This window comes from Roseateles sp. P5_E4 (genome assembly GCF_054049255.1).
Genome location: NZ_JBFUMS010000003.1, coordinates 340264 through 397012, shown reverse-complemented (window position 1 = coordinate 397012; position 56749 = coordinate 340264). Strand labels below are relative to the sequence as shown.

Here is a 56749-nt window from a genome sequence, read left to right as displayed (position 1 = left end):
AGCGGTGAGAAATCGGGCCCTGATGACATGCGCTGTCTGCTGGAGGCGCGCGTGGTGGGGCTGAAGAACATCGCGGTCAAGCACCAGGCCGAAAGCATGCACCAGGCCATCGAGGGCGCGGCCGACAAGTTGACGAGGGCCCTCGAATCGGCGCTGGGCAAGCAGCAAGACCGCCAGCGGCGCCATGCGGGCACCGGTGAGCTGAGTGCCGACGTGGCCCGCGAGTTCGGCGAGGGCGTGCAGCCTGCGGCCGAGCCATGGTGATGCGATAGGTGCCGGGCGCAATGACCCATGAGAAAGGGCTGCTCACGCAGCCCTTCAGTCAGACGCCGGCAATCAGCCGATCTTGGCCAGTTTGACGCTCGTGGCCGCACCGGTCAGATAGCCCACCTGGGCGCCAAAGCGGTCCTTATAGTTGGCGCGCACCAGCGGGTCCAGCGTGGCCTTGACCACGTTGTGCAGCGGCACGCCCCAGTCGCCGGGATGCTGGAAGTTGCTGGTGATGTAGGTCCAGCCGTTGAGGTCGTCCACAACGCCCAGGCCGGTGGCCTCGGCGCCCGAGGGCATGGACACGAGGCGGGTCAGCGCCTTGGTGTCGACGTTGTAGGCCCAGACGAAGTTGTTGACGTGGTAGCTGCTGTCCTCGCCGATGAAGAGGGTGCGCAGCTTCTCCGAGAACTTCAGGTTGTCGGGCGCGCCAATCTTGTCGGGGTTGGCAAGGTTGCCCAGGGCGTCGGCCGTGGCCAGGTCTTCGCCGATCAGCAGGGTCTTGGTCAGCGAAGGTACCCAGTCGCTGGTGATGGCACCGCCTGCCGTGTCCTTCTGGCCCGTGCTCAGCGTGTGGGCCAGCACGCCGCCGGCGTTCAGGGCCTTGTCGATGGTGATGTTGGCGGCCTCGTTCCAGGCCGCGTTGCCGCGCACCATGGAGCTCTGCATGTTCTGCAGCGCGGAGTAGGCGATCTTGTCCTTGGCGTTGACGGTCGTGCCCTCCATCTTGGTGAAGGCCATCGAGCCGCCCTTGAGCGCGGCGTAGCGGTGGGTTTCAAGGAAGGCGGCGGCCTTGTCCATGCCGGCCTTCACGCGCACCCACTGCACCTTGCCGCCGAGCCAGATCTTGGTGAAGCTGGCGTCTAGCGGGTCGGTGGTGGCCACGTCCATGATGTCGGTGGCCTTGAGCGTGTCGGCCAGCGCCTTGATCTCCGCGCTGGTGGCCGAGCCGAGCTTGATCCAGCTGATGGGCGCGCCGGCGGCAGCCGTGTCCAGCGAGAAGCCGGCGCCGAACTTGGCCACAAACAGCGAACCGGCGGAGAGGTCCTTCTCCTTGTCGGCCACGAACATGAAGAAGCCGCCATTGGTCGCGTCGTCGCCCATGATGGCGGTGCGGTTGTCGGGCATGACCTGGATCAGCTCATGCGAGATGCGGCCCAGGCAGTAGTGCTTCTTGATGGTGCCGCTGCCGTCGGGGTTGACGGTGACCTCCGGCAGGTGGCCGTAGTGGTAGGGGTTGGCCTGGGTCTCGCTGCCGAACAGGTTCTTGCTGTAGGCCTTGAACTGGGCGTTGCTGGCGATCGTGAAGGCGTCGGGCTCGTACTCCTCGCTGGACAGGTGCGTGCCCCAGGGCGACAAGCTGGCGCCGCAGGTGATCCACAGGCCCATTGCCGGTGCGGTGTCGACGTTGTGGTATTTCACGAGCGACAGCTTGCCTGTGGCCGGGTCCTGGTCCAGCGTCAGCACGGCGATGGGCGAGGGCAGCTTGCCGTACATGTCGGTCTTGCCGTCCTGCGCCCAGGTCGTGTATTCGAACTGCACGACGGCGAAGACGGCGTTGCCCTTGATGCCGGCAACGCTGGCGTTGTCGAGCTTGAGCAGCGAGGTGCCGTCGGGCGAATCGCTGAAGAACTGGCGGTTCTTGTCGGCCACCGTCGTGTCGATGATGGGCTTGCCGGCGAAGTCGACATAGCCGCCCGCCAGCAGGGTTCCGCCCTTGCCGTCCGGCACCAGGTCGCCGGTCGTGAAGAAGGGGGCATACGACAGCGAGAAGCCCTGGGTGCTGTCGTCGCTGAACTTGACCATCAGCGTCGAGTTGACGAGGGTCTTGGCCATGTCGGCCGGGGTGGCGAGGCTGGGGGCGGCCATCGCGACGAAGCTGGCGGACGCGAAGCTGGGAGCGGGCGTGTTGTTGTCATCGCTGCCACCGCCGCAGCCGGTCAACAGGCCGGCGACAGCGGTTCCACCGAGGGGGAGCATCAGGGGAACGCCCATGTACTTCAGGGCGTGGCGACGATTCAGGGTCTGGGACATGTTGGCGGCTGCTGTTCAGGGACTGCACAGCCAGGCCCGCACACGCCGTGCGCCGGCCTGGCACGAGCCGCGCAATGTAGGGAGCTTGCATGTCGGCCGCGTGAAAACGCGGCCGACCCAGCGAGGGGTCAGCCCTTCGAGTCGTCGAGCAGGTTCGGCGGCGCGCCGAACATGAAGCAGTCGACAAAGCTGAAGTACAGCGAGGCGTAGAACACCGCCGCCAGCACCAGGAAGCAGGCCACCGAGGCCACCGGCGCGAACTGCAGCAGGCCGAGCAGGCCGAAGACCACGCTGATGACGCCGCTGCAGGCAAACATCAGCGCCGCCCACAGCAGGGCGTTCAGCGCGAAAGCGCCCTTGTTGCGCCACAGCGCCAGCGTGCTGGAGAACAGCGACTGGGCGGCGCTCTGCCCACCCCAATGCACCAGGGCCGGTGCATGCCAGTAGGGGATCGACAGTGCGGTCATGCCGACCGCGCGGACCATGAAGCCCCAGATCAGCCGCGGGTCGGCCGCGATGGCGGCGATCGCGTCGGCGTTCGCGTCGCGCTTCATCAACTCCATCAGCTCGTGGGTGACCTCGCCGTCGATCTGGTCGGCCAGCAGCAGGATCAGCAGCATGACCAGCGCAAAGCCCGCGCACAGCACGAACTGGTGGCGGCGCCGTTCAGGCGTCAGCCGGAAGGGGGCGATGAAGACGTCCACATGGGGCATCTTGCGCTGCAGCGCCAGGTGCGTGGCCAGCATGAAGCCCAGCGAACAGACCGGAATGGCCATCAGGCCCAGCATGGGGCCGACGAAGGGCAGCGCGCTCAGCAGCATGGAAACCAGCAGCGCCAGGCCGAGCAGGCCCGAGAAGGCCAGTGGCTGGCGCCTGAAGATCTTGAAACCATGGCGTATCCAGAGCCGCCCGTTGCCGGCCGGCACCTGCTGCAAGTGCAGTTGCATCGTCATTCGCCGACCCCGCCGTGCAGTGCGTGCCAGGGCTTGGCGATGCGCTCGCGCAGCACGCGCTCGAAGTGGCGTGGGTCGTGGGCCTTGAGCAGCGAGGCCTCACGCGGCAAGTGCAGGTCAAAGAGGCGTGACACCCAAAAGCGCAGTGCCGCCGCGCGCAGCAGGGCCGGCAGCAAGCGATGCTCGGCACCGGACAACGGCCGCTCGCTCTCGTAGGCGGCGACGAACACGGCGGCGCGCTCCTCGATGAGGCGGCCGTCGGTCAGGTCGATGCACCAGTCGTTCAGGCAGACGGCGAGGTCGAACAGCCAGGTGTCGACGCCGGCGAAGTAGAAGTCGAAGAAGCCCGTCAGGCGCTCGCGGCCAGGGCCTTCGCCGGGCTCGAACATGACGTTGTCGCGGAACAGGTCGGCGTGGATGGGGCCGCGCGCGAGCTGGGCGTAGTCCTGCGACGCGGCGAGCTGTTCCTGGTAGGCCAGCTCGCTTTGCAGCAGCTCGGCTTCAGGGCCGCTCAGAAAGGGCAGGAGCTGCGGCACCACCTCGCGCCACCAGGCCAGGCCGCGCAGATTGGGCTGGTGCAGCGGGAAATCCTGGGCCGCCAGGTGCATGCGTGCCAGCGTGGCACCCACCTGGCTGCAGTGGAAGGCGTCAGGCGCCAGTTGGTGGCCGCCATGCAGACGGTCGACGATGGCCGCGGGCTTGCCCGCCACCTCGAAGAGGATCTCGCCGGCGGCGTCCGCGTGCGGTTCAGGGACCGGCACGCCGCGCTGGGCCAGGTGCTGCATCAGGCGCAGGTAGAAGGGCAGTTGCTCGGCCGTCAGGCGCTCGAACAGCGTCAGGACATAGTGGCCACTTTGATTGGCATCCTGGCAATCGACGAAGTAGTTCGTGTTCTCGATGCCCGCGCCGATGCCGCGCAGCGAGCTGAGTTGCCCGAGGGCGAGATGGTCTAGCAGGGCTTGCGCCTGCGCCGGGCTGACTTCGGTGAAAACGGCCATGGGTCCAGAAAGCGACCCCGAGGGCCGCTTGCGATCAGAATTTGAGAACTCGCCAGACCCGCGCGCCCGAGCCGCTCTTGGGCATGCCCGTGCCCGTGCCGCCGGCCGATTCGCGGCCGGCGTCGTTGACGACGATTTCGTAGTCCGGGGCCTTGGTCAGCTTGTTCTTGACCGTGACCTTCTTGGCCTCGCCGCGCACCTTCAGCTCCTCGATGCGGACCTGATCGTCCTCGGCCACGGTGCGCTCGACCTTGGGTTCTGGCGGCGGGTCAGCGAGGGCGCCGCCACACAGGGCAGCGAGCAGCAGGGGTACGGCAAGGCGCAACATGCTGCCGATTCTAGGTGGCGGGCTGCCGGACAATCCGTCGCCATGAGTAAACCCATCCTGCTGCTGGTCGACGGCTCCAGCTATCTGTATCGCGCCTTCCATGCCATGCCCGACCTGCGCGGCCCCGAGGGCCAGCCCACCGGGGCGGTGCGTGGCATGGTGGCCATGCTGAAAAAACTGCAGAGCGACATCGGCGCGGCCCACGCCGTCTGCGTGTTCGATGCGCCGGGCAAGACCTTCCGCGACGACTGGTATCCCGAATACAAGGCCCAACGCTCGCCCATGCCGCCTGAGCTGCGCGCGCAGATCGAGCCCATCCACGAGGTCGTCAAGCTGCTGGGCTGGCCCACGCTGACGGTGCCGAACGTGGAGGCCGACGACGTCATCGGCACGCTGTGCTGCATTGCGGCCCAGGAGGGCCATCGCGTCATCGTGTCGACCGGCGACAAGGACCTGGCCCAGCTGGTCAACGCCGACGTCGAGCTCATCAACACGATGAGCAACGAGAGACTGGACGAGGCCGGCGTGCTGGAGAAGTTCGGCGTGCCGCCCAATCGCATCATCGACTACCTGACGCTGATGGGCGACACCGTGGACAACGTGCCTGGCGTGACCGGCGTCGGCCCCAAGACCGCGGCGAAGTGGGTGTCCGAATACGGCTCGCTGGACGGCGTCATCGCCGCTGCGCCCACGGTCAAGGGCAAGGCCGGCGAGAACCTGCGCGCCGCGCTGGACTGGCTGCCCATGGGTCGCAAGCTGGTCACCGTGAAGCTGGATTGCGAGCTCGCCGAGCATGTGCCGGGCTGGCCCAAGCTGGAGGAGCTGGCTTTCCGCGAGCCGGACAAGGCGCGTTTGGGCGAGTTCTACGTGCGCAACGGCTTCAAGGCCTGGCTGGAGGAACTGACCGGCACCGCGGTGGTGGCCAAGCCCAAGGCGGCACCGGTGGCCAACCCGGGCCTGTTCGACGAGCCGGAACCGCCCGCCGGCGCGGCCGAGGTTGCCCGCCAGTACGAAACCATCCTGAGTTTCGAGCAACTGGAAGCCTGGCTCATCCGCCTGCACGCCGCGCCGCTGTGCGCGCTGGACACGGAGACCGATTCGCTGGACCCGATGGCCGCCCGCATCGTCGGCATCTCCTTCGCCGACAAGCCCGGCGAAGCGGCCTACATCCCGCTGGCCCACAGCGGCCCGGACGCGCCCGAGCAACTGCCGCTGGACGCCGTGCTGGCGCGGCTCAAGCCCTGGCTGGAAGACGCATCGGCCAAGAAGATCGGCCAGAACCTGAAGTACGACCGCCATGTGCTTCTCAACCATGGCGTCAACCTGGCCGGCGTGCAGCACGACACGCTGCTGCAGAGCTATGTACTGGAGGCCCACAAGACCCACAACCTGGAAGCGCTGGCCGAGCGCCACCTGGGCCGCAAGGGCCTGAGCTACGAGGACCTGTGCGGCAAGGGCGCGCACCAGATCCCGTTCGCGCAGGTCGATGTGGCCAAGGCCACGACCTACTCGGGTGAGGATTCCGAGATGTGCCTGCATCTGCACAGCGTGCTGTGGCCGCAGATCGAGGCCGACGCTGGCATGACGCACATCTACCGCGACATCGAGATGCCCACGGCCGACCTGCTCGCGCGGGTGGAGCGCAACGGCGTGCTGATCGATTCAGAACGGCTGAAGCTGCAAAGCCATGAGATCGGCCAACGCCTGGTGCTGCTGGAGCAGCAGTGCTACGAGATCGCCGGCCAGCCCTTCAACATCGGCTCACCGAAGCAGATCGGCGACATCCTGTTCACCAAGCTGGGCCTGCCGGTCGTGAAGAAGACCGCCACCGGCGCGCCATCCACCGACGAAGAGGTATTGACCGAACTCGCCGCCGACTTTCCGCTGCCGGCCAAGATCCTGGAATACCGCGGCCTGTCCAAGCTCAAGAGCACCTACACCGACAAGCTGCCACTGCAGATCAACGCCCACACCGGCCGCGTGCACACCAACTATGCGCAGGCCGTGGCCGTGACCGGGCGGCTGTCCAGCAACGAGCCCAATCTGCAGAACATCCCCATCCGTACGGCGGAAGGCCGGCGAGTGCGCGAGGCGTTCGTGGCGCCCGAGGGCTTCAGCATCGTCAGCGCCGACTACTCGCAGATCGAGTTGCGCATCATGGCCCACATCAGCGAGGACCCGGGGCTGCTGCGCGCCTTCCAGGAAGGGCAGGACGTGCACAAGGCGACGGCCAGCGAGGTGTTCGGCGTCGCGCTGGGCGAGGTCTCCAGCGAGCAGCGTCGCTATGCCAAGACCATCAACTTCGGTCTCATCTACGGCATGGGCGCCTTCGGCCTGGCCTCGGCCCTGGGCATCGAGCAGAAAGCGGCCAAGGACTACATCGAGCGCTATTTCACCCGCTTTGCCGGCGTCAAGAAGTACATGGACGAGACCAAGGCGAGCGCAGCCGAACTCGGCTATGTGTCGACGCTGTTCGGCCGGCGCATCTACCTGCCCGAGATCCGCGGCGGCAATGGCCCGCGCCGCGCCGGTGCCGAGCGCCAGGCCATCAACGCGCCCATGCAGGGCACGGCGGCCGACCTGATCAAGCTGGCCATGCTGGCCGTGCAGGCGGAACTGGACAGTGCCGGCAAGCAGTCCAGGATCATCATGCAGGTGCACGACGAACTGGTTTTCGAGGTGCCCGAGGTCGAACTGGACTGGATGCGCACCGAGGTGCCACGCCTGATGGCCGGCGTGGCCGAGTTCAAGGTGCCGCTGCTGGCCGAGGTGGGTGTTGGCGCGAACTGGGAAGAAGCGCACTGATTTTCGGCCTCCCGCAATCCCCTAAATTTCCTATTTTTCCCAAAATAGGCAAAATGCGGCCATGCCAGTCGGGAGCCTCATCATGTCTGCAGTCCTCGAACAAGCCCTGGCCGACCAGCTGCCCAGCGTGTCGGCCACCCAGCTCGTGGCGGGTATCCAGAAAGTCGGCCGCACGGTCGCGGCCCATGGCGCGGTGCTGATCACCAAGCATGACCAGCCCGCCTTCGTGCTGATGTCGGTCGAGCGCTACCGCGAAATGCAGCGTGCCGCCGAGCCCGATCTGGGTGCATTAGGCGGCGAGTTCGACGCGATGCTGGCGCGCATGCAGGACCAGGGCGAGGCGCTGGCCGATGCCTTCGCGATGACACCCGAGGCCATCGGCGCCGTGGCCGTGAAGGCCGCCAAGCCGCGCAAACCCGTTCGCAAGGCCGCCTGAATGAGACGGCCCCTCGCCCAGTTTGGCCTCGCTGGACGCGGGCCAACCTGGTCGGTCCCCCGCGGGGACGGCGATGCTTGCCGGATTGACCGGCAAGCACATCGCCTGACGGGCCGGCTTGGGAGCGGCCCGGCGCTCGGCCCGGTGCCTGTGTCCGGAACGGACTGCTGAATTGCCGGCACGCCTCTACGTGCTCGCCGGCGTCAATGGCGCTGGCAAGAGTTCCCTCGGCGGCGCGGCCATCCAGGCCAGCGGGGCCGAGTTCTTCAATCCCGACATCGCCGCCGCGCGCTTGCGTGAGCAGCAGCCCAGCCTGTCCGCCGAACAGGCCAATGGCCTGGCCTGGACGCTGGGCCGACGCGGCCTGGAGAAGGCGCTGGCCGAAAGCCTGACCTATGCCTTCGAGACGACGCTGGGCGGCACCAGCATGACCCAGTTGCTGCTGGACGGCGCACGGGGTGGTGCCCAGGTGCATGTCTGGTACGCCGGCCTTGCCACGCCTGAACTGCACCTGCGCCGCATCCAGGCACGCGTGGCCGCGGGTGGGCACGACATTCCCGAGGCCAAGGTGCGCGAGCGCTTTGACGCCAGCCGCGGCAATCTCGTCAAGCTGATGCCTCACCTGGCCAGCCTGCGCCTTTATGACAACAGCTTCGAGGCCGACCCGCGCGCCGGCCGCCGGCCCCAGCCCGTGCTGCTGTTGCAGATGCAGTTGGGCCGGGTCGTTGCCCATGCACCGCTGCGCAGCGTGCCCGCCTGGGCCAAACCCCTGCTCGCCGCGGCCCTGCGTTGAATATCATGCCGCCGCGGTTCAACGAGGAGGGGTGATGAAGGTTTTGCTGGTCGATGCTTTTCCGATGGTGCGCGCCGCGCTCACCGGCCTGATCGAGCAGCATTTCGCCGGGGCGCAGGTGCAGGGCGTGGACACTGTCGCCGCCGCGCGCGACGCGCTGGGCCAGGCCATCCCCCGGCTCGTGCTGCTGGACCTGCGCATCGATGGCGGCTTCGAGCTGCTGCAGCAGATCCACCGCGAGCACCTGCTGCTGCCGGTCGTCGTCATCTCCGGCAGCGACGACACCGAGGAGGCCCTGCAGGCTCTGGGTGCCGGCGCCATGGGCTATGTGCCCGAACGCAGCGACCTGAATACCTTGGTCCAGGCCCTGCACCTGGTGCTGGCCGGTGGCACCTATGTGCCGCCGCTCAAGCGTGCGGCTGAACCCGTTGCAGCCACACCGGCCTCGGCTGGCCCCGCGCCAGGCGACTGGGCGGAGCTGCCGCTGACGCCGCGCCAGAAGCATGTGCTGCATCTGCTCACGCAAGGCCTGTCCAACAAGCTGATCGCCCGCGAGCTGGGTGTCAGCGTGGACACCGTGAAGGACCATGTGGCCGCGGTGCTGAGGGCGCTGGGCGTGAACTCGCGCACCCAGGCGGTGGTGGTCGCGACGCAACGCGCGCGTTGACGATGGACGCCGCGGTCAGCGGTATATCACCAGCGCTCCGGTCCGATCAGCGATTCGTGGCGAGAAACCCCGGTCGATCAGGACACAGGCCGCAGCGTCGCGATAGGCCCGGGGGCGGTCTGCAGGCGAGCCGTCGAGCAAGCTCTGAAGCGTTCCCCAGCCGCCGAATCCTGTTGCAAGTTCAGCGTCGCTGTAGGGCGCCAATCGTTGCCGCATCACTTCAAGGTCGGCGTCGGCGTAGCTGATGACCAGGTTGGCCAGGGCCTCCGGCTTGGTGAATTCGAAACGCCGCTCTTTGTTGGTCAGTGCGAGCCTTAGCGTTTCCGCGTGTGAGCCGACCGGCAGGCTGTGCTCAAGTCCCAAGGCGCCGAGAAGAGAGTAGGCGTTGATGCAGCGCGTGTGAACCTCCGACGTCCGTTTGTCCACCACCGTGACCTGCACATACGGCGGCGAACTGGAAATGACGATGGTGTCGGCGTTGCCTGCGACCACGCCGTAAGCCGCGTTGAAACTTTCTTGCGATTGACGCAGGGGCGACGCGGTGCTGCAGCCTGCCGCCAGCAGTGCAGCGGTCAAAAGCAATGGTTTCATGACGTCGCCCTCTCCCGTTTCGGCATTTTGTGCACCGATTGAAGCACGCCCCAGCGGCGCCGCCCCGTCAGCGCACGTCGCATGTGCTGCACCTGCTGACGGCACGCGACGTCAGCTCGCGCACTCAGCCGTCGTGGCGGCCACGCAGAAAACCCGCTGATCAGAGGCGCTTGCCCACCTCGGCCTTGAACCAGCCGGATTCCAGGTAGGCGTACAGATTCTTGCCCGGGCAGACGGTCTGCCGGCTGTAGTCCTTGTGGCTGGCGATGGCGTCCAGGCCGAGGTGGTGTTGGCGGACCAGCCACGCGGTCAGCTCGACGGCGGCGTTGAGCTGGGCCGGCGTGGGCTGCTGCTCCTCGAAGTTGCCCACCAGCATGACGAGGGCGTGGCCGCGCGGGTCGTATTCGGTGTTGGTGTCGCCGGCCTGGGCCAGCGGCCGCGCCGCGTAGATGCGGCCGTCGGGTGCGATGACGTAGTGGTAGGGGATGTCCGCCCAGCGCTTGGTCAGGCGCGACCACTGCTGCAGCCGGCGCAAGTAGGCCTCGACGTCGGCGCCGTCCTTCCAGATCTCGCCCTGGTGGTGGATCGTGATGTGCGTGATCTGCTGCGGCGCTGCCGTGGATGTGGCTGCACTGCCGCCCCAGCTGTCGACGCTGACGATGTCGGGCGCCGGCGGTGCAGTGGCGCAACTGCCGAGCGCCAGCAGGACGGTGAGGGCGGCGATGAGCTTCAACGGACGGCGTCGATCGCGTTGAGCACCGCCTCGGCCGTGGCCGGCGCCTGCAGCGGCGGATCGCAATTCTCTGGGCCGCAGGCGGCGCAGGCGTCCTTGATGGACAGCAGGGCCGCAAACCCCAGCAGCAGCGGCGGCTCGCCGACGGCCTTGCTGCGGTGGATGGTTTCGCTGGCATTGGCCACGCCGAACAGCTCCACACGCAGTTCCGGCGGGCAATCGTTGGCGGTCGGGATCTTGTAGGTGCTGGGCGCGTGCGTGGTCAGCAAACCCGTCGTGGGGTGCCAGACGAGTTCTTCCGTCGTCAGCCAGCCCATGCCCTGGATGAAGCCGCCCTCGATCTGGCCGATGTCGATGGCCGGGTTCAGGCTCTGGCCCACGTCGTGCAAGATGTCGGCGCGCGTGATGCGGCTTTCGCCGGTCAGTGTGTCCACCAACGCCTCACAGACGGCGCCGCCCCAGGCGTAGTAATAGAAAGGGTGGCCCTGCAGCTTGCTGCGGTCCCAGTGCAGGCCGGGCGTGGCGTAGAAGCCGTCGCTCCACAGCTGCACGCGCTTCAGGTAGGCCGCGGCGACGAGTTCGCCAAAGGGCAGGCTTTGGCCGCCGCCGCTGACCTGGCCGCCATCAAAGGCGACCAGCTCGGCGGCGCAGCCAAAGCGCTCGGCGGCGAAGGCGGCCAGCCGCCCCTTGATCTTGCGCGCGGCATCCTGCGCGGCCTTGCCGTTCAGGTCGCTGCCGGTGGATGCGGCCGTGGCGGACGTGTTGGCGACCTTGCTCGTGTCGGTGGCCGAGCAGCGCACGCTGGCCAACGGCAGGCCCAACTCATGCGCGACGACCTGGGCCACCTTGGTGTTCAGGCCCTGGCCCATTTCCGTGCCGCCGTGGTTCACCAGCACCGAGCCGTCGGTGTAGACATGCACCAGTGCGCCGGCCTGGTTCAGGTGGGCGACGTTGAAAGAGATGCCGAACTTGACCGGCGTGAAGGCCAGCCCCTTTTTCAGCACCGTGCTGGCCGCGTTGAAGGCGGCGATCTCGGCGCGGCGTTCGGCGTAGCGGCTGCTGGCAAGCAACTGCGCCGTCAGCGGTTGGGCGTGCAGTTCCTCGACCCGCTGGCCGTACGGCGTCATGTCCTGGCCGGCGGTGTAGAAGTTGCGCTGGCGCACCTCGGCCGGGTCCAATCCGAGCTGGCGGGCGACACCGTCCAGGATCATCTCGATGGCAATGGCACCCTGCGGTCCGCCAAAGCCGCGGAAGGCCGTGTTGCTCTGCGTGTTGGTCTTGGCGCAGTAGCCGTGCATCGCAACATGCGGCAGCCAATAGGCGTTGTCGAAATGGCAGAGCGCGCGGGCCATCACGGGGGCGGAAAGGTCGGCGCTGTGCCCGGCGTTGGCGATCAGATCGATGTCGACGGCAAGGATGCGGCCGTCGGCGTCGAAGCCGACATCCCATCGGTAGTCGAAGCCATGACGGCGTCCCGTGACGAGGAAATCGTCGTCGCGGTCCACGCGGAGCTTCACGGGTTTCTTCAGCTTCAGCGCAGCGATGGACGCGACGCAGGCGAAGAGAGCGGATTGGCTCTCCTTGCCGCCAAAGCCGCCACCCATGCGCCGGCATTGCACGACGACACGATGCGCATGCCAGCCCAGGCAATGCGCCACGAGCTGCTGCATCTCGCTCGGGTGTTGGGTCGAGCAGTGCACGAGCAAGGCGTCGCCGCCCTCCTGCGGCACGGCCAGGCTGATCTGGCCCTCCAGATAGAACTGCTCCTGGCCGCCCAGGCTCCAGCTTCCCTGCAGCCGGTGCGGTGCGCTGGCGAGCTGTTCGGCCGGCTCGCCGCGCGTCAGGTGCGCAGGCGCCAGCACGTACTGGCCGGCGGCATGCGCTTGCAGTGCCGTCAGCAGCGGCGGCAGCGGCTCGGCCTGGATGACCTGTCTGGCCAGCCCCGCCGCGCGGCGCGCCAGTTCGCGGTGGGTCGCGATGACGGCGAACACCGGCTGGCCCACATAGCGCAGCTCGTCCGCCGCCAGGATGGGGTCGTCATGCAGCAGCGGCCCGCAGTTGTTCTCACCGGCAATATCGGCTGCGCTGAGCACGGCGACGACGCCGGGCATCTGCCGGACGCGCTCCAGGTCGACGCTCAGCAGCTTGCCGTGCGCGATCGGCGACAGGCCCAGCGCCGCGTGCAGCGTGCCGGCGGGCTCGGGCAGGTCGTCGATGTAGGGCGCGGCGCCGCTGACGTGCAGATGCGCCGACTCGTGCGGCAGCGACTTGCCGACGACGGGCTGTGCGAGGTACAGGGTTTCGGGCTTGTTCATGCCAGCACCTCTTGCATGGACGGCCAGACGCCGACAGGCACAGCGCCGACGGTTTCCAGCCACAGCTTGATGAAAAGGTTCTGCGCCACCTTGAGCCGGTAGTCAGCGCTGGCGCGCATGTCGGTCATGGGCTTGAAGTCCTGCGGCAGCGCGGCGGCTGCAGCCTTGGCAGTGGCTTCGCTCCAGGGCTGGCCGACGACGGCGGCTTCCGCCGCGGCGGCGCGCTTGACGATGGCGGCCATGCCACCGAACGCGAAGCGCGCCTCCTGCACGGCGCCGGCATCCAGCCTGATCGCCAGCACGGCGCAGACGGCCGAGATGTCGCTGTCATGGCGCTTGGCGATCTTGTGCGCGCTGAAGCGCCAGTCGGGCGAGGGCAGGGGGACATGCAGTGCCTCGACGAATTCGCCGGGCTGCAGGTCCTTCTTCATGTAGTCGAGATAGAAGTCCTGCAGTTTGAGGCGGCGCTGCTGCGAGCCGCGGCGCAGGATGATGTCGGCGCCCAGGGCGATCAGGGCCGGCGCACCGTCGCCGATGGGCGAGCCATTGGCGATGTTGCCGCCCAGCGTGCCGGCATGGCGCACCGGCGGCGACGCGAAGCGCAGCCACAGTTCACGCAGGCGGGGCACGGCGGCGGTCAGCACGGCCCAGCTGTCTTCCAGCGAAGCGGCGGCACCGATCCACAGGCCGGTACCGTCGTTGCGGATCTCGCGCAGCGCCGCGACACGGCCGGTGTAGATGACGTCCCCCAGGTCGCGGAACTGCTTGTTCACCCACAGGCCCACGTCGGTCGACCCGGCCAGCAGCGTCGCCTGCGGATAGGTCTCGCGCAGCAGGGCCAGGTCGTGGATGCTTTGCGGTGCATGGAAGCGGGCGCCGGCGTGGCCATAGTCCAGCGGCTCGTCGGCGGCCAGGGTCTGCAGAGCCTGAGCGATGGGCGCACGGTCCAGGCAGCGGGCGGGCGCGTCGAACATCTGTTCGCCGGCATCCAGGATGGGCCGGTAGCCCGTGCAGCGGCAGAGGTTGCCGGCCAGCGCATCGGCCAGTTGCTGGCGGGTGGGCTTGGTGCCGGCGGCTTGGTGGGTTTCATAACAAGCCGTCAGGCTCATGACGAAGCCGGGGGTGCAGAAGCCGCACTGGGAGCCGTGGCAGTCCACCATGGCCTGCTGGGCGGGGTTGAGCCGCTGCGGGCCGCCCAGGTCTTCCACTGTCAGCAGTGCGCGGCCGTCGAGCGTCGGCAGGAATTGGGTGCAGGCATTCACGTTGCGCAGTTGCAGCTGGCCTGATGTGTCCAGTTCGCCCTGGATGACCGTGCAGGCGCCGCAGTCGCCCTCGGCACAGCCTTCCTTGGTACCGGTACAGCCGGCATGCTCGCGCAGGTATTGCAGCACGGTGGTCGTCGGGGGCAGGTTCTGGACCTCGACGACCTCGCCGCGGTGGAAAAAACGGATGGGTCGGGTATTCATGCTGGCCTCGATTGTCGAGCGTTGCCTCAGAATTGCCATATGAGTTTTACTAACCAGGAAAAATTCGTCGACAGTCCACGCCGATGGGCCCTGCGGGGCGATCTGCTGGATTTCACGGCCGCACCACGCTGGGGCGACACCGAGCCACCGGCGGTGCGCTTTGACCGCGACCACTGGCTGCTGATCGAGGACGGCCGCATCGTCGGGAGGCAGGCCGCCGAGCCGGATGCCGGTTGGGCGCGCAAGGACCATGCCGGCAAGCTGGTGCTGCCGGGGTTCATCGACACCCACGTCCACTGCCCGCAGCTGGAGGTCATCGGCTCCTACGGCACCGAGCTGCTGGATTGGCTCAAGCGCTACACCTTCCCGAGCGAATGCGCCTTTGTCGACCCGGCGCGCAGCCGGGCAGGGGCCGAGGTCTTCCTGGATGCGCTGCTGGCCAGTGGCACGACCTCGGCCGTCGTCTTCCCGACCGTGCACAAGGTATCGGCTGAGGCCCTGTTCGACAGCGCCGCGGCACGCGGCATGCGCCTCATCACCGGCAAGGTGTTGATGGACCGCCATGCGCCGGACGGGCTGCGGGACGACGTCGTTCAGGCCGAGAAGGATTGCGTCGACCTCATCGCCCGCTTCCATGGCCGCGACCGCCTGGCGTACGCCGTGACGGTGCGCTTTGCGCCGACCAGCACGCCCGAGCAGCTGGCGATGGCCGGCGCGCTGTGCCGCGCCGATGCCAGCCTCTATATGCAGACCCACGTCGCCGAGAACCGCGCCGAGGTCGCCTGGGTGGCGGAGCTGTTCCCGGACGCGCGCAGCTACCTGGATGTGTATGAGCGCGTCGGCCTCGTGCACGAGCGCTCGGTGCTGGCCCATGGCATTTATCTGGACCCGCACGACCGCGTCGTCATCGCTGACCGTGGCGCCCAGGTGGCGCATTGCCCGTCGAGCAATCTGTTCCTGGGCAGCGGCCTGTTCGACTGGCCGGGTGCCGCTTTCAACATCAGCCTGGCTTCTGACGTCGGTGGTGGTACGACGCTCAGCCTGCCACGCAACATGCTCGATGCCTACAAGGTGCAGGCCCTGCGCGGCGAGCGCATGACCGCATGGATGGCCCTGCATGCCGCCACGCGGGGCGCGGCCGAGGCGCTGCAGCTGGGTGGCGAGATCGGCGGCCTGTCGGTGGGGCAGACGGCCGACATCTGCGTGTGGGACTGGGCGCAAGGCCCGGTCGCCGAGGCGCGCGACGCGGTGGCGCGCGAGCTGCACGAGCGTGTCTTTGCGTGGATGACGCTGGCCGACGAGCGCAACCTCGCGGCCTGCTACGTTGCAGGCCAGCAGCGCATTTGATGGTGCCCCCAGGGCTGGCCTGAAGCCCGCCCGCCCCCCGAGGGGGTCAAGGCGACTCGGGAACGGCCCAGCGTCGCCTTGAACCGCCTGTCCCCCGATTCCGCCGCTTCGTCACAACCCTGATGGGGGACGGCGGGGCGGCTGGCTAGAGTCTGCCCACTCATTTCAACGGAGACTCCATGAGCCGACCCCTGCTGACCCTCGTCGCTTCCCTGGCCTTGCTGGCTGGCGCGTCCCAGGCCGCTGTTGCCGCCGACAAGCCGGCCGCTGTCGCCAAGGCGCCCAAGCCCGCCAAGCGCTACACCATCGAGCAGTTCATGGCCACCGTGAACATCGGTGGCGCCAGCTTCTCGGCCGACGAGAGCCGCATCCTCTTCCACAGCAACGAGACGGGCATCTTCAACGTCTATGCGATGCCGGTGGGCGGCGGCAAGCCGGTCCAGCTGACGAATTCCAAGACCGACAGTCACTACGCGGTGGGCTTCTTCCCGGGCGATGACCGCTTCCTCTACACCCGCGACCAGGCCGGCAACGAGCTCAACCATCTCTATGTGCGTGAGCTCGACGGCAGCGAGAAGGACCTGACGCCGGGCGACAAGCTCAAGGCTTCGTTCGCCGGCTGGAGCGGCGACGACACGGCCTTCTACGTGACGACCAACGAGCGCGATCCGCGCTTCTTCGACCTCTACCGTTTTGATGCCAAGACCTACGCCCGCACGCTGGTCTTCAAGAACGAGGCCGGCTGGGAGTTGAGCGACATCAGCCGCGACGGCCACTGGCTGGCGGTGGGCAAGATCAACACGACGGCCGACTCCGACGTGCACCTGGTCGACCTGAAGAGTGGCGAGGTCAAGCACATCACCAAGCACCAGGGCGTGGCCAACTACACGCCGCAGGACTTCACGCCCGACAGCCGCGAGCTGCTGATGACCAGCAACGACGGCGGCGAGTTCACCCGCGTCATCGGCTACGACCTGGCCAGCGGTGCGACCCGCGAGATCGAGAAGGCCGATTGGGACGTGGACTACACGGCCTTCTCCAAGGACGGCCGCTACCGCATCACCGGCATCAATGCCGACGCCAGCATCGCGCTGCGCCTGTACCGCGACGGAAAGCCGATGGCGCTGCCCCAGCTACCCGGCGGCGACGTGCGCGGCGTGACCTTCTCCCGCAGCGGCAAGCGCATGGCCTTCTACGTGAACGGCGACCGCTCGCCCAACAACCTGTTCGTCGCCGAGGTCGGCTCCAACGCCGCGCCGAAGCAGCTGACGCAGAGCCTGTCCAAGGACATCGACCCGGCCGAGCTGGTGGACGCCTCCATCGCCCGCTTCAAGAGCTTCGACGGCATGGTCGTCCCGTCGGTCTACATGCTGCCCAAGGAAGCCTCGCCAACCCACAAGGTGCCGGCCATCGTCTGGGTGCATGGCGGCCCCGGCGGCCAGACCAAGCGCGGCTACTCGGCGCTGATGCAGTACTTTGTCAACAACGGCTATGCGGTGCTGGGCATCAACAACCGCGGCAGCTCGGGCTATGGCAAGAGCTTCTTCACGGCTGACGATGGCAAGCATGGCCGCGAGCCGCTGTGGGACTGCATCGAGGCCAAGACCTTCCTGGCCGGCACCGGCGTCATCGACCCCGAGCGCATCGGCATCGTCGGCGGCAGCTATGGCGGCTATATGGTGCTGTCGGCCATGGCCTTCCGCCCCGAGGCCTTCAAGGTCGGCATCGACATCTTCGGCGTCGCCAACTGGATCCGCACGCTGGAAAGCATTCCGCCCTATTGGGAGAGCTTCCGCCTGGCTCTCTATCAGGAAGTGGGCGACCCGGTGAAGGACCGTGAGCGCCTGATGGCCACGTCACCGCTGTTCCACGCCAGCGAGATCAAGAAGCCGCTGATGGTCATCCAGGGCGCCAACGACCCGCGCGTCATCAAGCCCGAGAGCGACGACATCGTCGCCGCGGTCAAGAAGAACGGCGTGCCGGTGGACTATCTCGTGTTCGACGACGAGGGGCATGGCTTCTCCAAGAAGAAGAACACGCTGGAGGCCAACCGCCGCATGGTCGAGTTCTTGGATAAATACCTGAAGCCCGGCATCAGTCAGCCGGTCAAGTAAGAAGGAGTCCGCGATGTTCAGCTTCCTGCTCTGGTGCATCCTGTTCGTGATCTGCTGGCCGCTGGCCATCCTGGCGCTGCTGCTGTGGCCGCTGGTCTGGCTGATCACGCTGCCCTTCAGGTTGCTGGGCATCGCCGTCGACGGCGCCTTCGGGCTGCTGCGTGCCATCGTCATGCTGCCTGCGCGCGTGCTGAGCGGGCGCTAGCCGGGCGAGGGGTCGCGGGGCGCCAGCGGCCTTGCACAATGATTTCGTGGCACCGATCGGTGCCAGAATCCTTGCCATCCCCATAACGCTTCAGGTGCGCCGACGCTGTGACGCTTCAGCACATTGCCGTTGTCGATGACGAAACAGCGATCACCGAGCTGCTAGGCCGCTATCTGCCTGGGCACGGCTTTCGCACGACGCAATTGCATTCGGGCCGTGCGCTGATGGAGCTGATGGCCAGCGATCCGCCCGAGCTGGTCCTGCTGGATTTGGGCCTGCCCGGAGAGGACGGCTTCGCCATCGCACGGCAGCTGCGCGAGCACTGGCGCTGCGGCCTGGTCATCATCACCGGCCGCGGGGACTCGGTCGACAAGGTCGTGGGCCTGGAAGTCGGCGCCGATGACTACGTCACCAAGCCTTTCGACCTGCGCGAGCTGGTCGCGCGCATCAAGGCCGTGTTGCGGCGCATGGAGCCGCACCCGTTGGCCTCCGGCCAGCCGGCCAGCGGGCAGGCGCCCCGGCAGGTGGCCAGTGCCTCGGGTGGCGAGCACCTGACATTTCTCGGCTGGCAGCTCGACCTGGGCGCCCGGCGCCTTGACGATCCGAACGGCGCAGAGGTGCGGCTCACCAGCGGCGAGTTCTCCCTCCTCGCGGCCCTGGCCCAGCATGCGGGTCGCGTGCTGTCCCGCGACTTTCTGCTTGAACAGACGCGGGGCCGCGAAGCTGCGCCCTTTGACCGCACGATCGACGTGCAGATCGGACGCCTGCGCAAGAAGCTGGAAGTCGATGCGGAGAATCCACAGATCATCAAGTCGGTCCGCGGCGCCGGCTACATCTTCGTTCCGCCCATCGGCTCCGCACGGGCTAAAACCTGATGGTTGGAACGCCTCCCGCCAACCAGCCGACGCCGCAGCCCGTCGATGACCTGACCGTCTACCGCTCGCTGTTTTCCGCCTATCCGGACGCCCTGCTGCTGGTGGACGCCGCAGGCCTGATCGCCCGAGCCAACCCCGCGGCGGCGGCGCTGCTGGGGTACTCGATGGAGGAGCTCGTCGGCACGAGCGTGGACGAACTGGTGCCCGACAGCATTCGCCCTCGCCACGCGTCATACCGGCAGGCCTACGGTCACGCGCCGCGCGCTCGGCCGATGGGCACGCAGATGGAGCTGGTAGCCCGGCGGCGCGACGGTAGCGAGGTGATGGTGGAAATCGCGCTGAGCCCTTTGCAAGACCACGGCCTGCCCTTCGTGGTTGCCGCGATCCGCGGCATCGGTGGCTATCCGCGCGTCAAACAGGCGTTGCAGCGGGCGCGCTACAGCGAGCATCTGGCGCAGCTGGGCCGCCTGGCCGTCGACGCACGCGATCCGCAGCAGCTGTTGCAGCAGGTACCGGCCATCGCCGCCGAGGCGCTGGAAGTCGAGATGGCGCTCGTCTTCCTGCTGGAAAGCAACCGGCTTGAACTGCGCGTCGCCGGAGGCGTGGGCCTGATCGCCGGCGAGTCGCTGGGTTGCATCGTGCCCAATCGCGGCGACACGCCGCTGGGCGTCGTGCTGAGCCAGGGGCAATCGGTCGTGATCGAGGACTTCCGCGCAGAACACCGCTATGCGGTGCCCCCCGACTATCTCGAGGCGGGGTTGGTCAGCGCATTGGCGGTGCCGCTGCTGGACCGCGGCCGCGTCATCGGCGCCTTGAAGGTTCGTTCCCGCCAGTCGAAGCGGTTCGGCGACGATGAACAGCGCTTCCTGGAGTCACTGGCCAATCTGCTGGTCACCTGCCTGCAGCGGGCGCAGACCGAGGAGGCGCTGAGCCATGCCCAACGCCTCGAAAGTGTTGGCCAGCTGACGGGCGGCATTGCCCACGACTTCAACAACCTGCTGACCGTCATCCAAGGCAATCTGCAGGTGCTGGAGGAGCTGCCGGCACTGGCGCAGGACGGTGGCGCCCTGCAACTGGTGAGCGCCGCGATGCGCGCATCCAAGCGCGGCGCGGAGCTGACCGGCAAGCTGCTGGCCTTCTCGCGCCGCCAGGTGCTGCAGCCCAGCGCGGTCGACGTGCATGGCCTGCTGCACCCGCTGTCGGACATGCTGCGCCGCACATTGGACCAGCGCATCCGCATCAGCGTCGATGTCGCGCCGGACTGCCCCCTGGCCCTGGCCGACGCGGGCCAGTTGGAAGCTGCCCTGCTCAACATCGCGATCAATGCGCGCGACGCGATGCTCGACGGCGGCGATCTGCGGTTTTCCGCGGCGGCCGCGGGCATGCTGCCGGCGGGCCTGCAGGACGAGCTCGGCGAAGGCCGGTTCGTCCGCATCGCCGTCACCGACACCGGCACGGGCATGCCGGAGGCCGTCAAGGAGCGTGCCTTCGAGCCCTTCTTCACGACCAAACAGGCCGGCCGCGGCACGGGCCTGGGCCTGAGTGCCGTCTATGGCTTCGTCAAGCAGTCGCAGGGCGCCGTCGCGCTGGACAGCACGGCCGGCCTTGGCACGACGATCAGCCTGTATCTGCCGGTGCCGCACGATGCCCAGACGGGGGCCCAGGACGGCGACCACGTCGGGCACACAGTGCCCGCGGGGCTGAAAGTGCTGGTGGTCGAAGACGACGCCGAGGTGCGTGCCGTGGCGCAGCACTTCCTGGCCAGCCTGGGTTGCGTGTTCAGCGTCTGTTCCAGTGCCGAGCAGGCGCTTCAACTGCTGACGCCTGAAGCCGATTTCGACCTGCTGCTCACCGACATTGCATTGGGTGCCGGCATGCGCGGCACCGAGCTCGCCCGCATCGCCCAGCAGCGGCTGCCGCAGCTGGCCATCCTGTTGATGTCGGGCTTCTCTGCCGAACTGCTGGATGCCGACCGCGAGTCCCCGGCGGACTGGGAACTGCTGCCCAAGCCCTACAGCCGCGGCCAGCTGGCACAGGCGATGGCCCGCGTGCTGTCGGCCTAGGTCTCGCGCAGCCGGGCGGCGCGCCGCAGGCCGACGGCGTCGGGCTGACCCGGCGCAGCGGCTCCCCGCTCCGCCGGCCGCCAGCTGCGGCTGTCTGGGTAGAGGTAAAGGCGGGCGCCAGGGGCCGAAGAGGTGAGGTATTTCAAGGCGCGCTCACCGCGATTGCGCCGTTTGCCAACAGGTGCTGCAGCGCTTCGGCTGGTGCCGGACGGCCGAAGTGATAACCCTGCATCTCGTCGCAGCCGCGCTGGCACAGGTAGTCGCGTTGCTGCGCGGTTTCGACGCCCTCGGCCACCACGCGCAGATGCAGCCGGTGGGCCAGTGCAATCACGGCATCGACCAGGGCCGCGCCGTCGGGCTGCTCGCCGATGCGGCGCGTGAACGACTGGTCGATCTTCAGCGAGTCGATCGGGAACTGCTGCAGGTAGGCCAGGCTGGAGTAGCCGGTGCCAAAGTCGTCCAGCGACAGCTTGACCCCGAGGGCCTTGATCCGCTTGAGCATGCCGATCGCAGCGCTAGGCTCGGTGATCAGCATGCCCTCGGTGATCTCGATCTCCAGCCACTGCGCGTCGACCTGATGGCGCTGAAGAGCGCGGGCCACCACCTGGTCCAGGTCACCTGCGGCGAACTGCCGCGCCGCGACGTTGACCGCTATGCGCACCACGGGCTGGCCGGCATCCATCCAGGCGCGGATCTGGCGGCATGCTGCGTCGATGACCCAGCAGCCGATGGCCAGGATCAGGCTGCTCTGCTCGGCCACGGGGATGAACTGGCTCGGTGGCACCAGTCCGATGCCGCTGCGCTGCCAGCGCAGCAGGGCCTCGGCGCCGACGACCTCGCCGCTGCTGGCATCCACCTTGGGCTGGTAGTGCAGCAGCAGCTCGTCGCGTTCGATGGCGCGGCTCAGTGCGGCTTCCAGGTCCAGCTTGGTCCGGGCCTCGGCATTCATGTCATCCGTATAGAAGCAGAACTGGTTGCGGCCCAATTCCTTGGCGCGATTCATCGCCGCATCCGCGTCACGCAGCAACTCGACTGCGGTGGGGTTGCCTTCGTCGGGGAACATGCTGATGCCGATGCTGGCCGTCAGGTAGGCATCCTGCCCACACGACAGCGCCATCGGCGCGGCGATGGTCGCCAGCAGGCCGCGCGCGAGCACGGCAACGCTGGTGCTGTCCATGTTGGCTTCGAGGATGACCAGGAACTCATCGCCGCCGAGCCGGCCCAGGAAGTCTTCATGGCGCAGGCGCGCCTGCAGGCGCGCGGCCACACAGACCAGCAATTCGTCGCCGGCCGGGTGCCCCAGGCCGTCGTTGACCGTCTTGAAGCCATCGAGATCGATGACCAGCAGCGCCGCGCGGCTCTCGCGCCGATGTGAGCGGGCCAGCGCATCCTCGAGCCGCCTCTGCAGTTGAACGCGGTTGGGCAGGCGTGTCAGCGGGTCGTTGTGGACCAGCCAGTCGGTCTGGGCCTCGCTGTGCTTGAGGCGACTGATGTCGGTGAACACGCCGACGTAGTGGGTCACTGCCGCGTCGTCGTCGCGCACCGCGCTGATGGTCAGCCATTCCGGATAGACCTCGCCGCCCTTGCGGCGGTTCCAGATCTCGCCCTGCCAGTGCCCGCTGGCATCGAGCGCGGCCCACATCCGCTGATAGAACTCCGCGTCGTGCCGGCCGGACTTCAGCAGCTTGAGGCTGGCGCCGATGGCCTCTTGCGCGTTGTAGCCGGTGATGGTCGTGAACGAGTGGTTGATCGATTGGATGCGGCCCCGTGAGTCGGTGATGATGACGCCGTCGCGGATGTCCTCGAAGACCGTGGCCCACTGGCGCATGCGCTGCTGCATGTCGTGGCGCTCGGTGATGTCGCTGGAGACGCTGTAGATGCCCAGCGTGCGGCCTTCGTCGTCGACCAGCTTGCCCTTGGTGCAGGCGTAGAGGCGGTCGCCATCGGGCATCGTCAGGCACGTCTGGACGCAGACTGGCTTGTCGGCCCGCAGTGCTGCCGCGTCGTCTTTGAGCAGCTGACGCACCTGCTCGGCTGGGAACAGACCGGTGGAATCGAAGCCGATCAGTTGCTCCGAGCTGCGCCCCAGCGCCCGGCACAGCGCGCGGTTCACGAACAGGTAGCGCCCCTCGAGATCCTTGGCGAAGATGACGTCGGTCGAACAGTTGGCGATCGCCTCGGCGATCTTCCAGGCCCGCTCCTCGTCCTGGCTTGCCACCGCCATGCGTGCGGCTGCCAGCAGTTCGCGCCGCTTCAGCGCAGCGTAGGTGAAGGCGCCCGCGGCCAGCACGGCCAGCAAGTTCACCAGGGCCAGCGTCGTCGCATCGGCGATGCTGCCGCCCAGCAGCGCATCGCGCGGCGCCTGGATGGCGACATACCAGCCGGAATTGCGAATCCGGGCCGCCACCGCGGCCTGGGCAACTTCGCCGCGATCCAGGCCGTCCATGAGCGAACCGGCCAGCGACGGATCGCCGGACAAGGCGGTCAGCGCCGCGCGGGAGGAGTTGCGCGGAGGGACGAACGGGGTGTCGGAGCCGTCGATGCGCAAGGCCAGCAGATCCCGTGCGGCGGGGCGGAAGAACAGCGTCTCGGGAGCGTCACTGGCGGAGCCCGGCGTCAGCTGCGGCAGCAGCGTGAGGCGCGGCGCTGTGCGCAGCAGCAAGACGGTCCCGGGCCGGCCGTCCGCGCTGGGCAGTGGCACGAAGAGGTCGAACTGCAGGCTGGCGGGGTCGCCCACCTCGGCCCGGAAGTCGCCGCCAGACACCCGCCCGCCTTGCAGGGCCGAACGCACGCCATGCGACATGGCCGCATCGACATGCCGCGCGGCGCCGTCCGGCGCCAGTAGCAGCCGGGCGTGTTCGTCGAACAGCAATGCGTCGGCGTAGTGCGTGGAAGTCAGCAGCAACAGCAGTTCCTTCCTCATCTCTGCCGCCGATGCCTCATCGGGGCTGCGGCGCCAGCGCAGCAGGCTGATGCGCAACTGGGGGTCGGTGGCAAGCCGGCGTGCGTCCTCCGTGCGCCGCTCGATCCAGCCCTGGACGATCTCGGCTTTCAGCTCGGCTTCGCGGCGCAACTGCGCAACCTGCTGTTCATGCGACATGTGAGTCGATCTGGCATAGCCCATCAGGCTTGCCAGCACGATGGCGGCTGACAGCAGGGCGAACACCCAGAGCACGCTGACCGGTCCGCCCTGACGCGCCGGTCCGGTCGCCTCGCCCTCGGCTTGCCGGCTGGGGGTGATCACATAGATCAGCGCGCTGGTCGCCAGCACGAAGGCGATGCCCTTGCCCTGGCCAACGGCGGACAGCGTGGCGATGTCGGGCGCCAGCTTTTCCAGCAGTCCATCAGACAGCAGGATCCAGGCAAGGCCAAAGGCCGCGTAAGCCGCGGCCATGGTCAGCGGAGCGGTCGGCGCCAGCCGGCGCCGCCAGAGGTCGAAGTGCCGGCCGAAGCCCCCGCTGGCGAAGCGAAGAGGCGGTGCGACGGCGTCCTGATGCGGTGAATTCATTTTTTTCTCCCTGGATCGATGCGCGGCCGCCGAGGCCGACGCGCCGCCTAGTGCAGACCGGCAGGAGCGGCCTGCCCACCGATGAAGGCGGCCAGTGCGGGGAAGTCGGGAATGCAGATGTCGCGCCGGCTCTTCTCGTGAAAGGCGATGAGCCGCGCTCGCGCGAGCCTGGACAGCACGCGGCTGACGGTCTCCAGCGTCAGGCCGAGGTAGTTGCCGATCTCGGCGCGCGTCAGGCGCAGGCTGATCTGGTCGGTCCTGAGGCCACGCGCGGCCAGGGAATCGGCCCAGTTGTGCAGAAAGGTCACCACGCGCGCGGCGGCCGGCAGCGCGCACAGGGCCGTCAGCGCCTCGCGTTCGCGCATGATTTCGTCGCTCATGGCCTCGTGCACGGTGGCCATCAGGCGGGGATGGTCGGCGCAGGCCTTCAGCAGTGCGTCGTAGCGCAGCGTCCAGACCTCGGCGGTGTCCATCGCAATGGCTTCGCAGGCGTAGCTGCCCTTGGCGATGGCGCTGAAGCCGAGCCAGTCGCCGCGGAACTTCAGCCCGACGACCTGCTCGTGGCCCTCGGCCGACGGGCTGATCAGCTTGAAGCAGCCGGAGTTCAGCACGTGCAGCTGCTCGAACCGCTCGCCCGGCCGGTACAGCACATCGCCGGCATGGACGATGCGGCGCCTGGGCGCCAGCACGGCCTCCAGCAGCTTCAGCTCGTCAGCGATGCGCTGCCCCTTGGTCGGCGCGGCGCTGGCATGGATCGCGCCGTTGGCGGCGAAAGCGGTGCTGCAACGCACGGCAGGGTGCGGGGTATGCGAGGGACTGGCGTGCATGAGGGTCTCCATTGGGGCTGCTCGAAGAAATCGATGCTAGGCAGGCCCCGCCAATGACGTGTCAACACGCGACATCGCTGGGTAGCGGTGCGTAAACACTGCGTGAACCGTTGGTGACGGAGCCTCTCAACACCGAGCCGGACTCTGCCGGCTTGACCTTGGTCAATGGCCGCGCAGTTGGCGTCGATACGCTGCCACTCATGTGTTCCGAGGCTCGCCAAGGCGCCGCTGGCGCCACTTCTTCCTACCCCGTCGACGCCGCTGCCGTGCTGCGGCAGGCGAGGGTGCTCTTGAGGCTGCAGGCCTCGGAGATGAAGCCGTTGACGGGCAGGCGGCTGGCGCTGATGTCGCCGCACCCGGAGGACGACGAGGGGAGCGAATTCGCGCAGGCGGCGACGGCGCTCGGTGCCCATGTGTCCTTTGTCCAGCCCGGGCTTGACGAGCACAGCAGCCCATGGCGGGTCGATGCAACGGCACGCATGCTGAGCCGTCTCTACGACGCGGTTGAATGTCAGCACCTGCCCGCCGCCCTGACAGGGCGCCTGGCCCGCAGCGCCGACATTCCTGTGTTCGCCGGGCTGGCGACCGCCGGCCATCCCACGGCCGTGCTCGCACAGGCACTGGACGGCGACGTCGCGTGGGCCATCAAGCGGCGCAAGATCCTGCAGGCGGCGCTGGTTATCAGCCTGGCTTGAGGAGCTGCGCTTGGCCCGTCGTCATGAGCCGTTGCAGCCCGAGGCTCGGCTGACGAGGACGATCTCCGACGGCTGGGCACCGCCCGGCCTGACGTCAAAACCCATGCGTTTGAGCAGGTTCAGCATCGCCCGGTTCTCGCGCAGCACGTGGCCGACGACGCGCTGCGTGCCGCGCGAGGCGGCGTAGTCCAGCAGGGCCTGCATCAGCAGGCGGCCGAGGCCCCGGCGCTGCAGGTCGCTGCGCACCAGCAGGCCGAACTCCGCCTCGACGTTGTCGGGATCGCGCACGAGACGGGCCACGCCGAGCGTGCGGGGGCCGCCAGCGGCCTGCTCATCGACGATGACGAGCGCCATCTCGCGCTCGTAGTCGATCTGCGTCATCCGGGCGAGGTCGTCATGCGTCAGCGCGTGCGGCGCCTGGAAGAAGCGCATGCGCAGGTCTTCGGGGCTGCAGGCCTGCAGGAACTCGCGATGCAAGGCCTCGTCCTCGGGCCGGATCGGTCGCATCAGCAGCGTGCTGCCTTGGCAGTGCAGAGTTCGCACCAGCTCTGCCGGGTAGGGGCGCACGGCGAAGCGCGCCATGCCGGAGGGTGCGGACGCCGACAGGCGCACGCGGGCATCCAGCGCGAGCACGCCGTGCTCGTCGGCCAGCAGCGGGTTGATGTCCAGCTCGGCCATTTCGGGCAGATCGGCCAGCATCTGCCCGACGGCGGTCAGCGCGTCGCACAAGGCGTCGATGTGGGCCGGCGGCCGCCCGCGATAGCCGGCCAGCAGCCGGGCCACCCGGGTGCGGTCGATCAGCTCGCGTGCCAGCGCGCGGTTCAACGGCGGCAGCGCCACGGCGCGGTCGCCCAGCACTTCCACTGCGATGCCGCCCTGGCCGAACAGCAGCACCGGGCCGAAGATCTGATCCACGTGCGCGCCGACGATGAGCTCCTGGGCGCGGGGCCGTTGCACCATGGCCTGCACGCTGAATCCCTCGATGTGGGCTTCCGGACGCGTGGCTTGCAGATGATCGAGCATCTCCTGTGCGGCCAGGCGCACGGCGGCTTCGCCGCGCAGGTCCAGGCGCACGCCACCGGCGTCCGACTTGTGCAGGATGGCCGGGGACACCACCTTCAGCACCACCGGCCCGTCGATGCGCTGGGCGGCCTCGGCGGCGGCCTGTGGCGAGGCTTCGGCGCGCAACGTCGGCACGACCGCGATGCCATAGGCAGCCAGCAGTGCCTTGGCATCGATCTCGTCCAGCCATTCACGGCCAGCGCCCAGCGCGGCGTCGATGATGGCGCGCGCCCGTGCCAGGTCCGGCTTGCCGTTCGCGCCGGCGCTTGGCGTTTGGCGTAGTGCCGTCTGGTTGCGCCGGTAGGTCTGCATCAGCGAGAACGCGCGCACGGCCTCCTCGGGCGTCTCGTAGCCCGCGATGCCGGCCTCTTCGAAAGCGCTGCGCGCCGGCGCCACCGTGTCACCGCCCAGCCAGCAGCTCAGCACACGGCCCCGGTGCTCGGCGATCAGTGGGGCGCATGCCCGGGCGATGGCTTCACTGGAGACGATGGCCGTCGGTGCGTGCACGAACAGCACCGCGCCCGCCTCGGGGGCGTCGAACAGGGCCTTGAGCGTGTCCACGTAGCGCTGCGCGGGCGCGTCGCCAATGATGTCGATCGGGTTGCCGTGCGACCAGTTGGCCGGCAGCACGGCGTTGAGCCGCTTCATCAGCGCCTCGCCCGGGCGCGCCAGCGTCACGCCCAGCGGCGCGGCGGCGTCGGCCACCATCACGCCCGCGCCGCCGCCATTGGTCATGACCATCAGCTCGCGGCTGTGGTTGTCACGAAAGCGCGCGAGCGTCTGCGCGGCGATGAAGAGATCCTTCAGCGTGTCCACGCGCAGCATGCCGGCGCGGCGGATGGCGGCGTCGAAGACGATGTCCTCGCCCGCCAGCGCGCCCGTGTGTGAGGCGGCGGCCTTCATGCCGGCCGGCGCCCGGCCGGCCTTGACGACGATGACGGGCTTGATGCGGGCCGCGGCACGCGCTGCCGACATGAACTTGCGTGGCGATGTGATGGATTCGATGTAGAGCAGGATGGCGCGCGTATGTCGGTCCGTGGCCAGATGGTCCAGCAGGTCGGCGAAGTCGACGTCGGCGTGCTCGCCCAGCGAGACGAGGTGCGAGAAGCCGATGCGCTCGGCGTTGGCCCAATCCAGCAGGGCCGTCAGCAATGCGCCCGACTGGGACACCAGCGCCAGTTCGCCGGGCAGCGCCTTCGCCTGGGTGAAGCTGGCGTTCAGCCCGAGGTGCGGGCTCAGCAGGCCGATGCAGTTGGGCCCCAGCAGGCGCAGCGTGTGCGGCCGGGCGGCGTCCAGCGCCGCCTGCTTCTGCGCTGGTGTGAGGCCCGCCGTCACGATGATGGCGGCCCGAGTGCCGCGCACACCCAGCTGCCCGACCAGCGGCGCGATGGTGTCCGGTGGCGTGCACAGCACGGCCAGGTCCGGCGTGAACGGCAGCTCGGCGACGCCGGCAAAGCAGGGCTGGCCGTCCAGCCTGTCCAGCCGCGGGTTCACGGCCGCCATCGGGCCCTTGAAGCCGCCGCTCAGCAGGTTGCGCCAGACGGTGGTGCCGACGCGGCCGGGCTTGTCGGAGGCGCCGAAGACGGCTACCGAGTCGGGCGTGAGCAGGCGATCGAGATGGCGCTGGGTCATGAGCGCATCCTCGCCACCGCCCGCAGCCCGGCCCTTGCGCTGGATCAAGCCAGCGCGGGATGCTGCGGGGGATCAATGCGACATCAGCACCGGCACGGTCATCGATGCCAGCAGCCTGCGGGAGACACCCCCGAACAGCCGCTCCGCCCAGCGGGCGTGGCCATAGGCACCCATGACGATCAGGTCCGCCCCGGTGTCGGATGCCGCATTCAGCAGAGCGTCGCCGATTGGCAGCGTCGTCACCTCCTCGCGCACGATGGCATCGACGCCCTGCAGCGCCAGCCATTGGCGCTGGCAGGCGAGGCGCTCGGCCGGGGCTTCGCCTTCAGCGTCTCGGCGCCAGTGCATCAGCCAGACGTTGTCGGCGCGGCGCAGCAGCGGCAGCGCGTCCGTCATCGCCCGCACCGACTCGCGGCTGCCGTCCCAGGCCAGCAGCACGCGGCGCGTGCGCAGGGGTTCGCGATGCGTGTAGGGGATCATCAGGACCGGACGCACGCAGCGCAGCAGCACCTGTTCCAGCGCGGCCGCGTGCTGGCGATGGTCGGGCAGCGACGGGTCGGGTTGGCTCATGATGAGCAGGTCCGTGCATTGCGAATGCCGTGCCAGCGATTGCGCCGCGGGCGTCTGGTCGGCGAGCGCCTCGAATGAGGGCAGCCCGGCAGCGCCGCAGCGTTGGTGGAAGTTTTGCGCGAGGGCCTGGGCCTGTGCGAGCAGGGTGGCACCCGCCTGGGCAACGAAGTCGTCCATCGCGGCGGCAGCCTGCAGCGCCTGCAGCTCGACCGTGGCGCTGGGCGCCAGGCCGATCAGGTGGGCTTCGAACTCCCTGGCCAGCGCGATGGCAATGCTGACGCGCGTCGGGTTGGCCGGGGTCGCATCCAGGGCAACCAGCAGGCTTCGATAGCTCATGGAAATCATCTCCTTGGGAAGGCGAAAGTCAGGCAAAGCTCAACACGGCCCGGCCGTCGATGCGCCCCGTGCGCAGGTCGTCGAAGATGCGGTTGATATCGTCCAGCCGGTGCGTGGTGGTGCTGGCGTGCACGACACCGTCCGCGGCGAACTGCAACGCTTCGTTCAGATCCTGGCGCGTGCCGACGATGGAGCCGCGCACGGTCTTGGCATTGAGGACGACGTCGAAGATGGGCAGCGCGAAGTCGCCGGGCGGCAGGCCGACCATGGACATGGTGCCGCGCTTGCGCAGCATGCCCAGCGCCTGGCTGAAGGACTGGCGCGAGACGGCGGTCACGAGGGCGCCGTGCACACCGCCCAGTTCGCGCTGCAGTGCGGCGGCCGGGTCCTCCTCGGCGGCGTTGATGCACAGCTCGGCGCCCAGCCGCTGGGCCAGTTGCAGCTTGGCCGAGTCGATGTCCACGGCTGCGACGTGAAAGCCCATCGCGCGTGCGTACTGGACGGCCAGGTGCCCGAGACCGCCGATGCCGACGACGGCCACCCATTGCCCCGGCCGGGCGTCCAGTACTTTCAGGCCCTTGTAGACCGTCACGCCGGCGCACAGGATGGGCGCGAGGGATTCGAAGGACAGGCCGTCGGGCAGATGGCCCACATAGGCCGGATCGGCCAGCACGTATTCGGCGAAGCTGCCGTTGACCGTGTAGCCAGTCATCTGCTGGTGATCGCACAGCGTCTCCCACCCCGTCAGGCAATGCTCGCAATGCCCGCAGGCAGTGTGCAGCCAGGGCACGCCCACGCGATCGCCTTCGCGGATGCCGCGCACACCCGCGCCGACGGCGGCGACATGGCCGACGCCCTCGTGGCCCGGAATGAAGGGCAGCGGTGGTTTGATCGGCCAGTCGCCGTCGGCGGCATGCAGGTCGGTATGGCAGACGCCGCAGGCGGCCACCTTGACGAGGACCTGCCCGGCGGGGACTTCGGGGATGGCCACTTCCTCCAGGCTGAGGGGCTCGCGGTAAGCGCGGACGACCGCAGCTTTCATCATGGGCATGGCAACTCCTTGGGCGGGACGGCGTCGAGGTATTCGGGTACCGAGGCCGGCCAGCCCAGGCCTTCCTCGATAGCCTGGCGCAGTGCGTCGGCGGCCTGGGGCTCGCCGTGGGTCACGTAGACGTGGCTGGGCGGGTGCGGCAGCGTTTGCAGCCAGGCCAGCAGCTGGGGTTGGTCGGCGTGCGAGGACATGCCGTCGATGGCGGCCACCTCGGCGCGCACGGGCACCCACTGGCCGTGCATGCGGATGCGGTCGGCGCCAGCCAGCAGGGTGGCGCCGCGCGTGCCGGCGGCCTGATGGCCGACGAAGACGATGCTGTTCCTGGCGTCGGGCGCCAGTGCCTCCAGGTGGTGCAGCACGCGGCCGCCCGTGGCCATGCCGCTGGCGGCGACGATGACGCTCGGATAGGTGGGACGGTTCAGCGCACGAGATTCCTCCTCCGTGCGGACGTAGCGCACCTTGTCGACGAGGTCGCGGCGCTCAGGCTCGGTCAGCCTGTGTTCATCGGCATGGACCTGCACCAGGCGCGTGACCTGCGTGGCCATGGGGCTGTTGAGGTAGATGGGCAGGTCGGCGATGCGCCCGGCGGCTTTCAGGCGCAGCAAGGTGTGCAGGATGGCCTGGGCCCGGCCGACGGCGAAGGCCGGGATCAGCGTCGTGCCGCCGCGGGCGGCGGTGCGCGAGATGACGTCGCAGAGCTGGTCTGCGCTGGGCGTTGGAGAGTGCCGCCGATCGCCGTAGGTGGACTCGATGACGACGATATCGGCCGCGGGCGCCGCGGCTGGCGGCAGCATGACGGTGTCGTCACTGCGGCCGAGGTCGCCCGAGAAGGTGATCGAGCTGGAAGCCGTTGCGAGGTGGACGCTGGCGGCGCCAATGATGTGGCCGGCATGGCTGAACGTTGCCGTCAGGCCGGGGACGGGTTCGAAGACTTGGCCGAAAGCGTGCCGGCGTACCTGCTTGAGGCTGTGCAGGGCCTGGGCCTCGGTGTACAGCGGCAGCGCCGGTGAATGCTTGCTGAAGCCGTGCCGGTTGGCGTAGCGGGCGTCCTCCTCCTGCAGCCGGCCCGAATCCGGCAACAGCACTGACAGCAGGTCGCTGGTGCCAGGCGTCGCGTGGATGGAGCCGCGAAAGCCCTCCGCCACCAGGCGGGGCAGGAAGCCGCTGTGATCGATATGGGCATGCGTCATCACCACGGCATCGATGGACGCTGCCGGCACCGGGAAGGGAGCCCAATTGCGCAGGCGCAACTGCTTCAGGCCCTGGAACAGCCCGCAGTCGACGAGCAATCGCCGGCCGGCGAATTCGACGAGGTAGCGGGAACCGGTCACGGTGCCGGTTGCGCCGAAGAAGCGCAGTCGAAGCTCGTCCGTGCTCATGGCCGGTATCCCAGCAGCCGGTACACCGGGCCGTGGCCCACAAGCAGGCGGAGTGCGGGTTCCACCGATCCGACATTGATGACCATGGTGGCCTCCTGACCTGTTGAAGTCAGGTCCAGCGTAGGCCGGCGCACTGCCGGTAGCCTTGCGCTGGATCAAGCCGCGCGTGAACGGCCCTAGCTGGGCGTGGACGGGCGCTCGACGCCCCAGCGCCGGTACAGCTCGATGGCCGAGCCGGTGCGCAACCACTGTTCGAAGGCCTGGTCGTAGCGTTGCGACAGGGCCTCACCGCCGGCGCTGCGTGCAAACGCCATGTGCCCGTGCAGCACGTCCAGCGGTGGCGAGCAGCGCGCGACGGCGTCAGCCAGGCTCAGGCGTTGCAGCACTGGCTGGCAGTTGCGGTCGTTCGCCGCGAACAGCTCGATGCGCCGCTTCATCAGCATCTGCAACCCGGCGTCGACGCTCTGCACCCAGGTCAACTGGTTCATGCCCGTCTTCATGCGCTCGAAGCGGCTGCCGTAGGCCCAGCCGCGCACAGCGGCCACGGGGGCCTGGGCCAGCTCGCCGAACTCACCCGTCCAGCGCGCCTCCTCGCCGCGGCGGGCGTACCAGACCATGGCGTCCGAGTAGAAGGAGCGCACGCTGAACAGCATGCGGGCCTCGCGTTCCGGCGTGCGGTAGGGGCCGATGAGGATGTCCGCCTCGCCCTGCTCCAGCATCAGCTGCGCGCGCGGCCAGGGCAGCCATTCGCAGCGTACGTTCTCGCCAAACAGCATGCCCAGCAGGTCCACCGCCAGGCCCTTGGGCGCCTGGCCCTCGGCGCCCTCGAAGATGCGCGCGAACTGCGAGCCCACCGCGCGCAGCGGTGTCGCGTGGGCCGGCCGCGCCAGCCCCAGCCCCGCCATCCAGCCCAACCCCGCCTTGCACCACACGCGCCGTGTCGTCATGGCTCATCCCTCCGTTGGAGACGCCGTTGATGATGCGCGCCGCGGAGGGTGAGATCAAGGAATGTCGATGTCGTGCAGCGCAAAGCCGCCACCCTGGCGGCGGTCTTCGAAAAAGCAACGCAGCGTCTCGCGTGTCGTCTTGAAGGCGATCTCGTCCCAGGGGATCTCGTCTTCGCTGAAGAGCCTGGCCTCCAGCGACTCCGGCCCCGGGTTGAACTCGGGCGAAAGCAGCTTGGCGCGGTAGAAGAGATGGACCTGGCCCACCCGCACGACATTGAGCACCGTGTACAGCGGCCCCATCTCGATGTCAGCGCCGGCTTCCTCCTGGGTCTCGCGCAGGGCGCCCTCGGCGGTCGTCTCGTTCAATTCCATGAAGCCGGCCGGCAGCGTCCACAAGCCATGCCGCGGCTCGATGGCGCGCCGGCACAGCAACACGCGGCCGTCCTCCCAGACCGGCAGCGTGCCCACCACGTTCAGCGGGTTCTGGTAGTGGATGGCGCCGCAGCCCGGGCAGACCGCGCGTTCGCGGTTGTCATCGGCGGGGATGCGGTATTCCACGGCGGTGCCGCAGTTCGGGCAGTGTCTGAGCGGGCTGGGAAAGGGCATGCGACCCAGTTTATGGCGAGCAGAATGACAGCCATGAAGCTCTACAACTACTTCCGCTCTTCCGCCTCGTGGCGCGTGCGCATCGGCCTGGCGATCAAGGGCCTGGACTACGACTACGCGGCCATCCACCTCGCAAAGAACGAGCAGTTCGCTGGCAGCTTCGCTGAGCAGCAGGTCTCCCACCTGGTGCCGGCGCTGGTGCTGGACGACGGCCCCTGGTTGAGCCAGTCCATGGCCATCCTGGAGTATCTGGAAGAGACCCATCCCGAGCCGCCCTTGCTGCCCAAGGGTGCCGTCGCGCGGGCCCAGGTGAGGGCGCTGGCCCAGGACATCGGTTGCGATATCCACCCGATCAACAATCTGCGCGTGCTGCGCTATCTGAAGAACGACCTCGGTCAGGAGCAGGCGATCGTCGACCGCTGGTACCGCCATTGGGTGGCGACGGGCCTGAGCATCGTCGAGCAGCGCCTGGCGGCCACGGCGGGGGAATACTGCTTTGGCGACACGCCGGGCCTTGCTGATTGCCTGCTCGTGCCCCAGATCTACAACGCCCAGCGCTTCGAATGCCCGCTGGACGACTTCCCGACCGTCATGCGCGTGAACGCCGCCTGCCTGGCCCTGCCGGCCTTTGCCAATACGCATCCCAGCGTCTGTCCCGATGCAGCCTGATCCGAACTGGCTGCGCCCGGATTGGCCGGGCGTGACGGCCTTCATGACCACTCGCGGTCCCAACTTCGGACGCAAGGCGGGCGACCCCGAACTGGCCAAGGCCAACCGCATCGGACTCGCCGAGGTGCTCGGCGCGCGGCCGGTCTTTCTCGATCAGGTCCATGGCGCCGACGTCGTGCGCCTGCGTGCCGGCTGGCACGATGACAACGCGCCCAAGGCTGATGCAGCCGTGTCGACCGACCCCGAGCTGGCCGTGGCCATCCTGGTCGCCGACTGCCTGCCGGTGCTGTTCTCGGCGCCGGGCGGTGTGGCCGGCGCGCACGCGGGCTGGCGCGGCCTGGCGGCTGGCGTGCTGGAGAACACGGTGGCCGAGCTTTGCGACGCCGCGAACTGCGAGCCGCATGAAGTGAAAGCCTGGCTGGGCGCCTGCATCGGCCCCGCGGCCTTCGAGGTGGGCCCAGAGGTCGTCGCCGCCTTTGGGCGTGAGCCCATCGAGTGCGACCAGCCCGGCTTCGTCTACCGGCCCAACCCCGAGCCTCGCTGGCGCGCTGATCTGCCCCTGTTGGCTCGCGAAAGATTGATCTCGGTCAATATCACCCAAATCAGCGGCGGCACCTGGTGCACCCTGACCGATGATTCACTTTTCTTCTCGTTCCGGGGCGAGGCCGTCGGCCGGCCCCGCGGCCGGATGGCCGCCTGCATCTCCTTGCGCGGCTAGCTCGGCAGCACGCCGCCGACGCTTGCGGCCGGGCGTGCCGAGGATGTAGAGCAGCAGGCCCAGTGGAAGGACGCCGTAGAGCATCAGCGTGACGAAGGCACCGAACAGCGAGCCCTGAGGGCTGATCGCTTCTGCTGCCGCCATCATCAGCGCGACGTAGGCCCACGCGATGGCAACGAGGTACATGATGGGGGTGTCATTGGCGCGTCAGTGCGCAAGAGTACAAACAGGGTCTGCGAGATGTGGCAAGCTTATTGCAACGGATCGAGACAACACCGCTGACGCGGGAGCTCCGAGGAAGACATGGCCACACGCAAGAAGAACGACGCCCCGCCCGCTATGGAGGGGCCGGCTGTATTCGCGGACCTGATGCAGCAGATGGCGCATCTGCCGCAGATCTCACCCACCGCACTGGCCGAATTGCAGGCCGATTATCTGAAGCAGGCCACGGCGTTGTGGAACACGTCGCTGGGGCAGGGCGAGGCTCCGGCCATCGGCGACCGCCGCTTCGCCGCGCCCGAATGGCGGAGCAACCCGGCCGCCAGCTTCATGACCCAGCTCTACCTGCTCAACAGCCAGACGCTGGGCCGGATGGCCTCGGCCATCGAGGCGGACGACAAGACCAAGGCGCGCATCCGTTTCGCCGTGCAGCAGTTCGTCGATGCCGTGTCGCCCAGCAATTACCTGGCGTTGAACCCCGAGGCGCAGAAGCTGGCGCTGGACAGCCAGGGCGAGACGCTGACCCGTGGCCTGCAGCAACTGTGGGGCGACGTGCAGCGCGGCCATGTGTCGCAGACGGACGAGAGCGCCTTCGAGGTCGGCAAGAACGTGGCCACCACGGCCGGCAGCATCGTTTTCGAGAACGAGCTGTTCCAGCTCATCGAATACGCGCCGCTGACGAAGGAAGTGCACACGCGACCCTTCCTGCTGGTGCCGCCCTGCATCAACAAGTTCTACATCCTGGACCTGCAGCCGGACAACTCGCTGATCCGCTACGCCGTCTCCGAAGGCCATCGCGTCTTCGTCGTCAGTTGGCGCAACCCGGATGAATCCATCAAGCAGCTGGGCTGGGACGACTACATCGAGACCGGCGCCATCGAAGCCATCCGCGTCGCGCAGGAGATCTCGGGCCAGGACAAGATCAACACCTTGGGCTTCTGCGTCGGCGGCACCATCCTCGCTACGGCCCTGGGCGTACTGGCCGCGCGCGGCGAACAGCCGGCCGCCAGCGTGACGCTGCTGACCACACTGCTGGACTTTGCCGACAACGGCATCCTCGACATCTTTGTCGACGAAGCCATGGTGAGGCTGCGCGAGGCGACGCTGGGCCCCGAGTCGCCCAAGGGCCCGCAACTGTTGCACGGCCAGGAGCTGGCCACGACCTTCAGCTTCCTGCGCCCCAACGACCTGGTCTGGAACTACGTCGTCGGCAACTACCTGAAGGGCGAGCAGCCGCCGCCCTTTGACCTGCTGTACTGGAACGGCGACTCGACCAATCTGCCCGGGCCGATGTACTGCTGGTATCTGCGCCACACCTACTTGCAAAACGAGTTGAAGCAGCCAGGCAAGCTGACGGTCTGCGGCGAGAAGCTGGACCTCGGCGCCATCGAGGCGCCGGTCTACATCTACGGCTCGCGCGAGGACCATATCGTGCCTTGGACCAGCGCCTACCGCAGCACCCAGATCCTCAAGGGCAAGAAGCGCTTCGTGCTGGGTGCGTCGGGTCATATCGCCGGCGTCATCAACCCGCCCGCCAAGGGCAAGCGCAGCCACTGGATTGCCAAGGGAGCAGCCCTGCCGGCCGACCCCGAGGCCTGGTTGGCCAGTGCCGCCGAACACCCCGGCAGCTGGTGGCCGGACTGGTCCGCCTGGCTGGCCTTGCATGCCGGCGCCAAAAAGCCCGCGCCCAAAGAGCCGGGCAACCGCAAGTTCAAGGCGATCGAGCCCGCGCCCGGTCGCTATGTGAAGGTCAAGGCCTGATCGTTTTTAAGGAGACATCCATGAGCAAAGAAGACATCGTCATCGTCGCCGCCGCACGCACGGCCATCGGCAAGTTCGGCGGCACGCTCGCCAAGACGCCCGCCACCGAGCTGGGCGCTGCCGTCATCCAGGACCTGCTGCGTCGCACCGGCCTGGCCGGCGACCAGATCAACGAGGTCATCCTCGGCCAGGTGCTGACCGCTGGCGTCGGCCAGAACCCGGCGCGCCAGTCCGTCATCAAGTCCGGCCTGCCCAACGTCGTGCCAGCCATGACGATCAACAAGGTCTGCGGCTCGGGCCTCAAGGCCGTGATGCTGGCGGCTCAGGCCATCCGCGATGGCGACAGCGACATCATCATCGCCGGCGGCCAGGAGAGCATGAGCATGAGCCCCCACGTGCTCAACGGCTCGCGCGATGGCCAGCGCATGGGCGACTGGAAGATGGTCGACACCATGATCGTCGACGGCCTGTGGGACGTGTACAACCAGTACCACATGGGCATCACGGCCGAGAACGTGGCCAAGAAGTACGGCATCACGCGCGAGCAGCAGGATGCGCTCGCACTGGGCAGCCAGCAGAAGGCCGCCGCGGCCCAGGACGCGGGCCGCTTCAAGGACGAAATCGTGCCGTTCAGCATCGCGCAGAAGAAGGGCGATCCGATCGTCTTCGCCGCCGACGAGTTCATCAACCGCAAGAGCAACGCCGAAGCCCTGGCTGGCCTGCGCCCCGCCTTCGACAAGGCCGGCAGCGTGACCGCAGGCAATGCCTCGGGCCTGAACGATGGCGCCGCCGGCGTTGTCGTCATGACGGCCGCCAAGGCTGCGGCCCTGGGCCTGACGCCGCTGGCGCGCATTGCTTCCTACGCCTCGGCCGGCCTGGACCCTGCGCTGATGGGCATGGGCCCCGTGCCCGCGGCCCGCAAGGCGCTGGAGCGCGCCGGCTGGAAGCCCGCCGACCTCGACTTGCTGGAAATCAACGAAGCCTTCGCCGCCCAGGCCTGTGCCGTGCACAACGAGATGGGCTGGGACATGAGCAAGGTCAACGTCAACGGCGGCGCGATTGCGCTGGGCCACCCCATCGGCGCCAGCGGCTGCCGCGTGCTCGTCACGCTGCTGCACGAGATGATCAAGCGCGATGCCAAGAAGGGCATCGCCTCGCTGTGCATCGGCGGCGGCATGGGTGTCGCACTCACCGTCGAACGTTGATACCCTCACCCAATCACAACAGGAGACATCCATGAGCAAAAAAGTTGCCTACGTCACGGGCGGTATGGGCGGCATCGGTACCGCCATCTGCCAGCGCCTGCACAAGGAAGGCTTCAAGGTCATCGCCGGCTGCGGTCCGAGCCGCGACTTCAAGAAATGGCTCGATGAACAGAAGGCGCTCGACTACGACTTCTACGCCTCCGTCGGCAACGTGGCCGACTGGGACTCCACCGTTGAGGCTTTCTCCAAGGCCATCGGTGAGCATGGTGCCATCGACGTGCTGGTCAACAACGCCGGCATCACCAAGGACCGCATGTTCCTGAAGATGACGCCGGACGACTGGCATGCCGTCATCGACACCAACCTGAACAGCATGTTCAACGTGACCAAGCAGGTCGTGCCGGGCATGGTGGAAAAGGGCTGGGGCCGCATCATCCAGATCAGCTCGGTCAACGGCGAAAAGGGCCAGGCCGGCCAGACCAACTACTCGGCCGCCAAGGCCGGCATGCACGGCTTCACGATGGCGCTGGCGCAGGAGCTGGCGTCCAAGGGCGTGACGGTCAACACCGTCAGCCCTGGCTATATCGGCACCGACATGGTCCGCGCGATCAAGCCCGAGGTGCTGGAGAAGATCGTGGCGACGATTCCCGTCAAGCGCCTGGGTACGCCCGAGGAGATCGGTTCCATCGTCGCCTGGCTGGCCAGCGGGGATTCGGGCTTCTCGACCGGCGCTGACTTCTCCTGCAACGGCGGCATGCACATGGGGTGAGAGCCGGGCGGCTCCCATCTGCAAAGCCGGCGCCAGCCGGCTTTTTGTTGCTTGCACCGCATTGGGGCGACACGGCAACAATTCCACGCTTGCCCGCGCAACGACCTGCGGTTGTGAACTTATCCCCTGAATCGGGAAGGCGGCCTGACTACATTCCGGCATCTGTGCCAAGCAACTGGCGCATTAGCAATGGGAAGAGCCGGATGAACCTTGTCTTTCTGCCCGCCGTGAGCCTGATGCGCCGCCTGCCGATGGCGCACAAGTTCTTCATCGTCTGCCTGTGCTTTGCGATTCCGCTGGTCTACCTGCTGGTGGCGCTGGCGGGCGATCGCTCGGACGCCCGTGACTTCTCGGCCAAGGAACTGGTCGGTGTTGCCCAGGTGCGCCAGGTCAGTGGGCTGCTGAACGCGGCCATGGTGCTGCGCGGGGCCTCCATCGGCGTGAGCGCCAAGATGCCCGGCGCCGAGGCCAGGCGCGAAGAGGCCCTGGGCAAGTTCGAGACCCAGGCCCAGGCGCTGGAACGCGAGATCGCAACCGACAAGGACCCACTCAAGCTCGCTTCAGGCCTGGCCGCTGCGCGCGCCAAGGCCAAGGCCCTGGTCGCTCTCGGTGCGGCCGAACCCGAGTCGGTCGTCGTGGCCAGCTTTGCGCTGACCGACGCGGTGCAGTCCCTCGTCGAGCAGGCCTCGTCCGAGTCCAACCTGGCCCTGGACCCTGACGCGGATACCTACTACCTGATGCTGAGCGTCACCGATGCCTTGCCACGGCTGCGGGATGCTGTCGGCCGCATGCGCGCCCTCGGCGCCGCCGCTGCTCAAATGGGCTCGCCGCCCGCTGGCGTGCTGCAGCGCCTGCACCAGGCCGACACGGTGACCGAGGAATACCTGACGCGCCTGACCGCCGCACTGAACCGGGTTGCGGCGGCCAATCCCGAGGCCGTGAAAGACCTGGACGTGCAGCTCGTGGACCGGATCCGCAAGGACTTTCGCGAGAAGTTCGCTCAGGGCTTTGTGCTGGGCGAGCCGCCCAAGGTCGATGCGGCCGAGTGGTTCGCGCTGGGCACGGCGCAGATTGCCGCGTGCGACAAATTGGAGCGCGCCGCGGAGGCGAAGCTGGCCGAACTCGTCACCGCGCGGGTCCAGCGCCTGACGCGTGACCTGTGGACAGCCATGATCCTGGCCATCAGCTTTGTCACCATTGCCGCCTATGCGCTGGTGAGTTATTACCTGGCGTCGCGCAGCAGCTGCGCCGTGCTGGGCCGCCGCATCGAGGCCCTGGGCGCCGGCGATCTCAGCGAGGCACCCGCCCTGGACGGCCGCGACGAGGTCGTGCTGGCGACGAATGCCTTGCGCGAGGCCACGCTGCGCCTGAGTGGCCTGGTGCATGAGGTGCGCGCCGGCGCCGAGCACATCTCCACGTCGGCCACGCAGATCTCGGGCGCCAACCAGGACCTCTCGGCGCGCGGCAATGCGATGGCTTCGGTCGTCGAGCAGACCAGCGCCAGCACCGGCGTGCTGGAACAGACGGTCGACCACAACATGAACAGTGCCCGCGAGGCCCATGACCTGGTGCAGGGCGCGGCCGAGCTGGCTGGGCGCGGCGGCGCCATCGTGCAGCGCGCGGTGAACTCCATGGAGGAGATCACCGCGAGCTCGCGCAAGATCGGCGACATCATCCAGGTCATCGACTCCATCGCCTTCCAGACCAACATCCTGGCGCTGAACGCCGCCGTCGAGGCCGCCCGCGCGGGCGAGCAGGGCCGCGGCTTCGCGGTTGTGGCGAGCGAGGTGCGCTCGCTGGCCCAGCGGTCGGCCGAAGCCGCGCGCGAGATCAAGACGCTGATCAACTCCTCCATCGAGACCGTCCACCAGGGCGAGGCCTATGTGGCCCAGGCTGGTGGCTCCATGGGCGAGATCGTGCAGGCCATCCACCGCGTGGCCGCCATCGTGGGCGACATCAGCAGCCAGTCTTCCTCCCAGGCCGACCAGGTCCGCCAGCTCGCGGCTGCCATTCGCGAGGTGGATTCGACGACGCAGCAGAACGCCGCCCTCGTCGAGGAGACGGCGGCTTCGGCGTCGATGCTGGAAGACCGTGCCGGTCAGCTGCGCGAGGCGGCGGCGAGGTTCAGGACAGCGATGGCTTGATCGCGACCCGGCGTCGCTGCCAGTGGTCCACTGCGTCCACGACTGCTTCCCAGGCGCGGCGGTCGTAGGTGACCGCGGCGAAGAGGTTGTCCGCGCTGGGTTGCTGGCGGACTGCGGTGAGGGCGAGCCGCTCCAGCGGCTCACGCGCCGCCGCGACGCAGCCCGCCAGATCGGCGAATCCCGCGCCGACCCTGTGAAACAGCACCGCGCGGCGCAACTCGGTGGCCTTCAACGAAGGTGACTCGAGCACCCTCAGGAAGATTCGCGCCTGGCCTTCGCCCCGCAATTCGACGCAGAACTCCCTGCGCCAGCCGGTCAAGGCCTGCTCCGCCGTCAACTCGGGCTGGAGGTCATCGATCTGTAGTGTCATCGGCTGCAGTCTGGGGCATCGGGCGGGCGCGCAAGGCGTTCATGTATCTCGATGCTTCCTTGCGGCGCTGGCCGATGCACAGGGACACAAATTGGCGGCCCGTCATCCGGCGCCACGGCAACGGCTTGCCGGGCCCGAAATCCCTGACGCCGCCGCACGGCGCCGACACCCGCAGGTCGCCCTATCATCCAGGCCGTTTTTTTATCGCCGGGAGAGCCACATGGCCATGGATGTTGTCGACTATGAGATCAAGGGTGCCGAGATGCAGTTCGTCGAGATCGAGCTCGATCCCGGCGAGGCGGCCATCGGCGAGGCGGGCTCGATGTTCTTCATGGACTCCGCCATCGGCATGGACGCCGTTTTTGGCGACGGCTCGGCCAACCAGGGCGGCTTCCTCGGCAAGCTGCTGGGCGCGGGAAAAAGGCTGCTGACGGGCGAGTCGCTGTTCACGACCATTTACACCAACAACGGCGCCGGCAAGCAGCGCGTGGCTTTCGCGGCGCCCTATCCGGGCAAGATCATCCCCATGGATCTGTCGGCGCTGGGCGGCACGCTGATTTGCCAGAAGGACGCCTTCCTGTGCGCGGCGCGTGGCGTGTCCCTGGGCATCGCCTTCCAGCAGAAGCTGTCCGCCGGCTTCTTCGGCGGCGAGGGCTTCATCATGGAGCGCCTGGAGGGCGACGGCCTGGCCTTCGTGCACGCCGGCGGCACCATCGTCCGGCGCAGCCTGCAGCCGGGCCAGACCCTGCTGGTGGACACGGGCTGCGTCGTCGCCTACACGCCCAACGTCAATTTCGAGATCCAGTACGTCGGCAAGATCAAGACGGCGCTGTTCGGCGGTGAGGGCCTGTTCCTGGCCAAGCTGACCGGCCCGGGCGAGGTCTGGCTGCAGAGCCTGCCTTTCTCGCGCCTGGCTTCGCGCATCTTTGCGGCGGCGCCGCAGATGGGCGGCCACAAGGAAGAGGGCTCGGTTCTCGGTGGTTTTGCCGGCGGTGGGCTGCTGGGAAGCATCCTCGGCGGCGACGACGAGTAAGCGCCCCGGTAAACTGGCGCGTTGTGGAGGGCGGCGGCTGCCGCCCTTTTTGCTTTTAAGGACTCCTGGAATGTTTCGTCGCAGCGCGTTCGCGCTCCTGATGGTCCTGGCCGGCCTGGCCCAGGCCAATGCCCAGGGCAATGGCCGCCCCCCTGTCTTCGTGCTGAACTCGCTGGACGCCGACATCTCCGTCGTCGACCCGGCCAGCTTCACCGTCATCAAGCGCATCCCGACCGGCAAGGAGCCCCACCACCTCTACCTGTCGCCCGACGAGAAGTCCCTCATCGTCGCCAATGCGCTGGCCGATTCGCTGACCTTCATCGATCCGCGCACGGCCGAGGTCCAGCGTGTGGTGCGTGGCATTCCCGACCCCTATCACCTGCGCTTTTCGCCGGACATGAAGTGGCTCGTCACGGCGTCCAATCGACTGGACCGCGTCGACCTCTACCGCTGGCAGGGCAGCGTTGCGGCCGAGCCGCTGCAACTGGTCAAGCGCATCCCGGCGCCGAAGACGCCGAGTCACCTCAACATCGACACCAAGAGCACGACGCTCTACGCCAGCCTGCAGGACAGCGACGAGCTACTGGCCATCGACCTGGCGACGCAGACCATCAAGTGGAAGCAGGCCGTCGGCAAGATGCCGGCCGACATCTACCTGACGCCGGATGACCGCTTCATCCTCGTCGGCCTGACCGGCGACAAGTTCGTCGAGGTCTGGGACGTCAGCGGCGGAGGCGCACCCAAGCTTGCCAAACGCATCCTGACAGGCGCCGGTGCCCATTCCTTCCGTGCATGGGGCGACAAGCGCCATGTGCTGGTCAGCAACCGCGCCGCCAACACCATCAGCAAGATCGACCTGACGACGCTGACCGTCGTCGACCAATATCCGGCGCCGGCAGGTCCCGACGACATGGAGCTGCTGACCGATGGCAAGACGCTGCTCGTCACCTCGCGCTGGGCCGGCAAGCTCACGCAGATCGACACCGCCACGCGCAAGGTCGTCAGGCAGGTCAAGGTGGGCAAGTCGCCGCACGGCATCTGGACGCTGGATCACCAACCTCGTCTATGAAAGCCTGGGCCCTGGCGCTGGTGGTCACTGCGGCCACCGCGCAACCGTCTTGCGACAAGCCGGTCTACCTCACCTTCGACACCGGCCACATGGGTGTTGCGCCGCTGATCGCCGAGACGCTGAAGAAGCACAACGCGAAAGCGACCTTCTTCCTCGCCAGCGAACCGACGCTGACCGGCGGCACGACGCTGGACGACACCTGGGCGCCCTGGTGGCGCGAGCGTGCAGCCGAGGGCCATGACTTCGGCGCCCACACCTGGGACCACGACATCTTCATGGAAGACGTGCTGGATGCCGACGGCAAGGTGGTGCGCTTCAAGGTGAGGACGCAGGCCGGCGTCAACCCGCCTGTCGTTCACGAGGTCACGCCCGAGCAGTATTGCGAGAGCCTGAAGAAGGTCGGCGAGCGCTTCACGGCCATGACGGGCAAGTCGCTGGGCCCCATCTTCCGCGCGCCGGCGGGACGCTCCTCCAAGGCCCTGCTGAATACCGCCAAGGCCTGCGGCTTCACCCATGTGGGCTGGAGCAGCGCGGGCTTCCTGGGCGATGAACTGCCCAGCCAGAGCCACCCCAACGCGCAGCTGCTGGACAAGGCGCTGCGCGACATCAAGCCCGGTGACATCCTGCTCGCCCACCTTGGCATCTGGGAACGCCAGGACCCCTGGGCGCCGGCCGTGCTGGAGCCGCTGATGACGGGATTGGAGCAGCGGGGCCTATGCTTTGCACTGCTGCGCGAGCATCCCCGCTACGCCCCACTGTTCAAGGCCGCCGACACCAAGGTCGCCCTGAAGATCGAACCCAAAACCTACGCCCGCAAGCCGTGATCGACTGGATCGCCAACGCCTTCGACAGCCTGCAGCTGTGGCTCTACGAGTCCGTCGTGCAGCCGGTCGTGTTCGGACTGGGCTTTGGCAACCTGCTGGAGGACGCCTTCGATGCGACCGGCTGGCTGCTGCTGGGGCTGATCCAGATCGTCGTCATCGTTTTGGGCATCGGCATCCTGGAGCGGCGCTGGCCGGTCGAGCCGGTGACTGACCACGCGGCCGTGCGCACCGACGTCATCTACACGCTGATCCACCGCCTCGGCCTCGTTCGCCTGTTGATCTTCTTCAGCATCGAGCCGCTGTGGGACGGCATCGCTGGCGAGCTGCGCATGGCGGGCCTGCCGACCTGGCAGCTCGACGGCATCTGGCCCGGCGTTACCGATGTCGCCTGGGTCAGCCTACTGCTCTACCTCGCCGTCTTCGACTTCGTCGGCTACTGGCTGCACCGCGCCCAGCACCAGTTCAACTGGTGGTGGGCCCTGCACAGCCTGCACCACAGCCAACGCCAGATGACGATGTGGAGCGACAACCGCAATCACCTGCTGGACGACGTGCTGCTCGGCACGGCGCTGGCCCTGCTGGCCCGCCTCATCGGTGTGGAGCCGGGGCAGTTCGTCGCCATCACCGTCATCACCCAGCTGCACGAGAGCCTGCAGCATGCGAACGCGCGCATCAGCTTTGGGCGCATCGGCGAGCGCCTCTTGATCAGCCCACGCTTCCACCGCCTACACCACAGCATCGGCATCGGCCACGAATCCGGTGGCCGCGGCACGCTGGGCGGCCACAACTTCGGCGTCCTGCTGCCGCTATGGGACCTGCTGTTCCGCACCGCCAACTTCGAGAATCGCTTCGACGCCACCGGTGTGCGCGACCAGTTGCCCGAGGAAGGTGGCCGCGACTACGGCGGCGGCTTCTGGCACCAGCAATGGCTGGGGCTGACCCGCCTGCTCCGCTCGTTCAGGAAAGCCGCTTGATGCAAAGCCTCGTCGACTCCTTCTGGCGCGCCGCCGCCTACTGCCTGCATCCGCGCGTTATCGGGCTGTCGTTGCTGCCGCTGCTCATCTGTGGCGTGTTGGTGTTCGGCTTCATGTTCTTCTTCTGGGAGGGCGCCATTGCCGCAGTGCGCGCGACGCTGGAGAGCTGGCGCCTCATCGAGAGCCTGCTGCAGTGGCTGGACAGCTGGGGTCTGCAGGCCTTCCGCAGCGCGTTGGCGGCCATCGTCGTGCTGGCTGGCGTGCTGCCGGTCGTCATTCTGATGAGCCTGCTGCTGGTCGCGCTGCTGATGACGCCGGCCATCGTCCGCCTCGTCGCCCAGCGCCGCTTCCCGCTGCTGGAGAAGAAGCGCGGCGGCACGCTGATGCAGAGCGTCGCGGCCTCGCTGGGCGCCACCGTCATCGCGCTGGTGCTCATCCTGCTGTCCATGCCGCTGTGGCTGATCCCGCCCCTCGTCATGGTGCTGCCGCCGTTGATCTGGGGCTGGCTGACCTACCGTGTCTTCGGCTTCGACGTGCTGGCGGACCATGCCTCCGCCGAGGAGCGCCGCGCATTGCTGAAGGAGCACCGCATCCCGATGCTGGCGATGGGCGTGGTCTGCGGTTATCTCGGCGCAGTGCCGTCACTGATCTGGGCCGTTTCCGGTGTGGCCGCCGTCATCTTTGCGCCCTTCGTCGTGCTGCTGGCGATCTGGCTGTACACCTTGGTCTTCGCCTTCTCGACCGCCTGGTTCACCCATTACGCGCTGGGCGCCCTGCAGGCGCGGCGGGCGGCGGAGCCGGTGGCTGAATCTGCCGTCCTCATCGAAAGCTGAAGCTATGCAAGTGGGTCTCATCATCATTGGCGACGAGATCCTCTCGGGCAAACGCCAGGACTCGCACCTGGCCAAGTTCATCGAGTTGCTGGGGCAGCGCGGCATGCAGCTCGCCTGGGCGCAATACCTGGGCGATGACCGTGAGCAGCTTGTCGGCAAGCTGCGCGAGGCTTTTGCGAGCGGTGATCTCATCGTCAGCTGTGGCGGCATTGGCGCGACGCCCGACGATCACACCCGCCAGTCCGCCGCAGCGGCGCTAGGCCGGCCGCTGGCCCTGCACCCCGAGGCGCGCGAGCTGATCTGGCAGCGCATCCAGCAGATGGCGGCCGAACAGGGCAAGACGGTGACGGCCGACGAGCCCGACACGCTGCGCCGGTTGGAGATGGGCGTCTTCCCGGAAGGCGCCGGCATCGTGCCCAACCCCTTCAACAAGATCCCCGGCTTCTTCGTGGGCAACGTCCACTTCGTGCCGGGTTTTCCGGTCATGGCGCATCCGATGATGGCCTGGGTGCTGGACCGCTTCCCGCAATTGCATCGCCAGGCCGGCGTCATCGAGCGCTCGCTGATCGTGCAGGGCGCGATGGAGGCCAGCCTGACGCCGCTGATGGAGGCCATCGAGGCCGAGTTCGCCGGCATCAAGGTCTTCAGCCTGCCGAGCGTCGACCATCCGCAATGGGGACGCTGTATCGAGTTGGGAGTGAAGGGGGAGGCGCAAAGCCTCGACGTCGCCTATGACGCCCTGAAGCGGGGCGTGATCCAGTTTGGTGCAACCATCAGCACCGAGCTGGTGCGATAGTTCTCGCGCTGTCACGGGCCCCGCCACATAATCCCCGGCGATGCCGGGCAGCAACCCATGTCGGTGCATCTGGCATGCAACCTGCTTTAAATCCCCCCGTGGCCGCTGGCGCGTGTGCGTCGGTGGCGGCATTCCACCCCTGTCCAGATCCCGCTAGGAGCTATTGATGGCCAAGACCGTCGCCGATGTGATGAACATCGTCAAGGAAAACGAAGTCAAGTTCGTTGACTTCCGCTTCACCGATACCCGTGGCAAGGAGCAGCACGTCTCCGTGCCGGTCTCCCATTTCGACGAAGACAAGTTCATTTCGGGCCACGCCTTCGACGGCTCCTCGATCGCCGGCTGGAAGGGCATCGAAGCCTCGGACATGCTGCTCATGCCCGATCCGAACACCGCCAACATCGACCCCTTCTTCGAAGAGCCGACGCTGATCCTGTCCTGCGACGTGGTCGACCCGGCCGACGGCAAGGCCTATGAGCGCGACCCGCGTTCGCTGGCCAAGCGCGCCGAGGCTTATCTGAAGGCTTCCGGCCTGGGCGACACGGCTTATTTCGGCCCGGAACCCGAGTTCTTCATCTTCGACAGCGTGCGCTGGGGCAATGAAATGTCCGGCTCGTTCTTCAAGATCGAGTCCGAGGAAGGCGCCTGGAACTCCTCCAAGGAATACGAGCACGGCAACTCCGGCTACCGTCCCACCGTCAAGGGCGGCTACTTCCCCGTGCCCCCGGTCGACAGCGGCCAGGACATGCGCTCGGAGATGTGCCTGATCCTCGAGCAGATGGGCATTCCGGTCGAGGTGCATCACCACGAAGTGGCGAACGCGGGCCAGATGGAAATCGGCACCAAGTTCAGCTCGCTGGTGCAGCGCGCCGACTGGCTGCAGCTGCAGAAGTACATCATCCAGAACGTCGCCCATGCCTATGGCAAGACCGCGACCTTCATGCCCAAGCCCCTGGTGGGCGACAACGGCAGCGGCATGCACGTTCACCAGTCCGTCTGGAAGGACGGCAAGAACCTGTTCGCCGGTGACGGTTACGCCGGCCTGAGCGAATTCGCGCTGTACTACATCGGCGGCATCATCAAGCACGCCCGCGCGCTGAACGCCATCACCAACCCCGGTACGAACTCGTACAAGCGTCTGGTGCCCGGCTTCGAAGCCCCGGTGAAGCTGGCCTACTCGGCCAAGAACCGCTCGGCCTCGATCCGCATTCCCTACGTCGCCAACCCCAAGGGCCGCCGCATCGAAGCGCGCTTCCCGGATCCTTCCGCCAACCCCTACCTGGCCTTCAGCGCGCTGCTGATGGCCGGCCTGGACGGCGTGGAGAACAAGATCCATCCGGGCGAAGCCGCCACCAAGGACCTGTACCACCTGCCGCCCGAGGAAGACGCGAAGATCCCGACCGTCTGCCACAGCCTCGACCAGGCGCTGGACTACCTGGACAAGGGCCGCTCCTTCCTGACCAAGGGTGGCGTGTTCACCGACAGCTACATCGATGCCTACATCGAGCTGAAGATGCAGGAAGTGACGCGCTTCCGCATGGCCACGCACCCGGTCGAGTTCGACATGTACTACGCGCTGTGATGGCCATGGGCAGCACACGCGCTGCCTGTGTCATCCCCGTGGAAGGGGGCCGCTGGTGCGGCCCCTTTTTTGTTGCCGACGCTGAGCCACAATCCCGCCATGCTGAATCGATTGCTGGCTCCGTTGTTCGTCCTGGCCAGCCTGGGCGCGCAAGCCCAGGGCACGGTCTATCGCTGCCCCGGGCCGCCGGTGCTCTACACCGATGCCTTGAGCGCGAAGGAAGCCAACGAGAAGGGCTGCCGCACGATCGAAGGCACGCCGATCACCGTCCTGCAGGCACCCAGGCCGCGCGCCAGCGCTTCGGCTGCGCCGGTGGCCGAGGGGCCGCGCGGTGCTGAAAGCCGCATCGACGCCGGCCAGCAGCGCGTGCGCGACGACGAGCGCCGCCGCGTGCTGCAGACCGAGCTGCGCCAGGCGGAAGAACGCCTCGCGGCCGCGCAGCGCGAGTTCAACAACGGCCAGGGCGAGCGCCGCGGCGACGAGCGCAACTACCAGAAGTACCTCGACCGCATGGCCGAGCTCAAGGACAGCATCGCCCGCCACGAGTCCGACATCCAGGCGCTCAAGCGCGAAATCGCCAAACTTCCCTGAGGCGCAGAGCGCCGGAGGAGCGTGGTCGGTGGCAGGCCGGGCTCGCGTTGGCCCCAAAACGGAGGCTAGGCAAGGCGCGGCGTGCAGCCCGGGCTGGTTGCCCGGGCAAACGGCGCAACGAAGAATCGCCTCCGTTTTGGGGCCAACCCTTCGGGCCGGCGCGATTTGCGGCGTCATGCCGCGTTGCGCCCTCGTTGCGGGAGCCCCTCCCGCGCCTCGCGCGCGCCTTGCCTGGCGCCGCAACTCGCGTCGGCGCGGGCCCGGCCTGCCACCGACCACGCTCCTGCTCCATGACTGATACCTTTTTGCTGCCGGCGGAATTTGCCGGCCTGGACTTGCTGGCGACCATGGTCGTTGTCACCAGCGCGGAGGGCGAATGCCTGTTCGCCAATGCCGCCTTCGAGAACGTCATGCGGCTGTCGCGCCGCAGCGTGCAGAAGGCCCAGTTGCCCGACTGGTTCGATGACGCCCAGCGCCTCACCGAGACCCTGGCCGGCGTTGCTGCCAACCATTACTCCAGCAGCCGCTTCGACGCCTTGCTGCGCCGCGGCTCCTGGGCCCACGAGGATGGGCTGCCCGTGCATGTCATCGTGTCGCAGATGGATGCGGGCGACGACGACGTGCCGCGCGTGCTGGTGGAGCTCATCGAGATTGCCCAGCAGGCCCGCCAGGACCGTGACGAGCGCAGCCTCGACCAGGTCCAGGCCACCAAGGAGCTGACCCGCAACCTCGCCCACGAGATCAAGAACCCGCTGGGGGGCATCCGCGGTGCAGCGCAACTGCTGGCGCTAGAGCTGCAAGACGGCAATCCCGAGCTGACCGAATACACCCAGGTCATCGTGCATGAGGTGGACCGCCTGCAAAGCCTGGTCGACCGCCTGCTGGCCCCGCATCGCCGCGCCCAGGTCGTCGGTGATGCCAACATCCACGAGATCTGCGAGCGGGTGCGCGCGCTGGTGCTCATCGAGCATCCCAAGGGCCTGGTCATTCACCGCGACTACGACACCTCGCTGCCTGACTTCCGCGGCGATCGCGAGCAGTTGATCCAGATGGTGTTGAACATCGTGCAGAACGCCGCGCAGGTGCTGGGTTCGCGCATCGCGGCCGGCGACGCCCAGATCGTTTTGCGCACGCGGGTGGCCCGGCAGGTGACCATCGGCAAGCAGCGCTGGCGCTTGGCATTGGAATTGCATATTGAGGACAACGGTCCCGGCGTCCCCGCCGAGATCCGGGATCGCATCTTCTTTCCCCTGGTCTCAGGGCGGGAGGGCGGCTCGGGACTCGGACTCACGCTTGCGCAGACGATCGCCCAGCAACATCAGGGCATGATCGATTGCGAAAGCGAGCCGGGCCTGACGAATTTCCGAATCACGCTGCCCTTGCCTTGACGCCACAAGCCGACAGGATGGGCTGAGGAACCGCATGAAATCCATCTGGGTTGTTGACGACGACCACTCGATCCGCTTCGTGCTCGAGAAGGCCCTGGCCCGCGAGGGGCTGCCGGTGCGCAGCTTCAGCAATGCGCGCGACATGCTCGCCGCGCTCGACGACGACAGTCCGCAAGTGCTGGTGTCAGACATCCGCATGCCCGGCGGCTCGGGCCTGGAACTGCTGGCCAAGGTCAAGGCGCGGCTGCCGGCGCTGCCCGTCATCATCATGACGGCCTATTCCGACCTTGACAGCGCCGTGTCGGCCTTCCAGGGCGGCGCGTTTGAATACCTGCCCAAGCCCTTCGACCTTCCGCGCGCCGTGGAGCTGATCCGCCGCGCCCAGGAAGAGAGCCAGCGCGAGGCCGGCGAGCAGGAGGCCGCCGCGCAGGTGCCCGAGATGCTGGGCCAGGCGCCGGCCATGCAGGACGTCTTCCGCGCCATCGGGCGCCTGTCGCAGAGCAACGTCACCGTGATGATCACGGGCGAGAGCGGCTCGGGCAAGGAACTGGTCGCCCGCGCGCTGCACAAGCACAGCCCGCGTGGCGAAGGCCCCTTCGTTGCCATCAACACCGCGGCCATCCCGAAGGACCTGCTGGAAAGCGAGCTCTTCGGCCACGAGCGCGGCGCCTTCACCGGTGCCCAGGCCTCGCGGCGCGGCCGCTTCGAGCAGGCCGACGGCGGCACGCTCTTCCTCGACGAAATCGGCGACATGCCCTTCGAGCTGCAGACGCGCCTGTTGCGTGTGCTGTCCGACGGCCAGTTCTACCGCGTCGGTGGCCACAGCCCGATGCGCAGCAATGTGCGCGTCATCGCCGCCACACACCAGAACCTGGAAGACCGTGTTCGCCAGGGCGTGTTCCGCGAGGACCTGTTCCACCGCCTCAACGTCATCCGCCTGCGCCTGCCGCCGCTGCGCGAGCGCCGCGAGGACGTGCCCTCGCTGGCCCGTCATTTCCTGCAGCGCAGTGCGACCGAGCTGGGTGTCGAGGCCAAGCGCCTGTCTGACGCCGCCCTCGTCGTGCTGACCAATTTCGACTTCCCTGGCAATGTGCGCCAGCTGGAGAACATCTGTCACTGGCTCAGCGTCATGGCGCCCAGCCAGACCGTCGAGCCCAAGGACCTGCCGGACGAGGTGCAGCCCGGCTATGTCCCGGCGCCTTCCACGACGGCCATGACAAGCGTGCCGGCTGCGCAGTCCAGTGCCGCTGCGCCCCTGCCGGCCGCCGCGCCGGCCAGCACCAGCAGCGGCGAAGGTTGGCTGGCCGACATGGCTGCCGATGCGCGCGCAAGGCTGCTGGCGGGTGAACCTGACGTGTGGGATGCGCTGACGAAGAAGTTCGAGGCACAGCTCATCCTGACGGCGCTGGACATCACGCGCGGCCGCCGCATCGAGGCCGCCCAGAAGCTCGGCATCGGCCGCAATACCATCACACGCAAGATCCAGGAGCTGGGCCTGGACGTTTGAGAAACGCCGCTCCCCGGTCTGCCGGGGAGCCGCTACAGCGTGTCCACCATGATCGGCCTGCCGGTCAGATAGCCCTGGATCAGGCGAAAGCCCATCTCACGGCAGACCTGGGCCTCGGCCTCCTGTTCGACGCCTTCGGCCAAGGGCACCGAGCCCAGCTCCAGCACCATGCGCACCAGGTCGCGCACCATGCGTTGCTTGCGCTCGCTGGCCTCATGCAGGTTGCGCACGATGCCCATGTCGAACTTGACGAAGTGCGCCGGCACCTCGGCCAGCTCGTTCAGCCTTGCCTGGCCGGCGCCGAAGTCGTCGTAGGCGAATTCCACGCCGATGCCGTTCAGGCGCTCGGCCAGCTCGCGCATGCGGTCGACTTCGACCACAGCGCTTTCGTGCACCTCCACCACCAGCTGTGGCCGCGTGGGCAGGGCCAGCAGCCCCTGCAGGGCCTGGAAGAACTCTTCCGAGAAGGTCTCGCTCGGATGGGCGTTGACGAAGACGCGCATCCCCTGCGCCTTGGGTGCCAGCGCCGCTACGCCATGGGAGCGGAACGCTTCGCTCAACTCGGCCTCGCGCCGCAGCGTGGCGGCCATCCGGAACAGGTGCATCGGCGAGCCGGGCAGCTCAGGGTGCGTGCAGCGGCCCAGTAGCTCGTAGGCGAACAGCCCGCCCGTGCGCGCGTCGACGATGGGTTGCGCCGCTGCTGTCAGGCCTCGGCCGGCCAGGAACTCCAGGAACTGCGCCTCCAGGCGCACGAAGTTCTGGCTGAGGGGGGTCATGCCCGGTGAGACCACCATCGTGCGCATGGGCAGCGGGCCCGCCACGGTGGCCGCAGCAAGCGTCTCGTCGTGGGTCAGGCGGAACTCGGCGGTGCAGAAATGGATGATGTCGTTCGGTGCCAGCTGCCGCGGGCCCACCAGGCGCTCGTGGTTCACGAAAGTGCCGTTGGTGCTGCCCAGGTCGACCACCAGCAGGCCGCCCGCCTCGTCGGCCTGCAGTTCGGCATGCCGTCGAGACAGCCCCTGCGCCTCGATGGTCAGGTCATTGCCGGCATCGCGACCCACGCTGAACGGCAACCGGTCGATGCGATGCGTGACGCGCGATCCATCGGCGGCCACGCTCTCCAGAAACCACGGCGTACTGCCCATTCAAGCCCCTCCACGCTCCTACCGCCAACCTGCGGCGTACACACTTTCGGCGCGTGCTGCGGAATGAGCACATTCTGAAACACATTCACCGGACAGGAGCACCGGTCCTTCCCTCGGTTGGGGGTCAGCTGCCGCTCAGCCTCAATCCCAGCAACACCAGCGTCGCCAGGCCGAAAACCAGCGTCAGCACGCGCCAGAACAGCAGCGGATGGCGCTGCTGCAGCGGCGTGCGGTCCCGGCTCATGAATTCGGGGCCGGGCGCATAAAGGTCATGCGCCAGCTCTGACAGTGCCTGCTGACGCCGTGAGGGTTGGGGATGCAAGGCCTTGCGCAGCACGCGGTCCAGCCAGTCGGGCAGGTCGGGGCGCCGGGTGCGCAGCGGCACGTATTGCAGCTTGTGCAGGTCACGGGGGCCACGCACCTGGGGCACCTGCAGGCCGTAGGGCAAGGCGCCGGTCAGCATCTGGTAGGCCAGCACGGCCAGCGAGAACAGCTCGGACACCTGCGTGCCGCCGTCGCCGGTGAAGTATTCCGGCGCGGTGTACTGCAGGCTGCCGGCGATGTCGGTGGCGCGCGCATCGCCCAGGCCCTCGTTCAGGCCCGCCACATGGGCCGAGGCGAGGTCGATGAGGATGACAGTGCCCTGGCGGTCGATCATCAGGTTCTCGGGCCGCAGGTCCTGGTGCAGCATTTCCTTGCGATGCAGGGCTTGCAGGCCACGGGCGATCTGGTCGACGAGCTGGCGCACCTCGTCGAGCCCGGGCTTCGGGTGATCGGTCATCCACTGGGCCAGGGTCTGGCCGGTGATGAACTCCATCGCGGTGAAGAGGTGCTCACGCCGCTTCTCGGCCGGCGCGGCCTTGATGACGTGCGGGCTGTCGACGCGCCGCGCCACCCACTCCTCGATCGCGAAGCGGTCCAGGGCCCGGCTGTCGGTGCCCATCTCGGCGGAGGGCAGCTTGAGCGCCCATTCGCGCTCCTGGGCATCGACGGCCAGCACGACCTGGCTCCTTGCGCTCGCATAGAGCTCGCGAATGACGCGGTAGCCCTCGAACTCCATGCGCGGGGCCAACCGTGGCGGCAGGCGCAGGCGCTCCCGCTGCACGGGCGGCGCGAGCTGATCGGGCAGGGATTCAACGCGCGCCAGCATGACGGTGGCGTTGTCCTGGCTGCCCCGCGCCAGCGCCACGGCCACGAGGGCCTGGGCGGCGGCCTGCAGGTCGGCGCCGTGGCGGCTGACGGTGCTGACGACGAGCGCCGGGTCCAGGTGCTCGTAGGCGCCGTCGGTGGCCAGCAGATAGGTCTCGCCGACTTCGGTGGGCCAGCAGGCGTGGTCGATCTCGAGATGCGGGCTGATGCCCAGTGCCCGGCCCAGATAGGTCTGGCCGCCGTCCAGGCGCACGCGGTGGTCGTGGCTCAGCTGCTCCAGCGCGGTGGAATGGATGCGGTAGGCGCGCGTGTCGCCCACATGCAGCAGGTGCACCTCGCGGCCCTTGAAGACCAGGGCGCTGAAGGTGCAGACATGGCCGCGGTCCTTGTCGAAGCGGCCTTCGCCGAGCTGCGTCTGGGCGTGCAGCCAGCCGTTGGTGGCGGCCAGCACGCATTGGGCGGCGCGGCGTACTGTCCAGGCCTCGGAGGTGCCGTAGTAGTCCTCCAGGAAGCCGCGCACCGCCGCCGCGCTGGCGATCTGGCTGACGGGGCTGCTGCTGATGCCGTCGGCAATCGCCAGCGCAATGCCGCGCGAGCGGCGCTGCGCGTCGGTCGGCAGGGCTGCGCCGTGGAAGTCCTGGTTCAGCGGCTTGACGCCGGCCTCGGAGTGCTGGCCGACCGCAAGCCGCAATGTCATCAGCTGAGGACTCGCTTGGGAGCGGTCTTGTAGTGCGTCGAGTACAGCGACAAGCCGACGAAGGTCAGGCCGCCGACCAGGTTGCCGACCACGGTGGGAATTTCGTTCCAGATCAGGTAATCCATGATCGTGAACTTGCCGCCCAGCATCAGGCCCGAGGGGAACAGGAACATGTTGACGATGCTGTGCTCGAAACCCATGTAGAAGAACACCATGATGGGCATCCACATGCCGATGGCCTTGCCGGAGACGGAGGTGGACATCATCGCCGCGACCACGCCGGTGGACACCATCCAGTTGCACAGCACGCCGCGGATGAAGAGGGTCAGCATGCCGGCGGCGCCGTGTGCCGAGTAGCCCACCGTGCGGCTTTCGCCGATGGTGCCGATCTTCAGGCCGACCGCGTTGGGCGCCTCACTGAAGCCGAAGGTGAAGATGATGGCCATGAAGACGGCCACCGTCAGCGCCCCAGCGAAGTTGCCGAAGAAGACCAGCGTCCAGTTGCGCATGACGCCGCCCCAGGTCGCGCCGGGCCGCTTGTCCAGCACGGCCAGCGGCACCAGCGTGAACACGCCGGTCAGCAGGTCGAAGCCCATCAGGTAGAGCAGGATGAAGCCGACCGGGAACAGCAGCGCGCCAACCAGCGGGTTGCCGGTGTTGACGCTGACCGTCACCGCGAAGGCCGCAGCCAGCGCCAGGATGGCGCCCGCCATGTAGGAGCGGATCAGCGTGTCGCGGGTGGACATCAGCAGCTTGGATTCACCGGCATCGACCATCTTGGTCACGAACTCGGTGGGTACGACGTAGGCCATGGTTTGTCTCCTCTTTCGCCAATCAAATAGTCAACGCAGCGCGACGAGCACGCGGCCGTCCTGCACCTGCACGGCATGGGCGCGCACCGACTGCTCGGGCGCTTCCAGGCACTCGCCGGTGTTCAGGTCGAAATGGTTCTTGTAGAGCGGCGACGCGACGACGATGCGCTCGCCCAGGTTGCCCACCAGGCCGCGGGCCAGCACGCTGGCGCCGGAGCGCGGGTCGATGTTGTCGATGGCGTGGAAGTTCTCCTGGCCGACGCGGAACACGGCCACGTGGTGGTCACCGACGCGAGCGGCCACGCCGGTGTTGGGCAGGATGTCGTCGACGGCGCAGATGTGGGTGAAAGTCATGTCGGCTCCTTGATCAAACGGTGGCTTCTTCTTCGCGCTCTTCGGCACGCGCGGGGCGGATCTGGCCGCGCTCTTCCACGAAGATGATTCGCTCGTCCGGCTTGTCGCTGTTGACGAAGGAGCGGAAGCGCTGGCGCACCTCGGGCGTCGTGACGGCCGTCTTCCATTCGCACTGGTAGGTGTCGACGACGGCCTGCATCTGCGCCTCCAGCTCGGCGGCGAGGCCCAGGCTGTCGTTGATGACGACGTCCTTCAGGTAGTCCAGGCCACCTTCGAGGTTGTCGCGCCAGGTGCTGGTGCGCTGCAGGCGGTCGGCCGTGCGCACGTAGAACATCAGGAAGCGGTCGATGTACTTGATCAGGTCGGCCTTGCTCAGGTCGCTGGCGATCAGCTCGGCGTGACGCGGCTTCATGCCGCCGTTGCCGGCGACGTAGAGGTTCCAGCCCTTTTCCGTCGCGATGATGCCGACGTCCTTGCCCTGGGCCTCGGCGCATTCCCGCGTGCAGCCGGAGACGCCGAACTTGATCTTGTGCGGCG

Annotated in this window: 51 protein-coding genes (2 of these 51 running past the window's edge); 27 read left to right on the top strand and 24 right to left on the bottom strand. The window is 67.8% G+C overall.

All coding sequences use genetic code 11. The features are described from left to right. On the top strand, positions 1-264 hold the 3' portion of the coding sequence (locus ACXJLH_RS08840) for an HPF/RaiA family ribosome-associated protein (RefSeq protein ID WP_082567421.1). It extends 141 nt beyond the left edge of the window; only the last 264 of its 405 coding nucleotides appear in the window; the start codon falls outside the window, past its left edge; its stop codon occupies positions 262-264. A gap of 72 nt (positions 265-336) precedes the next feature. On the opposite strand, the gene ACXJLH_RS08835 is transcribed toward ACXJLH_RS08840, so the two are convergent. The 4 genes from ACXJLH_RS08835 to ACXJLH_RS08820 all read right to left on the bottom strand — a co-directional run bounded on the left by ACXJLH_RS08835 (position 337) and on the right by ACXJLH_RS08820 (position 4580). Further along, positions 337-2301: a PhoX family protein gene (locus ACXJLH_RS08835; protein ID WP_457443485.1), complete on the bottom strand. Its 1965-nt coding sequence runs from the start codon at positions 2299-2301 to the stop codon at positions 337-339. 128 nt (positions 2302-2429) lie between these two features. Beyond that, the gene (locus ACXJLH_RS08830; RefSeq protein WP_056198476.1) at positions 2430-3248 is read right to left on the bottom strand and encodes a BPSS1780 family membrane protein; all 819 of its coding nucleotides are present in this window, start codon (positions 3246-3248) and stop codon (positions 2430-2432) included. Positions 3249-3250: 2 nt separating this feature from the next. After that, positions 3251-4252, bottom strand: a complete 1002-nt coding sequence (locus ACXJLH_RS08825) for a homoserine kinase (RefSeq protein WP_457349515.1) — start codon at positions 4250-4252, stop codon at positions 3251-3253. Between the two features lie 34 nt (positions 4253-4286). Then, complete coding sequence (locus tag ACXJLH_RS08820) at positions 4287-4580, bottom strand: hypothetical protein (protein WP_056198468.1); 294 nt, start codon at positions 4578-4580, stop codon at positions 4287-4289. Between the two features lie 42 nt (positions 4581-4622). Here ACXJLH_RS08820 and polA point away from each other — a divergent pair, with 42 nt between their 5' ends. The 4 genes from polA (at position 4623) to ACXJLH_RS08800 (ending at position 9281) form a co-directional block, all read left to right on the top strand. Then, positions 4623-7385, top strand: coding sequence for a DNA polymerase I (polA, locus tag ACXJLH_RS08815; protein ID WP_457443483.1), 2763 nt, complete (start codon positions 4623-4625; stop codon positions 7383-7385). 82 nt (positions 7386-7467) lie between these two features. Further along, on the top strand, positions 7468-7821 hold the full coding sequence (locus tag ACXJLH_RS08810) for a type II toxin-antitoxin system prevent-host-death family antitoxin (RefSeq protein WP_162247800.1): 354 nt from the start codon (positions 7468-7470) through the stop codon (positions 7819-7821). A 172-nt stretch (positions 7822-7993) separates the two neighbouring features. Then, the gene (locus ACXJLH_RS08805) at positions 7994-8614 is read left to right on the top strand and encodes an AAA family ATPase (protein WP_200955293.1); all 621 of its coding nucleotides are present in this window, start codon (positions 7994-7996) and stop codon (positions 8612-8614) included. A gap of 34 nt (positions 8615-8648) precedes the next feature. Beyond that, positions 8649-9281, top strand: coding sequence for a response regulator transcription factor (locus ACXJLH_RS08800; protein WP_457322436.1), 633 nt, complete (start codon positions 8649-8651; stop codon positions 9279-9281). Between the two features lie 15 nt (positions 9282-9296). On the opposite strand, the gene ACXJLH_RS08795 is transcribed toward ACXJLH_RS08800, so the two are convergent. From ACXJLH_RS08795 to xdhA, 4 genes are all read right to left on the bottom strand, one after another. After that, entirely contained in the window at positions 9297-9872 is a 576-nt protein-coding gene (locus ACXJLH_RS08795) for a hypothetical protein (protein ID WP_457349523.1), read from the bottom strand. Between the two features lie 160 nt (positions 9873-10032). Further along, on the bottom strand, positions 10033-10605 hold the full coding sequence (locus ACXJLH_RS08790; protein WP_457322432.1) for a peptidoglycan recognition protein family protein: 573 nt from the start codon (positions 10603-10605) through the stop codon (positions 10033-10035). Continuing rightward, on the bottom strand, positions 10602-12920 hold the full coding sequence (xdhB, locus tag ACXJLH_RS08785) for a xanthine dehydrogenase molybdopterin binding subunit (RefSeq protein ID WP_457443481.1): 2319 nt from the start codon (positions 12918-12920) through the stop codon (positions 10602-10604). Before xdhB ends, ACXJLH_RS08790 begins: the two co-directional genes overlap by 4 nt. After that, a complete protein-coding gene (gene xdhA, locus ACXJLH_RS08780; protein ID WP_457443479.1) occupies positions 12917-14386 on the bottom strand; it encodes a xanthine dehydrogenase small subunit in 1470 nt (489 codons plus the stop codon). Before xdhA ends, xdhB begins: the two co-directional genes overlap by 4 nt. 39 nt (positions 14387-14425) lie before the next feature. Here xdhA and guaD point away from each other — a divergent pair, with 39 nt between their 5' ends. The 5 genes from guaD (at position 14426) to ACXJLH_RS08755 (ending at position 20990) form a co-directional block, all read left to right on the top strand. Next, on the top strand, positions 14426-15733 hold the full coding sequence (guaD, locus tag ACXJLH_RS08775; protein ID WP_457443477.1) for a guanine deaminase: 1308 nt from the start codon (positions 14426-14428) through the stop codon (positions 15731-15733). A 179-nt stretch (positions 15734-15912) separates the two neighbouring features. Further along, a complete protein-coding gene (locus ACXJLH_RS08770) occupies positions 15913-17847 on the top strand; it encodes a S9 family peptidase (protein WP_457443475.1) in 1935 nt (644 codons plus the stop codon). Positions 17848-17860: 13 nt separating this feature from the next. After that, positions 17861-18052, top strand: coding sequence for a hypothetical protein (locus ACXJLH_RS08765; protein WP_056198443.1), 192 nt, complete (start codon positions 17861-17863; stop codon positions 18050-18052). A gap of 107 nt (positions 18053-18159) precedes the next feature. Then, positions 18160-18927 carry a winged helix-turn-helix domain-containing protein gene (locus ACXJLH_RS08760; protein ID WP_056198440.1) on the top strand — a complete coding sequence of 256 codons (768 nt, stop codon included), beginning with the start codon at positions 18160-18162 and terminating at the stop codon, positions 18925-18927. Further along, a complete protein-coding gene (locus ACXJLH_RS08755) occupies positions 18927-20990 on the top strand; it encodes a PAS domain S-box protein (RefSeq protein WP_457443473.1) in 2064 nt (687 codons plus the stop codon). Before ACXJLH_RS08760 ends, ACXJLH_RS08755 begins: the two co-directional genes overlap by 1 nt. Here the strand turns inward: ACXJLH_RS08755 and ACXJLH_RS08750 are convergent. From ACXJLH_RS08750 to ACXJLH_RS08740, 3 genes are read right to left on the bottom strand one after another with little or no spacing between them, the layout of a single operon-like run. Further along, on the bottom strand, positions 20987-21136 hold the full coding sequence (locus ACXJLH_RS08750) for a hypothetical protein (RefSeq protein WP_457443471.1): 150 nt from the start codon (positions 21134-21136) through the stop codon (positions 20987-20989). The two genes, ACXJLH_RS08755 and ACXJLH_RS08750, sit on opposite strands and share 4 nt — an antisense overlap. Continuing rightward, entirely contained in the window at positions 21133-24498 is a 3366-nt protein-coding gene (locus ACXJLH_RS08745; RefSeq protein ID WP_457443469.1) for an EAL domain-containing protein, read from the bottom strand. The genes ACXJLH_RS08750 and ACXJLH_RS08745 overlap by 4 nt, the downstream gene beginning before the upstream one ends. A gap of 47 nt (positions 24499-24545) precedes the next feature. Next, complete coding sequence (locus ACXJLH_RS08740; protein ID WP_056199669.1) at positions 24546-25325, bottom strand: Crp/Fnr family transcriptional regulator; 780 nt, start codon at positions 25323-25325, stop codon at positions 24546-24548. Positions 25326-25477: 152 nt separating this feature from the next. On the opposite strand from ACXJLH_RS08740, the gene ACXJLH_RS08735 reads away from it, so the two are divergent. Next, entirely contained in the window at positions 25478-26020 is a 543-nt protein-coding gene (locus tag ACXJLH_RS08735) for a Rossmann-fold NAD(P)-binding domain-containing protein (RefSeq protein ID WP_157281656.1), read from the top strand. Positions 26021-26041: 21 nt separating this feature from the next. Here the strand turns inward: ACXJLH_RS08735 and ACXJLH_RS08730 are convergent, their stop codons facing one another. The 6 genes from ACXJLH_RS08730 to ACXJLH_RS08705 form a co-directional block, all read right to left on the bottom strand. Beyond that, complete coding sequence (locus tag ACXJLH_RS08730) at positions 26042-28714, bottom strand: bifunctional acetate--CoA ligase family protein/GNAT family N-acetyltransferase (RefSeq protein ID WP_056199666.1); 2673 nt, start codon at positions 28712-28714, stop codon at positions 26042-26044. A gap of 72 nt (positions 28715-28786) precedes the next feature. Further along, positions 28787-29620: a universal stress protein gene (locus ACXJLH_RS08725; protein ID WP_457443467.1), complete on the bottom strand. Its 834-nt coding sequence runs from the start codon at positions 29618-29620 to the stop codon at positions 28787-28789. Positions 29621-29648: 28 nt separating this feature from the next. After that, positions 29649-30662, bottom strand: coding sequence for an alcohol dehydrogenase AdhP (gene adhP / locus ACXJLH_RS08720; RefSeq protein ID WP_457443566.1), 1014 nt, complete (start codon positions 30660-30662; stop codon positions 29649-29651). Further along, on the bottom strand, positions 30662-32050 hold the full coding sequence (locus ACXJLH_RS08715; RefSeq protein ID WP_457443465.1) for an MBL fold metallo-hydrolase RNA specificity domain-containing protein: 1389 nt from the start codon (positions 32048-32050) through the stop codon (positions 30662-30664). The genes adhP and ACXJLH_RS08715 overlap by 1 nt, the downstream gene beginning before the upstream one ends. A 176-nt stretch (positions 32051-32226) precedes the next feature. Continuing rightward, positions 32227-32997, bottom strand: a complete 771-nt coding sequence (locus ACXJLH_RS08710) for a substrate-binding periplasmic protein (RefSeq protein WP_457322749.1) — start codon at positions 32995-32997, stop codon at positions 32227-32229. 54 nt (positions 32998-33051) lie between these two features. Further along, positions 33052-33603, bottom strand: a complete 552-nt coding sequence (locus ACXJLH_RS08705; protein WP_457443463.1) for an NUDIX hydrolase — start codon at positions 33601-33603, stop codon at positions 33052-33054. A gap of 33 nt (positions 33604-33636) precedes the next feature. On the opposite strand from ACXJLH_RS08705, the gene maiA reads away from it, so the two are divergent. Further along, the gene (maiA, locus tag ACXJLH_RS08700) at positions 33637-34272 is read left to right on the top strand and encodes a maleylacetoacetate isomerase (protein WP_457443461.1); all 636 of its coding nucleotides are present in this window, start codon (positions 33637-33639) and stop codon (positions 34270-34272) included. A gap of 43 nt (positions 34273-34315) precedes the next feature. Further along, positions 34316-34990 carry a polyphenol oxidase family protein gene (locus ACXJLH_RS08695; protein ID WP_457349547.1) on the top strand — a complete coding sequence of 225 codons (675 nt, stop codon included), beginning with the start codon at positions 34316-34318 and terminating at the stop codon, positions 34988-34990. On the opposite strand, the gene ACXJLH_RS08690 is transcribed toward ACXJLH_RS08695, so the two are convergent. Further along, the gene (locus tag ACXJLH_RS08690; protein ID WP_082532718.1) at positions 34910-35176 is read right to left on the bottom strand and encodes a hypothetical protein; all 267 of its coding nucleotides are present in this window, start codon (positions 35174-35176) and stop codon (positions 34910-34912) included. The two genes, ACXJLH_RS08695 and ACXJLH_RS08690, sit on opposite strands and share 81 nt — an antisense overlap. Before the next feature lie 183 nt (positions 35177-35359). On the opposite strand from ACXJLH_RS08690, the gene phaC reads away from it, so the two are divergent. The 4 genes from phaC to ACXJLH_RS08670 all read left to right on the top strand — a co-directional run bounded on the left by phaC (position 35360) and on the right by ACXJLH_RS08670 (position 41088). After that, positions 35360-36970 (top strand): class I poly(R)-hydroxyalkanoic acid synthase, encoded by a 1611-nt coding sequence (phaC, locus tag ACXJLH_RS08685; RefSeq protein ID WP_457443564.1) that lies wholly within the window; start codon positions 35360-35362, stop codon positions 36968-36970. 20 nt (positions 36971-36990) lie between these two features. Beyond that, positions 36991-38175 (top strand): acetyl-CoA C-acetyltransferase, encoded by a 1185-nt coding sequence (locus ACXJLH_RS08680; protein ID WP_457443460.1) that lies wholly within the window; start codon positions 36991-36993, stop codon positions 38173-38175. Positions 38176-38206: 31 nt separating this feature from the next. After that, a complete protein-coding gene (gene phbB / locus ACXJLH_RS08675; protein ID WP_056198408.1) occupies positions 38207-38944 on the top strand; it encodes an acetoacetyl-CoA reductase in 738 nt (245 codons plus the stop codon). A gap of 203 nt (positions 38945-39147) precedes the next feature. After that, on the top strand, positions 39148-41088 hold the full coding sequence (locus tag ACXJLH_RS08670; protein WP_457443458.1) for a methyl-accepting chemotaxis protein: 1941 nt from the start codon (positions 39148-39150) through the stop codon (positions 41086-41088). On the opposite strand, the gene ACXJLH_RS08665 is transcribed toward ACXJLH_RS08670, so the two are convergent. After that, positions 41069-41458, bottom strand: a complete 390-nt coding sequence (locus tag ACXJLH_RS08665) for a hypothetical protein (protein ID WP_457443456.1) — start codon at positions 41456-41458, stop codon at positions 41069-41071. The genes ACXJLH_RS08670 and ACXJLH_RS08665 overlap by 20 nt on opposite strands. Before the next feature lie 220 nt (positions 41459-41678). Here ACXJLH_RS08665 and ACXJLH_RS08660 point away from each other — a divergent pair, with 220 nt between their 5' ends. The 10 genes from ACXJLH_RS08660 (at position 41679) to ntrC (ending at position 52055) form a co-directional block, all read left to right on the top strand. Next, positions 41679-42491 (top strand): TIGR00266 family protein, encoded by an 813-nt coding sequence (locus ACXJLH_RS08660; protein WP_056198399.1) that lies wholly within the window; start codon positions 41679-41681, stop codon positions 42489-42491. Positions 42492-42561: 70 nt separating this feature from the next. After that, positions 42562-43560: a YncE family protein gene (locus ACXJLH_RS08655; RefSeq protein ID WP_082532716.1), complete on the top strand. Its 999-nt coding sequence runs from the start codon at positions 42562-42564 to the stop codon at positions 43558-43560. Next, positions 43557-44384: a polysaccharide deacetylase family protein gene (locus ACXJLH_RS08650; RefSeq protein ID WP_457443454.1), complete on the top strand. Its 828-nt coding sequence runs from the start codon at positions 43557-43559 to the stop codon at positions 44382-44384. The genes ACXJLH_RS08655 and ACXJLH_RS08650 overlap by 4 nt, the downstream gene beginning before the upstream one ends. Further along, a complete protein-coding gene (locus ACXJLH_RS08645) occupies positions 44381-45358 on the top strand; it encodes a sterol desaturase family protein (RefSeq protein ID WP_457443452.1) in 978 nt (325 codons plus the stop codon). The genes ACXJLH_RS08650 and ACXJLH_RS08645 overlap by 4 nt, the downstream gene beginning before the upstream one ends. Beyond that, the gene (locus tag ACXJLH_RS08640; protein ID WP_056198393.1) at positions 45358-46191 is read left to right on the top strand and encodes an EI24 domain-containing protein; all 834 of its coding nucleotides are present in this window, start codon (positions 45358-45360) and stop codon (positions 46189-46191) included. The genes ACXJLH_RS08645 and ACXJLH_RS08640 overlap by 1 nt, the downstream gene beginning before the upstream one ends. A 4-nt stretch (positions 46192-46195) precedes the next feature. Beyond that, complete coding sequence (locus ACXJLH_RS08635; protein WP_457349555.1) at positions 46196-46987, top strand: competence/damage-inducible protein A; 792 nt, start codon at positions 46196-46198, stop codon at positions 46985-46987. Positions 46988-47153: 166 nt separating this feature from the next. Continuing rightward, positions 47154-48569 (top strand): type I glutamate--ammonia ligase, encoded by a 1416-nt coding sequence (gene glnA / locus ACXJLH_RS08630; protein WP_056198387.1) that lies wholly within the window; start codon positions 47154-47156, stop codon positions 48567-48569. Positions 48570-48668: 99 nt separating this feature from the next. Continuing rightward, positions 48669-49160 (top strand): hypothetical protein, encoded by a 492-nt coding sequence (locus ACXJLH_RS08625; protein ID WP_056199659.1) that lies wholly within the window; start codon positions 48669-48671, stop codon positions 49158-49160. Positions 49161-49450: 290 nt separating this feature from the next. Continuing rightward, positions 49451-50548 carry a nitrogen regulation protein NR(II) gene (gene glnL / locus ACXJLH_RS08620; protein ID WP_056198384.1) on the top strand — a complete coding sequence of 366 codons (1098 nt, stop codon included), beginning with the start codon at positions 49451-49453 and terminating at the stop codon, positions 50546-50548. A 34-nt stretch (positions 50549-50582) separates the two neighbouring features. Beyond that, positions 50583-52055, top strand: a complete 1473-nt coding sequence (ntrC, locus tag ACXJLH_RS08615; protein ID WP_056198380.1) for a nitrogen regulation protein NR(I) — start codon at positions 50583-50585, stop codon at positions 52053-52055. Between the two features lie 32 nt (positions 52056-52087). Here the strand turns inward: ntrC and ACXJLH_RS08610 are convergent, their stop codons facing one another. The 5 genes from ACXJLH_RS08610 to nirB form a co-directional block, all read right to left on the bottom strand. Then, positions 52088-53200 (bottom strand): EAL domain-containing protein, encoded by a 1113-nt coding sequence (locus tag ACXJLH_RS08610; RefSeq protein WP_457443450.1) that lies wholly within the window; start codon positions 53198-53200, stop codon positions 52088-52090. A gap of 124 nt (positions 53201-53324) precedes the next feature. After that, entirely contained in the window at positions 53325-55046 is a 1722-nt protein-coding gene (locus tag ACXJLH_RS08605; RefSeq protein ID WP_457443448.1) for a protein kinase domain-containing protein, read from the bottom strand. Next, positions 55046-55858 carry a formate/nitrite transporter family protein gene (locus ACXJLH_RS08600; protein WP_457443446.1) on the bottom strand — a complete coding sequence of 271 codons (813 nt, stop codon included), beginning with the start codon at positions 55856-55858 and terminating at the stop codon, positions 55046-55048. Before ACXJLH_RS08600 ends, ACXJLH_RS08605 begins: the two co-directional genes overlap by 1 nt. Before the next feature lie 30 nt (positions 55859-55888). Then, a complete protein-coding gene (nirD, locus tag ACXJLH_RS08595; RefSeq protein ID WP_457392180.1) occupies positions 55889-56212 on the bottom strand; it encodes a nitrite reductase small subunit NirD in 324 nt (107 codons plus the stop codon). A 13-nt stretch (positions 56213-56225) separates the two neighbouring features. Next, positions 56226-56749 carry the 3' end of a nitrite reductase large subunit NirB gene (nirB, locus tag ACXJLH_RS08590; protein WP_457443444.1) on the bottom strand. 2005 nt of this gene lie beyond the right edge of the window, so the window shows 524 of its 2529 coding nt (coding positions 2006-2529); the start codon falls outside the window, past its right edge; the stop codon is at positions 56226-56228.

Coding starts and splice junctions, on each gene's coding strand:
- phbB (WP_056198408.1), top strand. CDS start 38,207: ATGAGCAAAAAAGTTGCCTACGTCACGGGCGGTATGGGCGGCATCGGT.
- ACXJLH_RS08605 (WP_457443448.1), bottom strand. CDS start 55,046: ATGACATTGCGGCTTGCGGTCGGCCAGCACTCCGAGGCCGGCGTCAAG.
- ACXJLH_RS08635 (WP_457349555.1), top strand. CDS start 46,196: ATGCAAGTGGGTCTCATCATCATTGGCGACGAGATCCTCTCGGGCAAA.
- guaD (WP_457443477.1), top strand. CDS start 14,426: ATGAGTTTTACTAACCAGGAAAAATTCGTCGACAGTCCACGCCGATGG.
- ACXJLH_RS08725 (WP_457443467.1), bottom strand. CDS start 29,620: ATGAGCTATCGAAGCCTGCTGGTTGCCCTGGATGCGACCCCGGCCAAC.
- ACXJLH_RS08600 (WP_457443446.1), bottom strand. CDS start 55,858: ATGGCCTACGTCGTACCCACCGAGTTCGTGACCAAGATGGTCGATGCC.
- ACXJLH_RS08795 (WP_457349523.1), bottom strand. CDS start 9,872: ATGAAACCATTGCTTTTGACCGCTGCACTGCTGGCGGCAGGCTGCAGC.
- maiA (WP_457443461.1), top strand. CDS start 33,637: ATGAAGCTCTACAACTACTTCCGCTCTTCCGCCTCGTGGCGCGTGCGC.
- ACXJLH_RS08650 (WP_457443454.1), top strand. CDS start 43,557: ATGAAAGCCTGGGCCCTGGCGCTGGTGGTCACTGCGGCCACCGCGCAA.
- ACXJLH_RS08800 (WP_457322436.1), top strand. CDS start 8,649: ATGAAGGTTTTGCTGGTCGATGCTTTTCCGATGGTGCGCGCCGCGCTC.
- ACXJLH_RS08655 (WP_082532716.1), top strand. CDS start 42,562: ATGTTTCGTCGCAGCGCGTTCGCGCTCCTGATGGTCCTGGCCGGCCTG.
- ntrC (WP_056198380.1), top strand. CDS start 50,583: ATGAAATCCATCTGGGTTGTTGACGACGACCACTCGATCCGCTTCGTG.
- ACXJLH_RS08740 (WP_056199669.1), bottom strand. CDS start 25,325: ATGCACGCCAGTCCCTCGCATACCCCGCACCCTGCCGTGCGTTGCAGC.
- ACXJLH_RS08610 (WP_457443450.1), bottom strand. CDS start 53,200: ATGGGCAGTACGCCGTGGTTTCTGGAGAGCGTGGCCGCCGATGGATCG.
- ACXJLH_RS08810 (WP_162247800.1), top strand. CDS start 7,468: ATGTCTGCAGTCCTCGAACAAGCCCTGGCCGACCAGCTGCCCAGCGTG.
- ACXJLH_RS08695 (WP_457349547.1), top strand. CDS start 34,316: ATGACCACTCGCGGTCCCAACTTCGGACGCAAGGCGGGCGACCCCGAA.
- adhP (WP_457443566.1), bottom strand. CDS start 30,662: ATGAAAGCTGCGGTCGTCCGCGCTTACCGCGAGCCCCTCAGCCTGGAG.
- ACXJLH_RS08745 (WP_457443469.1), bottom strand. CDS start 24,498: ATGAATTCACCGCATCAGGACGCCGTCGCACCGCCTCTTCGCTTCGCC.
- ACXJLH_RS08670 (WP_457443458.1), top strand. CDS start 39,148: ATGAACCTTGTCTTTCTGCCCGCCGTGAGCCTGATGCGCCGCCTGCCG.
- ACXJLH_RS08835 (WP_457443485.1), bottom strand. CDS start 2,301: ATGTCCCAGACCCTGAATCGTCGCCACGCCCTGAAGTACATGGGCGTT.
- ACXJLH_RS08625 (WP_056199659.1), top strand. CDS start 48,669: ATGCTGAATCGATTGCTGGCTCCGTTGTTCGTCCTGGCCAGCCTGGGC.
- xdhB (WP_457443481.1), bottom strand. CDS start 12,920: ATGAACAAGCCCGAAACCCTGTACCTCGCACAGCCCGTCGTCGGCAAG.
- glnL (WP_056198384.1), top strand. CDS start 49,451: ATGACTGATACCTTTTTGCTGCCGGCGGAATTTGCCGGCCTGGACTTG.
- ACXJLH_RS08730 (WP_056199666.1), bottom strand. CDS start 28,714: ATGACCCAGCGCCATCTCGATCGCCTGCTCACGCCCGACTCGGTAGCC.
- ACXJLH_RS08680 (WP_457443460.1), top strand. CDS start 36,991: ATGAGCAAAGAAGACATCGTCATCGTCGCCGCCGCACGCACGGCCATC.
- ACXJLH_RS08765 (WP_056198443.1), top strand. CDS start 17,861: ATGTTCAGCTTCCTGCTCTGGTGCATCCTGTTCGTGATCTGCTGGCCG.
- ACXJLH_RS08820 (WP_056198468.1), bottom strand. CDS start 4,580: ATGTTGCGCCTTGCCGTACCCCTGCTGCTCGCTGCCCTGTGTGGCGGC.
- ACXJLH_RS08830 (WP_056198476.1), bottom strand. CDS start 3,248: ATGCAACTGCACTTGCAGCAGGTGCCGGCCGGCAACGGGCGGCTCTGG.
- ACXJLH_RS08665 (WP_457443456.1), bottom strand. CDS start 41,458: ATGACACTACAGATCGATGACCTCCAGCCCGAGTTGACGGCGGAGCAG.
- xdhA (WP_457443479.1), bottom strand. CDS start 14,386: ATGAATACCCGACCCATCCGTTTTTTCCACCGCGGCGAGGTCGTCGAG.
- phaC (WP_457443564.1), top strand. CDS start 35,360: ATGCAGCAGATGGCGCATCTGCCGCAGATCTCACCCACCGCACTGGCC.
- ACXJLH_RS08770 (WP_457443475.1), top strand. CDS start 15,913: ATGAGCCGACCCCTGCTGACCCTCGTCGCTTCCCTGGCCTTGCTGGCT.
- ACXJLH_RS08690 (WP_082532718.1), bottom strand. CDS start 35,176: ATGTACCTCGTTGCCATCGCGTGGGCCTACGTCGCGCTGATGATGGCG.
- polA (WP_457443483.1), top strand. CDS start 4,623: ATGAGTAAACCCATCCTGCTGCTGGTCGACGGCTCCAGCTATCTGTAT.
- ACXJLH_RS08825 (WP_457349515.1), bottom strand. CDS start 4,252: ATGGCCGTTTTCACCGAAGTCAGCCCGGCGCAGGCGCAAGCCCTGCTA.
- ACXJLH_RS08755 (WP_457443473.1), top strand. CDS start 18,927: ATGGTTGGAACGCCTCCCGCCAACCAGCCGACGCCGCAGCCCGTCGAT.
- ACXJLH_RS08640 (WP_056198393.1), top strand. CDS start 45,358: ATGCAAAGCCTCGTCGACTCCTTCTGGCGCGCCGCCGCCTACTGCCTG.
- nirD (WP_457392180.1), bottom strand. CDS start 56,212: ATGACTTTCACCCACATCTGCGCCGTCGACGACATCCTGCCCAACACC.
- ACXJLH_RS08710 (WP_457322749.1), bottom strand. CDS start 32,997: ATGACGACACGGCGCGTGTGGTGCAAGGCGGGGTTGGGCTGGATGGCG.
- ACXJLH_RS08660 (WP_056198399.1), top strand. CDS start 41,679: ATGGCCATGGATGTTGTCGACTATGAGATCAAGGGTGCCGAGATGCAG.
- glnA (WP_056198387.1), top strand. CDS start 47,154: ATGGCCAAGACCGTCGCCGATGTGATGAACATCGTCAAGGAAAACGAA.
- ACXJLH_RS08715 (WP_457443465.1), bottom strand. CDS start 32,050: ATGAGCACGGACGAGCTTCGACTGCGCTTCTTCGGCGCAACCGGCACC.
- ACXJLH_RS08705 (WP_457443463.1), bottom strand. CDS start 33,603: ATGCCCTTTCCCAGCCCGCTCAGACACTGCCCGAACTGCGGCACCGCC.